The following is a 56,536-nucleotide window of genomic DNA, read 5'->3' as shown; positions in this document are numbered from 1 at the left end:
TGGAACCAGTATATGAAAGCCTACGAGCAATGCTTCAACGCGACCAGCACCAGCCATGCTCCCTGGTATATCGTGCCTGCCGACGACAAGGAGAACGCCAGGCTAATCGTGTCCAGCATCGTCCTTGAAACCCTTGACGGTCTTGAGATGACCTACCCGAAGACAAGTGCCGAGCGTAAAAGGGAGTTGCAGGCCATTCGTGCCCGTCTTGAGAAATCAGAAATAGGATCAGGTGAAGTCACCGAATGATCGGTCGACTCATTGCTTATGCACGGCCGGTGGACCCCGGTGTCGAAGTCGGACGCGTTGAGGCGGCAAGACAACACCTGCCTGCGCGACGGCGGACACCACGAGCGCATGCTCACCCCCCCAACGAAGGCGTATTCCCCATTGCCGGTCGAGATCTCCGCGGACGCAAATTATTCTATTTGCAGATAATTTATAAAATAATATAATGTATGAATGTGAATCGTAGACTGCGCGATGAAAAAGAAATCCACTCCGTTCGACCTGTCGGCGATGCAATCGTCGGCGGAAAAGGCCTGTGCGCTTTTGAAGGTTCTGGCCAATCCCGACCGGTTGATACTGATGTGCCAGTTATCCCAAGGGGAGTGGTGCGTGAGCGATCTGGAAGAGCAGTTGGGGATACGTCAGCCCACACTGTCACAGCAACTCGGGGTGCTTCGAGACAACGAACTCGTCGAGACGCGGCGAGAGGGAAAGAGCATCTTTTATTCGATCGCGAGCAAGGAAGCGATTGCGGTCATGGCCGTGCTGTACGAACAGTTTTGCGTCCAATGAAAGTAGGGAGGGGCATGTCGATTGATATCGCGCATTTCACGCCGGGCTTGTCACTGGCCGGCGGCCTGGTGATTGGCGGGGCGGCGGCCGTGCTGGTCCTGTTCAACGGACGTATCGCCGGCATCAGCGGCATTCTGGGCGGGTTGCTGGGTCCGCTGCGCAACGATGCGGGATGGCGTGTCGCTTTTCTGGCGGGACTTGTGGGGGCGCCCGTGCTGGCAAGCTTGCTGGGCCGACCAGTCGTGCCCGACATCCAGGCAGGATGGGGCGAAATACTGGCAGCTGGCTTTCTGGTCGGTATCGGCACGCGCTATGCGGGCGGGTGTACGAGCGGGCATGGTGTCTGTGGCATCTCGCGCGGCTCCGTTCGTTCTCTTGTCGCGACGGCAACCTTCATGGCGAGCGGTTTTCTGACCGTTTTCATCTGCAGGCATCTGCTGGGAGGCTGAGATGGGTGGGCTAACCGCATTACTTTCCGGGCTTCTTTTTGGCACCGGCCTGATGGTGTCCGGCATGGCGAATCCGGCGAAAGTGCTTGGATTTCTCGACCTTGCGGGACGATGGGACCCGTCGCTGGCTTTTGTGATGGCCGGCGCGATCGCCGTTGGCAGTCTCGCTTTTGTGTTTGCAAAGCGCCTCGATAAATCGTTGCTGGGTTTTCCCATGCAGATTCCGGCCAGATCATCCGTTACCTTGCGGCTGGTTTTGGGCAGTGCGGTGTTCGGCGTAGGCTGGGGGCTGGCGGGATTCTGCCCGGGCCCGGCGCTGGTAGCATTGGGTGGGGGTTTTCCGAAGGCATGGGGTTTCGTGGCTGCGATGCTGGCCGGCATGGCTGTGTTCGAATTGTTTCAGCGCGCGAAGCTGAGCCGTCAGCATGCCTGACTAGTCGTGTATGGATTGAGGTAGTGTATTCAATGAAAGCGTTCACATTGCTGACTACTGCTATGGTGATAGCAGGGCTGAACACACCGCTGCAGGCGCTCGCGGCAGACGCTGGGCGCAAAGCTGAGGTGGCGCAGCGCGGTGCGGAGGTGATGCCCTTCAGTCTCCAGTCCACCACACACCTCTTCACGAAATCAGCCAACGGCGGGAGCCAGAGAGTCATTGCGAAGAACCTGTCCGATGAAGTCCAGATCCGGTTGATTCGAACGCATCTGCGTGAAATTCAAGCCGAGTTTCAGCATGGCGATTTTTCCGCGCCTGACAGGATTCACGGCGCGGACATGCCGGGGTTATCGCAGCTTAGGGCGGCGAAGCCTGGTCAGATATCGATCGCATACCGGGACGTGGACGGTGGCGGCGAACTCGTCTTTCGCAGTGCTAGCGGCAAACTGGTGTCCGCGCTTCATGCGTGGTTCGATGCACAGATCTCCGACCACGGCGCCGATGCGATGGACGGCCATATGGCACACCACCCCGGCATGGCGCAGCCGGGATCTGAATAGCATCGCGTGCCGGCTGCCAATGAGTGGGCGCGAATCAGCTTGATTCCAGCCGCCCATCGGCGTCCGGGAGGGGGTTCGGCGGGAGTCGCTTTCGCATGCACGCAGCTGTCGCCGGGCACAGAGCCGCGAACTGCCGGCACAAACGCACTTCGCGAGGCGCCTCGTCGCGACTTACCCGCTCGTAGCCGACTCGTTCAAAAAAGCGTTCCGCGGTCGCCGTCAAAAGCCAGATTTCCTGTCGGCCCAGTGAGCGTGCGTGGCATTCGAGCTGTGCGACCAGTTCCCGCGCGATGCCTGTACCGCGCAATTCCGGCGTGACAGCGAGCGATCGCAAAAGCACGCTCGAGCCGAGTTGCTCAAGGCCGCCGCTACCGACGATCGTCCCGCGTGCATCTTCGGCAACCAGAAATCCTTCGATGAGCGCCCCCGAAACATCCTGTGCGGGTAAGCCATTGGCGAGCAACAGATTCTGGATCCCGGTCAGGTCAGCGGCGACGGCCTTTCTTATCGGCATGGCTCCATGCTCACTCGAAATCGGCTTGTTGCGCGCCAGACGCTTTGCCAGCAATCTGGCGCTTGCCGAAGATAAACGCAACAGCCGAAACCCGCGAGGTTATCAACACGGTCCCCGCGTTTGTCGCTGTCACTCCGTTTCGTTGTCTTCAGTGTCCGCATTGGCGGCCACTGCTTCCTGATTCATGGCCGCGGCCGCGAGGGTCGTTGCAAGCTCCGGGTGCGCTTCCTTTCGCTCGCTGTAGCGATCAGTCAGATAGTCCGACCGGTCGCGCACCAGCAGCGTGAACTTGTACAGTTCCTCCATCACGTCGACAACGCGGTCGTAATACGCCGAGGGCTTCATGCGGCCGTCCGCGTCGAACTCCCGCCACGCCTTCGCCACTGACGACTGGTTCGGGATAGTCACCATACGCATCCACCGGCCGAGAATACGCAGCGCGTTCACGGCGTTGAACGATTGCGATCCGCCACACACCTGCATGACCGCAAGCGTGCGACCTTGCGTTGGGCGGACGCCGCCGCTTTCAAGCGGCAGCCAGTCGATCTGGTTCTTGAATACGGCTGTCAGGGTGCCGTGACGCTCCGGGCTGCACCACACTTGCCCTTCCGACCACTCCGAAAGTTTGCGCAGCTCGACCACCTTCGGATGATCGGGCGGCACGCTGTCCACCAGCGGCAAGCCGTGCGGATCGAATACCCGTGTTTGCGCGCCGAAATGGCGCAGGATGCGTTCAGCTTCGAGCGTGAGAAGCCGGCTATATGAGGTCGGACGCAACGAGCCGAACAGCAGCAGAATTCGCGGAGCGTGTTGCGCGACCGCGCGCGGTTCGAGCTTCTGCAGATCAGGCGTGTCGAGGTGCGCGGCGCTGACGTTCGGCATGTCCTGCGTCATCAGAGCAGTCTCCTTCCTTCGCTATCGACGACCTGTTCCCCATCCTCTTTCGTGAATGGGCCCTTCTGCCGCGCAGGCAGGATGTCGAGCACCATCTCGGATGGCCGGCACAGGCGCACGCCAAGCGGCGTGACCACGAACGGGCGGTTAATCAGGATCGGATGGTCCATCATTGCGTCGAGCAACTGTTCGTCGCTCAGGGACGCATCGTCCAGACCCAGCTCGGCGTAGGGCGTACCCTTTTCACGCAGCGCTGCGCGTACCGTCAAGCCGGCGCGTGCAATCAGGTTCTTCAGTGTTTCCCGGTCAGGCGGGTTCTTCAGGTACTCGATTATTTCCGGCTCGGCCCCGGCATTGCGGATCATGGCCAGCGTGTTGCGCGACGTGCCGCAGTCGGGGTTGTGATAAATCGTGACGCTCATAGCGGTTGCTCCTCGATACTGTGTTTCGCTTCGTACCAGTGCTGCGAGCGGTTGACGATGCTAACGACGAACAGCATCACCGGCACCTCGATCAGCACGCCGACCACCGTGGCGAGAGCCGCGCCGGAATGGAAACCGAACAGGCTGATGGCCGTGGCCACTGCCAGCTCGAAGAAGTTGCTGGCGCCGATCAGGCTGGACGGTCCCGCAACACAGTGCGTGACGCCGAGCCGGCGGTTCAGCAGGTACGCAAGGCCAGAGTTGAAGAACACCTGAATGAGGATCGGCACCGCGAGCATGGCGATCACGAACGGCTCCTCCACGATCGCCTGCCCCTGAAACGCAAACAGCAGCACGAGCGTCGCGAGCAATGCGCTGATCGAATACGGGCCGAGACGGGCGACGGCTTGCCGGAAATACGCTTCACCCCTCGCGAGCAAATGCCGGCGCAACAACTGGGCGAGAACGACGGGGATGACGATGTACAGGACAACCGAAATGATCAGCGTATCCCATGGCACCGTGATAGCCGACAGGCCGAGCAACAGCGCAACGAGCGGCGCGAAGGCCACGATCATGATGGAGTCGTTCAGGGCGACTTGTGAGAGCGTGAAATACGGGTCGCCTTTGCAGAGCTGCGACCAGACGAACACCATCGCCGTGCAGGGCGCGGCAGCCAGCAGGATCAGGCCCGCGATATAGCTGTCGAGCTGGTCGGCGGGAAGCCATGGCGCAAACACGTGGCGGATGAAGATCCAGCCGAGCAAGGCCATCGAGAACGGTTTGACGAACCAGTTCACGAATAGCGTGACGCCGATGCCGCGCCATTGGTTCTTTACCTGGGTCATCGCGGCAAAATCGATCTTGACCAGCATCGGGATGATCATCACCCAGATCAGCACGCCAACCGGGAGATTCACCTGCGCCACCTCCATGCGGCCGATCGCCTGGGAAACTTGCGGAAGCAGTTGCCCAAACAGAATGCCGCCGACGATGCACAGCGCGACCCAGACCGTCAGGTAACGCTCGAAGAATCCGATTGCCGGCCGTGCATTGCCGATGGCCGTATCAGTGCTGCTCATCTGATTCCTCTATGTGGTTCTCACCGGTGGCGCGCATCTCGCGTTGGATTGCGCCAGGGGCCGCCATGTCGACCAGTGCGGCTGCCGCAATGCTGCGCATGCCGTTGCCGGTGCGGAGAATGAGAATTGAGTCAGGTCTGGTGCTCACGCGCGGCTCCGGAAGTTCACGACGGAATCGGCGGGTGCGCAGCATGCAGTTGACGATTCCGGCAGCACATGCGAGTGCCCATATAGCGGCGCAACGTCAAGAGTTCTGAACGTCTCCCATGCGACGCCCTGAGGATCAATCGTCCAGGCCTTGTCCGACCGGGCATAGCAACAGGTCGTTCCTGTCTGCGTGACTACCGGCAATTGTGCTGCGCTAAAACACGCATTCATCTCGGCCAGCTCTGCCTCGGTCTCGACCTGAATGCCGATGTGATCGACACCCGGTTTCGCACCGCGCTGCGAGATCGCGAAGTTCATCGCGGGGTCCGTCAGCTCCCATTTGCAGTAATCGCTCTTGCGAACGGTGGGCTCGGCGTTACCGAACATCGCGCTGTAAAAGCGGATGCTGTCGTTCAGATTCTCAACCGCAACATGGATGTGAATGCGTTTCATGCTTTGCCTGCGCAGCAGTTTGGGAGATCGCTCGCGGCACAGGTCGCGCCCGCGCAGCAGTTCTCCGTGAGGAAATCGATCAGACCTGTCATGGCGTCGAAGTTCGCCGTGTAGATAATGAAACGCCCCTCCTGCCGCGGCTTCACCAGCTCTGCATGTGACAGATCCTTCAGGTGGAAGGACAGGCTGGAAGGGGACAGCCCAAGCTGCTGGGCGATTTCACCCGCCGCCATACCCTCCGGTCCGGCCACCACCAACAGGCGGAAGATCGCGAGGCGCGATTCATGGGCGAGCGCGCTCAGCGCGCGTACGACGAGATCTGAGTCCATGCCCGGAACAATAAAGCATTGGCTTCGATATTTCAAGTATTGTTGAAATAACGTCGCGCGGCTGCCTCGTAGGGATGCGGGGAGGCGTTCGAGGATTGCGACGACTCGAGCAATGGGTGAGGCGGTCACGCAATTCGTCGACGCATGTGACGCATCATTGTCAGGAGTCGCACTTACGAAACGCCGTTCCGTGACTTCCGTGACATAAGCAGCCGAATCCGCCGTCGCGCAACAGTCCGGGCACGACGACGAGCCTTGTGTCGCTCGTCACCATCTGCGCAGCGAAAGGCGCAATGCCGGGAGCGGCGATGACCGCGACCAGCGCGACGGGATTTTGCAGTTTGCCCGTTGCTTCGCGCTCGCGTGCGATGTACGGCGCCGGCGGATTGATCGCGGTGACCCCGCACGCCGAGCTTCTGCCCGACCGCGACCAGGGTACCCCGAGCCGATCAGCATGCCATTCGCGACGAGATGGATGATGCTCTCAGCTAACTCTGAGTCTATGGTTCATTTCAGTATGAGCGATCTGGAGTCTGGTTCGCTTAACTTTGAACTTTCTATCGCGTATTCAAAACGATAACGGCCAACCGTCGATATCGGCGCACTAATCCTGAGTGGCCGCATCGGCAGTGTCGGCCTGTACCAGTGCGCGTACGAGCAAGTACACGGCTGGCAAGTCGTCGTCGTCACGTCGCCAATCGACGGGTTCGTCGAGATCCATTCCGGACAACCGACTGTCTTCAAACCGGACAAACGTCGAGCGTACCGTCTCGCTGTGCCTCGCCCGGAAGCCCCGATTTTCAAAGACTTGTACGTCGATTGTCTGCAGCGTGCGCCAGGTCGGCAGTCGCGCATCACTTGAGTAACGGCGGCGGCCACTGTCGAGGTGGCGACCTGCGACCGTGGCAATGATCTGCTGGAGATCGAGCGACGCGCTGCGCAGGGCGCGTTCGAAGGCGGCAGGATGGGTGCCGTGGACATCCATATCAAGAGCGGCGTCGTTCATGCGGTTATCTTCCTGAAGACTTGCGGCAACTGGCGGCATCAAATTCGATGCTTCGACAACGTCTGGTTTCGCTGTGCCAACAACTGGCGGATCTGGGCAAGATAGTTATCGCCGACCGTGCAGTCTTCAACAGGCCGGCAATGTTGATGAGGCGTTGGTGGACGTACGCCGAGATAGCGGCACACCGCGGACACGTACGGTTTGCCGTTGCCTCCCAGATGGCGTGCGGCAGCAGCCACGCGCACGTCTCCGACATGCTTGCGCAACCAGGCAAGCGTTTCGCGATCACCGTCGTTCAAGATGCGGATGAGTTGGTTCATGGCCGATCCTGTATATAAAAACAGTACTGTGAATTTATACAGTATTTGACCGGGATGCAAGTCAATTCGCAGGATGTTGGACTCGGCGGACAAAAAAGACGGCGATTAACGTCGATGCGCAGCGGTCGCCGCGCAGGCCGATGAGGCTATCGCGGCGAACGCCGCGCATCGGTTTCCAGTATTAAGGGATTCCCCTGGGCGGACGATCACAAGGAAAATCCACGCGATTCGGTCGTCGAGCACCCTGTTCGCGAGTGATCGGGGTTCATTTGCCGGCCATTGGGGCTGCTAGTAGATCGCTGTTTTGAAAGGGAATTATTGCAATCCGTCAGAGGCCTGCTGCGGTGCAAGGTTCGGACTCAAGCGAATCTGGACACTCGACGGTCATCCCTTCTTGAATTTGTCACCACCGGTCCATATAATTAGCACTCGCTGCACGAGAGTGCTAACAACATCGCCGGTTGGCTCAGTCAGCCGGGTTTTCTCAGCGTTCTTCAGTCTCAATCAAGAGAGGAGTATGTATGAACCTTCGTCCTTTGCATGATCGCGTGATCGTCAAACGTCTGGATCAAGAAACCAAGACTGCGTCGGGCATCGTGATCCCCGAAGCCGCAGCGGAAAAGCCGGATCAAGGCGAAATCCTCGCAGTCGGCCCGGGCAAGCGTGACGACAAGGGTGCACAAATCGCACTCGACGTGAAGGTTGGTGACCGCGTCCTGTTCGGCAAGTACGCAGGCCAGACCGTCAAGGTCGACGGCAACGAACTGCTCGTGATGCGCGAAGAAGACATCATGGCCGTGGTGCAGAAGTAAGCGCAAGCCGCTACTTTCCCGGTCATATCCCAGAGAATTCAAGGAGTTAGAAGATGGCAGCTAAAGACGTCGTATTCGGTGATTCCGCCCGTGCCAAGATGGTTGAAGGCGTGAACATCCTCGCGAACGCTGTGAAGGTCACGCTGGGCCCGAAGGGTCGCAACGTTGTGCTGGAACGCAGCTTCGGCGGCCCGACGGTCACGAAGGACGGTGTGTCGGTCGCCAAAGAGATCGAACTGAAAGACAAGCTCCAGAACATGGGCGCGCAAATGGTCAAGGAAGTCGCTTCCAAGACCAGCGACAACGCAGGTGACGGCACCACGACCGCAACGGTCCTGGCTCAGTCGATCGTCCGCGAAGGCATGAAGTACGTCGCATCGGGCATGAACCCGATGGACCTGAAGCGCGGTATCGACAAGGCTGTGTTCGCAGCGATCGAAGAACTGCGCAAGATCAGCAAGCCGTGCACGACCAACAAGGAAATCGCACAAGTTGGCGCGATTTCGGCAAACAGCGACTCGTCGATCGGCGATCGTATCGCTGAAGCCATGGACAAGGTCGGCAAGGAAGGCGTGATCACCGTCGAAGACGGCAAGTCGCTGCAAGACGAGCTGGACGTTGTCGAAGGTATGCAATTCGACCGCGGCTACCTGTCGCCGTACTTCATCAACAATCCGGACAAGCAAGTTGCCGTGTTGGACAACCCGTTCGTGCTGCTGCACGACAAGAAGGTGTCGAACATCCGTGATCTGCTGCCGATCCTGGAACAGGTCGCCAAGGCTGGCCGTCCGCTGCTGATCATCGCGGAAGACGTCGAAGGCGAAGCACTGGCAACGCTGGTGGTGAACAACATCCGCGGCATCCTGAAGACTGTTGCTGTCAAGGCTCCGGGCTTCGGCGATCGTCGTAAAGCCATGCTGGAAGACATCGCGATCCTGACCGGCGGTCAAGTCATCGCTGAAGAAACCGGCCTGACGCTCGAAAAGGCAACGCTGGCCGAACTGGGTCAAGCGAAGCGTATCGAAGTGGGCAAGGAAAACACCACGATCATCGACGGCGCTGGCGAAGCTGCGAACATCGAAGCACGTGTGAAGCAGGTTCGCACGCAAATCGAAGAAGCAACGTCGGACTACGACCGTGAAAAGCTGCAAGAGCGCGTTGCCAAGCTGGCAGGCGGTGTTGCAGTGATCAAGGTCGGCGCTGCGACCGAAGTCGAAATGAAGGAAAAGAAGGCACGTGTCGAAGACGCACTGCACGCAACGCGCGCAGCTGTGGAAGAAGGCATCGTCGCTGGTGGCGGCGTCGCGCTGATCCGCGCTCGCACGGCTATCGCTGGCCTGAAGGGCGCTAACGCCGATCAGGACGCAGGTATCAAGATCGTGCTGCGCGCGATGGAAGAACCGCTGCGTCAGATCGTCACGAACGGTGGCGAAGAAGCCAGCGTCGTGGTGGCAGCAGTTGCTGCTGGCCAAGGCAACTACGGCTACAACGCAGCAACCGGCGAGTACGTCGACCTGGTCGACGCTGGTGTTGTCGACCCGACGAAGGTGACGCGCACGGCGCTGCAAAACGCAGCTTCGGTGGCAGGTCTCCTGCTGACGACCGACGCAGCTGTTTGCGAACTGCCGAAGGAAGATGCACCGATGCCTGGCGGCATGCCCGGCGGCATGGGCGGCATGGGCATGGACATGTAATTCCGGTTGGGTCTCGTTGCGAGGCCTGGTTGGGAGCACATGGGGAAGTGCGCCGCGAGGCGCGCTTCCCCAAAAGAAAAAACCCGCAGACCATGCGGGTTTTTCTTTTGGGGTTGGCGTGATGCGATCTGTTATTACACGCGCTCAACGCAACCGGGATTCACCAGACCGTTATCGCGCACGTAGGCTAATATTTTCGCGACGCTTTCTGCCGGCGTCTGCGTTGCGGTGTCTATTTTCAGCTCAGGATCATCTGGGGCTTCATAGGGCGCGGATACTCCCGTAAACGAAGTGATCTCTCCGGCCCGGGCCTTGGCGTAGAGACCTTTCGGGTCGCGGCGCGCGCATGTGTCGACAGAGGCGGAAAGATAGGTCTCGATGAATTTGCCGGGTCCAACGATATCGCGTGCCATCGCTCTGTCTTCGCGCATAGGTGAAATAAGAGCCGTGATGACGATGAGCCCTGCGTCGTTCATCAGTTGCGCTACGTGCGCCACCCGGCGAATATTTTCGCGTCGATCTTTTTCGTTGAAGGTGAGGTCACGCGCGAGGCCATGACGAATATTGTCGCCATCAAGTACATAACATGCGTGACCTAGTGACAGGAGCTGTTGTTCAAGCTGGTAGGCAATCGTCGATTTCCCCGCCGCGGATAGACCGGTGAGCCAAATCGTGACCGGATATTGGCGGAATATGCGCATCCGATCGTCGGCGGTCACTTCGCCGTGGACGCGTTGCAAAAAGACGCGGGACTGTTCCATGGTGTTGCCCATAGGTTTCAATGGCAATGGGCGCGGTCGCCGAACTTCGGCGCTTTGCAGGGGCGATTGTAATGTCGGGTTAGCGCTCGAAGGACGCGTGAAGCATTCACAGGGGGAGGAAATAGAATCGATGACACATCGTCCAGATACAAACATTACGAGTCGTAAAGTTTAGCTGGACGTTAAGAGCCGAGGTGTAACGTTTAATTACACGCTCCAGCGTCCGTTTGCCTATGAAGAACCTGTGAGTCGGCTTGCCGGGGGGAGTGTCTGAATTTTTGTGTGGACCGAGCAAGCAAACACCCATTGCAGGTTTTCTGGAAATAAAACCCGGCCCAATTCTAGTTTTTCTGCATCGACGGACTGCGATTGAGATCGGCTTTGTAGCCGCCTGCTGCTGACGCAGTGAACATCCCTATGAATCCTAGTGCCGTGCTTCGCCCGGCGTCGCGTCCTTGCCCGCGGCAGGCGGCGTTTCGTCGTCGCTGCTGCGCGCCCAGAAGAACCGGTCCGGCATATACGCGCCCATGCCCGGCCGGAACGCGTTGCGCACCGCCTGATACAAATACTCCTGCGCCTCGCGCACGGCTTCGGCGGGCTCCTGGCCGTTGGCCAGCAACGCCGCGATGGCCGAGCCCAGCGTATCCGTCAGACCCATGATCCGATGGCTGCCACGGTCCCACATGTCCTGGCGCAACTGGCCGTCTTCGCTGAAAAGCGTGTTGACGTGCCGGTGCGTGCCGGTCTCCGTCGACAGAATATATTCGCAGCCTTGCGACAGCAGATGCGAGATGGCGGCGTCGAGGCTCGGCGCCTCGGCGTCGCCGTCCGGCTGGGCGAGCGCGAGCAGCGTGGTCGCATCGGCGACCAGCAAGGTGGTTTGCGGCGCGAGCAGATCGGCGATCGCTTCGCGCAGTTCGTCCGCGGAGAGCACGTGCTCGTCGTCCAGCGTGAAGTCGGGGGCGAGAATCAGCGGAATATCGTCGTAATCGGCGACGACTTCGGCAATCGCGCTTACCACTTCGGCACGCGTGCAGGCGCCGACCTTGAACGCGGCGATCGGCATGTCTTCGAGCAGCATGCGCGCCTGGGTCGCGACCACTTCCGGGTCGAGTCCGGTGACTTCGTCGCAGCTTGCCGAGTCACGCACGGTGTAGCCTGTGAGCACGGAAACCCCATGGCAGCCCATGCTGGCAAGGGTCATCAGGTCGGCTTGCAAGCCGGAACCGCCGGTGGGATCGGAAAGGCCGAAGGTGAGGACGATCGGAGGCGTATCGCTGGGCATGAAGATTGACAAAAAAGAGCTGAATTTGGACGCAGAGGGTGCGCAATCGACTCAATTATGCGGCCTAAACCGTCGCCGGGGCGTTTTTTCGCATCCTGCGATGCGTGGCGGCAAGCAGGCGGCGGCCGGCGCGCTGCATGGCGCCACAACCATCGCGGCGGCTGACGCGAACCGCATGGCCAAAGGCCGTCGCAGGCTACGATCGCGCGTTTCTGATTGCTAGGCATTGGGGCGGCAACACGGTACCATCATGGCTCCCGTTTCCACGGACTCTACGACGCGACACAAGAATGGAATATCAAAGCTGGATGTGCCTGATTTGCGGCTGGATTTACGACGAAGAAGCCGGTTTGCCGGACGAAGGCATTGCGCCGGGCACGCGCTGGGAAGACGTTCCCATTAACTGGACCTGTCCCGAGTGCGGCGCGCGTAAAGAAGACTTCGAGATGGTCCAGATCTGACGTCCAAAGGCGGCCGGCACGCGTGCGTGCCTGTGCTGCATGCCAGTGGCGCGGCGTAGACAGGTGTTTCGCGGCCGGCGTGGCGCGCCGGATAGAACGCACCAGGTGTGTTTTGAAGGTTGCCCAATACGTCGGCACGGAACGTCCTCGGTCGCGCCGTGTCGCAACCTTAGTCTGTCATTGTCCTGTCGCCGGTTCGCGCGTTAGCCGATCACTCGGCGCGCGGCGCGAAGCGACGGCCCGTCAGCTTCGTGTCGCCAGCCCATGACTCTTCGATCCGCTGCACCCGTTTCCTTCGATGCCTTGCCGAATCCGCGCGGCGGCGCTGTCCGTCCCGCCGAACTGGCGCTGGCCGAGGCGCTGCTGGCGTTCGAGCAGCACAGCGAAAGCGCGTCGGCGCTGCTGCGTGCGTCACACGCCTTGCGCGAAGCCGGCTGGCTGAGCGCGCAGCGCTTTGCAGACGCGCTGGTGCGGCTCTCGCCGCTCGCGGAGGGCGATCCGGCCGACGTGCTCAACGCGCGGCCCGTGTTCGGCGCGGCGTTGCGCGACTTCCGCGCCGCGCTCGAGCGCCACAATCTGCGCGAGCTCTCCTGCTCGCCCGTGCTATTCGATCATTACCGGTCGCTCTGCACGTACCTGTCCGAGCACACCCCCGGTACCACCGTCGCGTTCGAAGATCTCGCGCTGAGCGCGAGGCCGGTGCCACCGGTCTCGCTGCACGCGCAATCCGCCGATCAACTCGCTCATCTGCGGGCACGCTATGAGCGCGCGCTGCTGCCGGTGTTGCGCTCGCAGGCGGGTACCGGCAGTGCGGCGGCGCTCGCCGTCACCAACGCGGCGCTCGACGAGCTCGACGCCGTGTTCGGCGAACTTGCCGGTCCGGACCCCTACGATTTCTGGCGCCTCGCCAAGGCCTGCGCCAAGGCTTTGCGGGTCGGCGGCCGCGCCGCGGGCGACACCGACGCGCGGCGTTTCTATGCCCGTTGCAACCTAGCGCTGGCCGACCACGTGCGTGGAATCCAGCTGGCGCCGCGCTCGCTCGTGCGCGCCACGCTCGCGCTGCTGTGGCGCGACTACGCGTTGTTCGGCGCCGCCGCGGAAGATGCCGATCAGGTGGAAGTGCTGCACGACTACGGTTTGACGGTGGACTGGCACGTCGCGGGCACGCCGGCATCGGAAATGCTGTGGGAGGCGGGCGCGTTGCAGGCCCAGGCGATCAGCGCAACCCGCAGCGCGCTGACGCGCGAACTGGGCGTGCTGACCGTCAATGCGAACGCCTATGAAGATTTCCTGCAAACGGCGGATGCGTCGATCGCCGCGTTGACCGAGCACGCCCGCGCGGCCGACCAGCCGGAAAAAGCCGATCCCAGCGAAGCCCTGCAAGCGGGCGACGCCGCCTACCGGCTCGGCTCCGCCGCGTGCGCGCTGGGCTTGGGCCACGTCGCGTTGCTGGCCGACGCGCTGGGGCTCGCGTGGCGGCGTCGCGCGCATGCCGGCGTTTCGACGCCCGCGGTGCGTGCGCATGTGGTCGTGGGCGCGCCGGCGGCGAGCACGCTTGAGCAGGCCGCGGAAGCTTTGCGCGCCACGCTGCACAAAGTTGCCGCGGGCGTCGCGCCCGCCGGGGGCAACGCCGCACTGGCCGCGTTGACCCGTTCGATCGAGCAGGGCGGCGCGTAAGTGGCATCCTTGCCCGCTCCGGCCCACTGGCCCGTTCAGGAGCCGGCAGCAAGGGTCGGCCATGACACGGCCAGGCGGCACGCAAACGGCGTGCCGCAAAACAGCGCGAACCCGCACCGTGGCGAGCGCCCGCGTGCGTGATAGAGTGGAACTTGATTCACCGTCGATGGCTCGCGGCACGCTTCACGGCACGCATCGCGGTTCCACGCTCAAAGCCCGCCATCCTGCATCGTCTTTGCTAAAATCCGAACTATGTCCAAGAGTACCGATCGCATCAATCTGACCAACCAGTTCCTGATCGCCATGCCGAACATGGCGGATCCGACGTTTTCAGGAACGGTGGTCTACCTTTGCGATCACAGTGAGCGCGGCGCGCTCGGCCTCGTGATCAACCGGCCGACCGATATCGACCTGCAAGCGCTCTTCAGTCGCATCGATCTCAAGCTCGAGATCGAACCCCTTCTCCATGTGCCCGTGTATTTCGGCGGCCCGGTGCAGACCGAGCGCGGCTTCGTGCTGCACGATCCGAAAGACGGCAACGCGTACACCTCGTCCATGTCGGTGCCGGGCGGTCTCGAGATGACCACCTCGAAAGACGTGCTCGAAGCTGTGGCGAGCGGCACGGGGCCCGAGCGTTTCCTGCTCACGCTAGGTCATGCCGGCTGGGGTGCGGGGCAGCTCGAAGAAGAGATTTCGAAGAACGGCTGGCTGACGGTCGAAGCCGACCCGAAAATCGTCTTCGACGTGCCCGCTGAAGAGCGTCTCGAAGCGGCCCTGGCGCTTCTCGGCATCAACCTGTCGATGCTCTCGGGCGAGGCGGGTCACGCATGAGCCTGCCGGGCGGACGTGAGGCGACGCTGCTTGCGTTCGACTACGGTGAAAAACGCATTGGCGTGGCGGTCGGCAATTCGCTGACACGCAGCGCGCGGCCGCTCGTGATCGTGCAGAACCGCAGCCGCGAATACCGCTTCGAAGCGGTCGGCAAACTGATCGCGGAGTGGAAGCCGAACGCGCTGGTGGTCGGCCTGCCATTGCATCCGGACGGCACGCCGCACGAAATGACGCAACTGGCGAAGCGCTTCGGCAATCAGCTGAACGGCCGCTTCAATCTCCCGGTCACGTGGATCGACGAACGCTATTCGTCGGTCGAGGCGAAGGCGGAGATCCGCGCGGGCAACGGCCGCGCCGACATGCTCGACGCCGAAGCCGCCAGCATCATCCTCCAGCAATATCTAGACGGACTTTCCGACGATCATGAGTTCCATTGACGCCGAAGCGCTTTATCGCGCGTTGCTCGACCAGATTCGCGCGGTGTACGGCGACAAGCTCGGCGCCGCGCAGGACGGCGAAGGCGCCGCGCTGGCCGGCATTTACAGCGGCGGCGCGTGGCTTGCCGAACGTCTGGCGCACGACCTGAACCTGCCGAGCTTCGGCGTGGTGAACGTCGCGCTGCATCGCGACGATTACGCGAAGAAGGGCCTGCACGCGCAGGCGAGCCCGACCTCGCTGCCGTTTTCGGTCGACGGCCGCCGTATCGTGCTGGTCGACGACGTGCTGTACACCGGACGCACGATTCGCGCGGCGCTCAACGAGTTGTACGACTACGGCCGCCCGGCATCGGTCGAGCTGGCGGTGCTTGCCGACCGCGGCGGGCGCGAACTGCCGGTGGCGGCGCGCTTTGTCGGCGGCGTGGTGAATATCCCCGCTGACGCCACGCTCGTGCTGGCCCGCTCGGACGACGGTGAAACAGGTGGCGCACACGGTCAGCCGCGTTTTACTTTTCACACAGAAGCGCGCGTCGATTGAACACGGCGCGAGATTGCGCGAGGCGCGCGTCGAGCCCGCTGCAATCGGCGCATCGCATTGAGTCATTACCCGTCAAGCAAGCAGGATTTTTCGAGTCGGTCGCCGCGGCAGCGCACGCGAAGGCCGGCCCGGCATCGTCACACGCGGCCAGCATCCACACCGATCACGTTGAAGCCCGTATTTGAAGCAGGTACACCATGAACACCGCCACCCAGGCCCTCAAGGATTCCGCCGATAGCGCCACCGAGCGCTTCCGTTATGGCTTCCTCAAGGGCAACCCGCAGCTCACGAAAAACGGCGAGCTCAAACATCTGTTGTCGATCGAGGGCTTGCCGAAGGCGATCGTCAATCACATTCTCGATACCGCTGACCAGTTCGTCAGCGTGACCGATCGCGAAGTGAAGAAGGTGCCGCTGCTGCGCGGCAAGTCGGTGTTCAACCTGTTCTTCGAGAACTCGACGCGCACCCGCACCACTTTCGAGATCGCCGCGACGCGTTTGTCCGCCGACGTGCTGAATCTGAACATCAACGCGTCGTCCACCAGCAAGGGCGAGTCGCTGCTCGACACGATCAACAACCTCTCGGCGATGCATGCCGACATGTTCGTCGTGCGCCATGCGTCGAGCGGCGCGCCGTATCTGATCGCCCAGCATTGCGCGCCCCACGTGCACGTGATCAATGCCGGCGACGGCCGTCATGCGCACCCCACCCAGGGGCTGCTCGACATGTACACGATCCGCCACTACAAGAAGGATTTCACGAAGCTGCGCGTGGCGATCGTCGGCGACATTCTGCATTCGCGGGTCGCGCGCTCCGACATTCATGCGCTGACCACGCTCGGCGTGCCGGAAGTGCGCGCGATCGGTCCGCGCACGCTGCTGCCGGGCGGCCTCGAACAGATGGGTGTGCGCGTATTCCACAACCTCGACGAAGGCCTGAAGGACGTCGACGTGATCATCATGTTGCGTCTGCAGAACGAGCGGATGAGCGGCGCATTGCTGCCGTCGGCGCAGGAGTACTTCAAGAGCTGGGGCTTGACGCCCGAGCGCCTTGCGCTCGCCGCGCCCGACGCGATCGTGATGCACCCGGGCCCGATGAACCGCGGCGTCGAAATCGATTCGCAAGTGGCCGATGGCCCGCAATCGGTGATTCTGAACCAGGTGACCTTCGGTATCGCGGTGCGCATGGCGGTGATGGGGATTGTCGCGGGCAATCACGATTGATCTCGCCGCGGCAAACAAGCCGTGCGCGGCAAGCACTCAACAAATCAGGCAGAACTTGGCTGAACATAAGGCAGCGCTTGACTGCTCCCCTCCCTAAGAAGGAAGGGGATTCCCACTTCACAGACGGCAACCCAACTTCATCTCACAGAGACATGGGACTTACGCCTTCTCCATGGGCTGACGCCGCCAGTCCGGCGGCCAAAACATTGCGCGCAGCGTTGATGTCGCGATCATGGATGCTGTCGCATTCCGGGCAGGTCCATGCGCGGACATTCAACGGCATTTTGGGCATTATATGTCCGCAACCGCCACATCGTTTGCTTGACGGGTACCACCTGTCGATGCCGATCAACGTGCGTCCGTACCACTGCGCTTTGTATTCTAGTTGGCGGGTGAACTCAGACCAACTTGCATCGCTGATAGACTTTGCAAGGCAACGGTTCTTCTTCATGTTGCTGACGGCAAGGCTTTCGACGGCGATCACTTGGTTTTCGTTAATCAGCCGGCTCGAAAGTTTGTGCAGGAAGTCTCGTCGGGAATCTGCTGTCCTCGCATGCATTCGTGCAACTTTAAGCTTTGCCTTCATGCGATTGGCGGAGCCCGTTTGCTTCTTCGCTAGTCTCCGTTGCAGCTTGGCGAGCTTGGCCTCGTTCCTTCGAAACGTGTTAGGGGCCGCGATCTTCTCGCCGGTAGAAAGGATTGCGAAGTGCGTCAGACCAAAGTCGATGCCAACTTTGCCCGATACCTCTGGCTTCGCGGTTACTGCGTCATCGCACAGCATTGAGACATGGTATCTGCCTGATTGGTCTCTCGACACCGTGACGGTCGTTACCTTCGCACCGGTCGGGATAGGACGTGACCATCGAATCGCAAGCGGCGCATCCATCTTTGCGAGGTTCAATGACGCGCCATCCCACTTGAAAGCGCTCGTCGTGTACTCGGCAGATTGCGCGCCGTCCTTGCGCTTGAAACTCGGATACTTCGCGCGCTTGGCGAAGAAGTTCGTAAATGCCGTTTGCAAGTGGCGCAAGGCCTGCTGCACCGGAACCGAACTGACTTCGTTCAGCCATGCGTGCTCAGATGTTTTTTTGAGCGCTGTGAGCACTGCGGAAGTTTCGTGATATCCGACCCGTTCCTGACGCTGATACCACGCATCGGTACGCAACCGAAGCATGTGGTTATAGGCAAAACGCGCGCACCCAAACGTCTTGGCAAGAATCGCTTCCTGCTCGGGCGTCGGGTAGAACCGGAATCGATACGCGCGCTTAATGTTCATGCTTCACACAGTATCATATGTTTGTGTGAGATAGATAATCGGGAGACGCATGCTCGCGGCTGCGTCTCTCTCACTCCTTGCCCTTGAGGGGCGGGGTTTCCCGGAGCAAATTTGATGAAGATTCATATAAAAGGTGGCACGCTGATCGATCCGGCAGCGGGCACCGAACAGCAGCAGGATATTTTTATCGAAGCGGAAAAGATCGTCGCCATCGGCAACGCGCCCGCGGACTTCAACGCGGCGAAGACGATCGACGCCCAGGGCCTCTGTGTCGTGCCGGGTCTGGTCGATCTGTCCGCGCGATTGCGCGAACCGGGCTACGAACACAAGGCGACGCTCGAATCCGAAATGGCCGCGGCGCTCGCCGGCGGCGTGACGAGCCTCGTGTGTCCGCCGGACACCGATCCGACGCTCGATGAACCGGGCCTCGTCGAGATGCTGAAGTTCCGCGCGCGCAATCTGAACCAGGCGCACGTATATCCGCTCGGCGCGTTGACGGTCGGCCTCAAGGGCCAGGTCATCACCGAGATGGTCGAGTTGACGGAAGCGGGCTGCATCGGCTTTTCGCAGGCCGACGTGCCGGTGGTCGATACGCAGGTGCTGATGCGCGCGCTGCAATACGCGAAGACCTACGGCTACACCGTGTGGCTGCGTCCGGTGGACGCGTATCTCGGCAGGGGCGGCGTGGCCGCGAGCGGCGCGCTGGCGTCGCGATTGGGGCTGTCGGGCGTGCCGGTGTCGGCGGAGACCATCGCACTGCACACCATCTTCGAGCTGGTGCGCGTGACGGGCGCGCGGGTGCATCTGTCGCATGTCTCGTCGGCGGCGGGGATTGCGCTGATGCGTGCCGCGAAGGCGGAGGGCTTGCCGGTCTCGTGCGATGTCACCGTGAATCACGTACATCTGATCGACCTCGATATCGGTTACTTTGACGCGCAGTTCCGGCTTGATCCGCCGCTGCGCCAACAGCGCGATCGCGAAGCGATCCGCGCGGGTCTGGTCGACGGCACGATCGACGCGATCTGCTCCGACCATACGCCGGTCGACGACGACGAAAAGCTGCTACCGTTCGCCGAAGCGACGCCCGGGGCGACCGGCCTGGAGCTGTTCCTGTCGCTGACGGTGAAGTGGGCCGACGAAGCGGGCGTGCCGCTCGCCAAGGCGCTGAATCGCATCACCACGGCGCCGACCGACGTGCTCAAGCTGGAAGCGGCGGGCCGCATCGCCGTGGGCGGCGTGGCCGATCTCTGCGTGTTCGATCGCAACGCGCATTGGCGCGTCGAGCCGCGTGCGTTGAAGAGCCAGGGGCACAACACGCCGTTCCTCGGCTACGAGTTGCCGGCGCGCGTGCGTGCGACCATCGTGTCCGGTCACGTCGCATTCGAACAGCGCTAATGTCCGCAGCATTGGGCCTGTCAGCGGCCCCCTCATTGGCACGTTAAGGAACGCCCCGACCATGAAGATCGCGTTACGCAAGGCCCGCCTCGTCGCTCATCTGCTGCACGGCATGTGGATCGTGGCGACGCGCTTTCCCAAAGCCGGCGCTGACGCGCGGCACGCGCTCAATCGCGAATGGTCGCTGAAGATGTTGCGCCTGTGCGGCATGCGGCTCGTCGTGCATAACGACAGCGCGCGGCTTGACCGCGGCGCGCTGGTGGTCGCCAACCACATTTCGTGGATCGACATCTACGTGATCAACGCGTGGCGTCCCACGCCGTTTGTCTCGAAGGCCGAAATCCGGCAATGGCCGGTGGTCGGCTGGCTCGCGCAGCAGCTGGACACGGTGTTCATTCAGCGCGAGAAGCGTAGCGACGCGAAGCGAATCATGCACGAACTGTCCGACCGTCTCGGTGCAGGCGAATTGATGTGCGTGTTTCCCGAGGGCACCACGTCCAATGGACTCGCGGTGCTGCCGTTTCACGCGAACATGTTTCAGGCGGCCGTGTCGGCGTCCGTGCCGGTGCAGCCGCTGTGCATCATGTATGAGGACGCGCAGGGCCGGCAGTCCACCGCGCCGGCCTATATCGACGATCTGTCGCTCGCCGATTCGTTGAATCTGCTGCTGCGTGGCGGACCATTGACCGCGCATGTCTACGTGGGCGCGCCGCTCGCGCCGGGGGCCGACCGTCGCACGCTGGCGGCGGAGGCGGAAGGCGTGATTGCGCAGGCGTTGCGGCAGATGCAAAGCGGCGCCGCGGTGAGCGGTGCGGTGATCGCGGAGCGGGCCGCCACACCCGCCTCCACGGGAACGCCGATCGAAGTGGCCGACCAGGTGAATCAGGTTACTGAGGTCGATCAATCAGGGCGTTCGGCCTAACGGCGTTGGGCCGGGTCGCCGCGCTTATGTGGCGCCCTTGGTTGGCGCGCTCAATTGCCGCTCCTGGTTGTCTTCCTCACTTGTCCGCGCGTAATTGTGGCGCTTAGTGACCGCGCTTCGTGACTGCCTTTGAAGCTGTTGCGAAATTAGTTAAACATTGGCTTGAGACGTGTCCAGCAAATTAAGGCACAAGCCAGAGAGAGGAAGGCTTCATGGATATGGGCATAACGTTCGTAGCGAATTTTCAGGCGTCGAAACGAGTGAAGCCATGCAATCGAACGCTCGACTGGCCAGCGCGTTTTGCCGAGACCACTTCCATGGGGCGAGCCAATTTTTGCGAGCACCGGCGTGATGCCGCGTTCTCTCAAACGTTGCCGATGTGGTTCGGAACTGTAGCCCCGGTCGCCCTGAACGATTTGTGGTTTATGCAAGGGGTGCCCCCGCTTGCCTCTGATGTGCGGAATTGCCTCAACCAGCGCATCGAGTTGGGTAATGTCGTGGCGGTTCGCTGCACTCAGGATGACCGCGAGCGGGATGCCTTGCGCGTCGACGATGAGGTGGTGTTTGCTGCCGAGCTTGCGCCGGTCCGTGGGATTCGGGCCGGTTTTTTTCCCGCCAGCACGGCGCGAATCGATGAACTGTCCACGAGCGCGCGCGACAAATCGATTTCGCCACGACGACGCAGTTCGGCCAGCAGCGTTTCGTGGATGCGTTGCCAGACGCCTGCTTCCTGCCATGCGACGAGCCGTCGCCAACAGGCAGTGCCTGAGCCGCACCCCATCTCCTGCGGCAGGAGATTCCACGCAATGCCTGAGCGCAGTACGAACACGATGCCCGTCAGTACAGCGCGGTCGGGTGTTGGCTTGCGCCCGGCATATTGCCGATTGCGAGGTGCTCGCGCAGGCAGAAGTGGTTCGATGAGTGACCACAGTTCGTCGTCTATGAGTTCTTTAGACATCGCTTCCTGTCAGGCAAAACAAGACAGAAAGTTAACACCAAGCCAGAAAAGTTAACAGCCCCAGAACTTAATTTCGCAACAGCTTCTTAGTTGCCGCCGCCCGGCGCGCGACAGTTATCACAATCGACCTGCGTCAGCGTGCGTTCCGCGGGGTTTCGCGCGAGTCGCACGGCAGACAGCTTTTCACCCCACACGCAGCCTGAGTCGAGTCCGATCAGGTTGTCGCGCAAGGTCAAGCCGAGCGCGGCCCAATGACCGAACACGACCGTCACGTCGGCAGTCTCGCGCGACGGCACATCGAACCACGGCATGCAACCGGGCGGCGCCGCGTTCAGGCCGCCGCTGCTGCTGAAATCCATCGCGCCTTCGGCGTTGCAGAAGCGCAGTCGCGTCAACGCGCTGCACGTCAGGCGCAGCCGCTCGATGCCCTTCAGTCCCGGCTTCCACCGGTTCGGCTCATTGCCGTACAAACCGGCGAGCGTCTCCTTCCAGTTCGGCGCGCGCAGGGCGCGCTGCAATTCGTCGGCGAGTTCGAGCGTCATGGTCGCATCCCACTGCGGCAGAACGCCGGCATGGACCATCAGCATGCCGTTGTCGAAGTGGGCGAGCGGACGGTGCCGGACCCATTCGAGGAGGTCGGCGGCATCCGGCGCGGCGAGAATCTCGTCGATCGTGTCGCCTTTCTTCGACTTGCGAATCCCCGCCGACACCGACAGCAGGTGCAGATCGTGATTGCCCAGCACCGGCACCGCGCGCTCGCCCAGCGCAATCACGTCGCGCAGCGTAGCGAGCGACTCGGCGCCGCGGTTGATCAGGTCGCCCGCGAACCACAGCGGCGTGCCGGCCGGCGGCGCGGCCTTGGCGAGCAGTTGCTGGAACGGCGTGCGGCAACCTTGCAGATCCCCGAACGCGAGCGGGACCGGGTGCTGGGCGGAGGAAGCGAAAGACGGAGTGGCGGGTGTCATCGAGGAAGTAAGGGCGGTTTGATACATGCTGTTACGCACGAGGCGTGCCGCGTTGGGCAGTGCAGCATGCTAGCGTGACATAATAGCCCGTTTGAAGTGCCCGTATCGCGTCAGGCGGCGCAAGACGCCGCCGGCAAGTGCTCCGGCGAACGGCGCGCGCGATATTGCAGCACAACACGATGACCCTCGTGAACGGAGAACAGCATGTCGTCTTTTCATGCGCAGCAACCTATCCGTACGCTCGTAACCGGCGCGAGCGGCTTCACTGGCCGCTATCTGGTCGATAACCTGCTCGGCCGAGGCCACACTGTGATCGAAACGGTCGCGGGGCGCAGCGAGCCGGAAACGCCCACTCGCGTGAGGCTCGACATCACGTCGCCGGACGCCTGCCGGCGCGCGATCGAAATCGCGCGCCCCGACTACATCGTCCATCTGGCTGCAATCAGCTTCGTGGGCCATAACGATCCGCTCGACTTTTACCGCGTCAACGTGCTCGGCACGTTGAATCTGCTGGAGGCGTGCGCCGCTGTGGGTCACACGCCGCGCAAGCTGTTGATTGCGAGCAGCGCGAACGTCTACGGCAATGTGACGAGCGACGCGATCGACGAGAGTTTTCCGGTCACGCCGGTCAATCACTACGCCGCCAGCAAGGCGGCGATGGAAACAATGGTGCGGACCTGGTTCGACCGGCTGCCGATCCTGATCGTGCGGCCGTTCAACTACACCGGCCGCGGCCAGGCATCCAACTTCCTCGTGCCGAAGATCGTCGAGCACTTTGCGCGCCGCGAACCATCGATCGAACTCGGCAATATCGACGTCGCGCGCGATTTCTCCGACGTGCGCTACGTGGCCAACGCCTATGAAGCGCTGCTCGACTCCGAAGCGGCTGCCGAGACGGTCAACGTCTGCACCGGCACGCCCTTCACCTTGCGTGAAATTCTCACGGCGGCGAGCGACCTGACAGGCCACGAACTCGAGATTCAGATCAATCCGGCCTTCGTTCGGCAAACCGACGTGAAAATACTGGCCGGATCGCCCGCCAAACTACGCACGCTCGTGCCGAAAGTGGAGGCGATTCCATTCATGGATACGCTGCGCTGGATGCTCGCGGCTTAACCGTCTTATTTGCAACCCTCCGCGATTTTTCTTGCGGCGTGGTGACGCGCCACCTTCGCTCGCGTATAAACAATCGTCATGCGCCGAGTGAGCTTTTGATTATTCAGGCATATGCGCTATTCGTCGCACAATTCCCCGTGTATTGCGCTGATTTAGTCCGCTCCCATTCCATTGGTACGATGGTTCGCCGTGCTTTTCGGCCGCTCGCCGCGAGATCGGGTTTCAACGTCTCGGTCGAATCAACTGATGGAAACCAAATTGTCAAGCTGTTTCAAGTTGTTAGGGTTCTAGTTTTTAAAGCTGGCCGCTTTATAATCGGGGCTTCATAAGATTGGCGTTTGAGCGCCTGCCCGCATTGCAAGGGCGGCGGCGGGCGTCGACAAGAATCCGCACCACAACGCGCGGTAGCAGGTCAGTGAACCATTTCGACCCGCCGCCAACATCTAGAAGGGAATTTTCATGATTCTGGTAACGGGCGGCGCCGGTTTTATCGGCGCCAATTTCGTGCTCGACTGGCTCAACGCGTCGGACGAAGCGGTACTGAACGTGGACAAGCTGACGTACGCCGGCAATCTGGGTACGCTGAAGTCGCAACAAGGCAATCCGAAGCACATCTTCGTGCGCGCGGATATCTGCGACCGCGGCGCGCTCGACGCGCTGTTCGCCGAGCACAAGCCGCGTGCCGTGTTGCACTTTGCCGCGGAAAGCCACGTTGACCGTTCGATTCATGGACCGGCTGATTTCGTTCAAACGAACGTGGTCGGCACCTTCACGCTGCTCGAGGCGACGCGCAACTACTGGAACGCGCTCGGCGAGGTCGACAAGGCCGCTTTCCGCTTCCTGCACGTGTCGACCGACGAAGTGTTCGGCTCGCTGTCCGCTACTGATCCGCAGTTCTCCGAAACCACGCCGTACGCGCCGAACAGCCCGTACTCGGCCACCAAGGCGGGATCGGACCATCTGGTGCGCGCCTACCACCATACGTATGGTTTGCCGGTGCTCACCACGAACTGCTCGAACAACTACGGTCCGTACCAGTTCCCCGAGAAGCTGATTCCGCTGATGATCGCCAACGCGCTCGCGGGCAACGCGCTGCCGGTGTATGGGGACGGCCAGAACGTGCGCGACTGGCTGTACGTGGGCGATCACTGCAGCGCGATCCGCGAGGTGCTCGCGCGCGGCACGCCAGGCGAGACGTACAACGTGGGTGGCTGGAACGAGAAGAAGAACCTCGAGGTGGTGCACACGCTGTGCGACCTGCTGGACCGGTTGCGTCCGAAGGCGGGCGCGTCGTATCGCGACCAGATCACGTATGTGAAGGATCGTCCGGGCCACGACCGCCGTTATGCGATCGACGCGCGCAAGCTCGAACGGGAGCTGGGGTGGAAGCCGGCGGAGACGTTCGAGACGGGTCTGGAGAAGACGGTGCAGTGGTATCTGGACAACCAGGCCTGGTCGGACGAGGTGGCCTCGGGCGAGTACCGCAAATGGGTTGAGACCAACTACGCGCAGCGCGCGTAAGGGCACGGCAATGGCGCGCAAAGGCATTATTCTCGCGGGCGGTTCGGGCACGCGCCTGTATCCGATCACGCACGTCGTCTCGAAGCAGTTGCTGCCGGTGTACGACAAACCGATGATCTACTACCCGCTGTCCACGCTGATGGTGGCGGGCATTCGCGACGTGCTGATCATCTCGACGCCGCAGGACACGCCGCGCTTCGAGGCGATGCTCGGCGACGGCAGCCAGTGGGGGATGAACATCCAGTACGCGGTCCAGCCTTCGCCGGACGGGCTTGCGCAGGCGTTCATCATCGGGCGGGACTTCGTGGCTAACGACCCGTCGGCGCTGATACTCGGCGACAACATCTTCTACGGTCACGATCTCGCGAAGCAACTGGAACGCGCCGATGAGCAGGACCAAGGCGCTACCGTGTTCGCGTATCACGTGCACGATCCAGAGCGATATGGCGTCGTTGAATTCGACAAGCAGTTCCGGGCGCTGTCGATCGAGGAGAAGCCCGCGAAGCCGCGCTCGCACTACGCGGTCACCGGCTTGTACTTCTACGACAAGCAGGTTTGCGATATCGCCGCCGATATCAAGCCGTCGCCTCGCGGCGAGCTTGAAATCACCGACGTCAATTCGCGTTATCTGGCGAACGCCGCGCTCAATGTCGAAATCATGGGACGCGGTTATGCGTGGCTCGACACCGGCACGCACGATTCGCTGATCGAAGCGGCGACATTCATTGCCACGCTGCAAAAGCGTCAGGGTCTCGTGGTTGCGTGTCCGGAAGAGATTGCATTCCGGCGGCAATGGATCGACGGCGAGCGACTGCTGGCTCTCGCCAAACCGCTCGCGAAGAATGCCTACGGGCAATATCTGCAAAATATTCTTACGGATCAAGTGGCATGGCCATCCAAGTAACCGCTACAGCGCTGCCTGAAGTCAAGATCATCGAGCCGAAAGTGTTCGGCGATGCGAGAGGCTTTTTCTTCGAGAGTTTCAATGCGAAGGAGTTCGCCGAGCAGGTCGAGCCCGGCGTCGAGTTCGTGCAGGATAACCATTCGCGCTCCGCGAAGGGCGTGCTGCGCGGGCTGCACTATCAGATCCAGAATGCGCAGGGCAAACTCGTGCGCGTCGTTGAAGGCGAAGTTTTCGACGTCGCGGTCGACATCCGCGAGAGTTCGCCCAATTTCGGGAAATGGGTCGGGGTGGTGCTGACGGTCGACAACCATCGGCAATTGTGGGTGCCGCCGGGCTTCGCGCACGGCTTCGTGGTGCTGTCCGAATCCGCGCAGTTTCTCTACAAAACCACCGACTACTGGTATCCCGAGCACGAGCGCAGCATTCTCTGGAACGATCCGGAGATCGGCATCGAATGGCCGATTGATCTCGAGCCTCTGCTCGCGGCGAAGGATGCGGCGGCCAAGCGGCTGGTGGAAGCGGAGGTGTTCGCATGAAGATTCTCGTCACCGGTGCGAACGGCCAGGTTGGCTGGGAACTTGCGCGCAGCCTTTCGGTGCTGGGCGAAGTGCGCGCCGTCGATCGCCGCAGCTTCGATCTCTCGAAGCCCGACACCTTGCGTCAGTCCGTGCTCGACTTCCACCCAGACGTGATCGTCAACGCGGCGGCCTACACGACCGTCGACAAAGCTGAAAGCGAGGAAGCGCAGGCGACTACGATCAACGGCGAGGCCGTCGGCGAACTCGCGCGCGCGGCGCGCGAATGCGGCGCGCTGTTCGTCCATTACTCGACCGACTACGTGTTCGACGGCTCGAAGCAGGGTGCGTATCTGGAAACGGACGCCACCTGCGCCGTCAATGCCTACGGCCGCAGCAAACTCGCCGGCGAACTCGCCACGCGTGAGGCGGGCGGCGACTGGCTGGTGTTCCGCACGACTTGGGTCTATGCCGCGCGTGGCAGTAACTTCATGCGCACAATATTGCGTCTGGCGGCGATCCGCGAGGAGTTGCGCATCGTAGGCGACCAGTTCGGCGCCCCGACGTGGGCACGCAACATCGCCGACGCCACCGCGCAGATTGTGAGCCGCGCGATAGCCGAGCGACGCGGCGGCACGTTCCGTTCGGGACTGTTCAATCTGTCAGCGGGTGGCTCGACCAACTGGCACGGCTATGCCGACGCGATCATCGCGGAGGCGCGCCGGCTGCAGCCCGACACTGAGTACATGGTGAAATCGGTCGTGCCCATCCGCACGGACGAGTATCCGTTGCCAGCACCGCGTCCGGCCAATTCGGTATTGTCCAACGACGCGCTGCAGACGCGTTTCGGCGTTCGCCTACCGGACTGGCGAGTCGGCATGTCGCTCTGCTTGGCCGACTTGCTCACCGCGTTCCGCTAAGTGCCGGAACCTTTCACGACACTTCAACAGGAAGGGGTACCCGGCCACGCGGTACGGTTTCTTCATAATATGGACGCAACTTCGAAATCCTTGACATCGCTGGTGGTTTCCTTATATGGCAATCGCGGGCTCATTTTTCAGATGACCAAACGGGAGGTCATCGGCCGCTATCGAGGGTCGGTGTTCGGGCTCGCATGGTCGTTCTTCAACCCGGTGCTGATGCTGGCGGTCTACACCTTCGTGTTTTCGTTCGTCTTCAAGTCGCGTTGGGGTGCGGCTGCCACCGCGCCGGTCGGTCATGGTGAATTCGCGATGATGCTCTTCGTCGGCATGACGGTGCACGCGCTGTTCGCCGAATGCATCAACCGTTCGCCGCTGCTGGTGCTGCAGAACGCGAGCTACGTGAAGAAAGTAATCTTCCCGCTCGAGATCTTTCCTGTCATTGCGCTGTGCTCGGCGGTGTTCCATCTTTTCATCAGCATGCTGGTGCTGGTCGCGGGCCTGCTGCTGGTGAACGGATCGGTGCATCTGACGGTGCTGCTGTTTCCCCTCGTAGTGCTGCCGCTGTTTCTGCTGTCGCTCGGCGTGGGCTGGTTTCTGGCCGCAACGGGCGTCTATGTGCGCGACATCGCGCAGGCCACGGCGTTTCTTGCCTCCGTGCTGATGTTCTTGTCGCCGGTGTTCTATCCGATCTCCGCGCTGCCGGAGAAATACCGTATCTGGTTGCAGCTCAATCCGTTGACCTTCTTCATCGAGGAGAGCCGGGCTGTGCTCGTCGGCGGCAGCCTGCCGGACTTCGCCGCGCTTGGGCTGTATCTCGTCGCCAGCGTCGTGGTGGCCTGGCTCGGCTACTGGTGGTTCCAGTCTGCGCGCAGGGGGTTCGCCGATGTCATCTGACAATCTGGCGATCCGCGTTAATCACGTCGGCAAGAGCTATTCGATCTACGACCGGCCGCAGGATCGTCTAAAGCGCGCGATCTTCTACAGGCTGGGGCTGCTGCTGCCGGGCTTCAACGTGCGTGCGGAAGCGGCCGCGACCGAGTTTCACGCGCTCAAGGACGTGTCGCTCGACATCGCGCGCGGGCAGACGGTTGGCGTGATCGGGCGCAATGGCTCGGGCAAGTCCACCCTGCTGCAGATCATCTGCGGTACGCTCGCGCCTTCGGCTGGCGACGTGCAGGTGCACGGCCGCGTTGCCGCGCTTCTCGAACTGGGCGCAGGCTTCAACCCCGAGTTCACCGGACGTGAGAACGTCTACCTCAACGCCACACTGCTCGGGTTGAAGCGCAAGCAGATCGACGAGCGGCTCGAAGCCATATTCGAGTTCGCCGATATCGGTGCGTTCATCGATCAGCCGGTCAAGAAGTATTCGAGCGGTATGTACGTGCGGCTCGCGTTCGCGGTGCTCGCGCATGTCGATGCCGATGTGCTGATCATCGACGAGGCGCTCGCTGTGGGCGACGCTTTCTTCACGCAGAAGTGCATGCGCTTCTTGCGTACCTTCATGAAGACTGGCACGGTGCTATTCGTGAGCCACGACACCAACGCGGTCATCAATCTTTGCGAGCGCGTTGTGTGGCTCGACAAGGGCAGCGTGCGGGCCGTCGGGCCGGCCAAGGACATTTGCGAGCAGTATCTCGAAGCGTACTATCAGGCTCAGCATGAGGCTTCAGGCGCCGCGGTATCGGGGCAGCGCAACGCGGTGCTGAGCGGCTCCGTCAAGGTGGATCAGCATTATCACGATCAGCGCAGTGACCTGATCAACGGTTCGGCGTATCGCAACGACATCGAAGTGTTCACCTTCCAGGAAGATGCCAATAGTTTCGGCCTAGGCGGCGCGAAGATCACGCATGTGGGGCTGGTTGACGACGAAGGTCGGCGTCTGACCTGGGTGGTAGGCGGCGAGTCAGTGTGCGTCGAGGTGCGGGTGAAGACGCTGCAGCCGCTCGCGCGACCAATCATCGGCTTCCTGGCGCGCGACCGACTCGGCCAGAATCTGTTTGGGGAAAATACCTACATCACGACGCAGCTCACGCCGATGCACACCATTGCGGGCACGACGCTGACGGCGCGCTTCCGCTTCCACATGCCGCGCATGCCAGTCGGAGATTATTCGATCACCGCCGCCGTCGCCGATGGGACGCAGGACGAGCACGTCGTTCATCACTGGGTACACGATGCGATCATCTTCAAGTCGCATTCGACGAGTGTGAGCACCGGCTTGCTGGGCTTGCCGATGCGTTCTGTCGAACTGGAAAGCGAATGAAGCGCATGGGCGCGCAGGCATGCGGCACGGGCCTGACCGCCCGGGACGAGCTTAGTAATATTGAAATGAGAGAGGGAAGCATGAGCGATCAGAACACACTGCCGTACTTTGCCGGCAAGCGCATTCTCGTGACGGGCGGCGCGGGTTTCATCGGCTGCGCGATCGCGGCACTGCTCGCGCCCGAGGCGGCGCGATACGTGGTAATGGACAACTTGCATCCGCAGGTGCACAAGACGCAGACGCGTCCCGAGGCGCTGCATGAGCGCGCTGAGCTGATGGTCGGCGACGTCACCGTGCCCGCCGATTGGGACAGGGTATTTGCGGAGTTCCGGCCCGAGGTCATCGTACATCTGGCGGCGGAGACCGGCACCGGGCAGTCGCTGACCGAGGCGAGCCGCCACGGTCTCGTGAACGTGGTCGGCACGACGCAGATGACCGACGCCGTGGGCCGTCACAGAATCGCGATGCAACATGTGCTGCTGACCAGCAGTCGCGCCGTCTACGGCGAAGGCGCGTGGCGCACGGCGGATCGCCAGATTACCTATCCCGGGCAGCGCGGTCACGCGCAACTTGAGGCGGCGCAGTGGGATTTCCCCGGCTTGGTGTCGCTGCCGTCGAGCGTCGCGAATACAATCCCGCATCCTACCAGCGTGTACGGCGCGACCAAGCTGGCGCAGGAGCATATCCTTGCGGCATGGTCCCTGTCGATGAAGGTGCCACTCTCGATCCTGCGTCTGCAGAACGTCTACGGCCCGGGCCAGTCGCTCACCAACTCGTACACGGGCATCGTCGCGCTGTTCTCGCGGCTCGCGCGCGAGAAGAAGTCCATTCCGCTTTATGAGGACGGCGATGTCACGCGCGACTTTGTGTCGATCCGCGATGTCGCCTCCGCGATCGTCGCGGCACTGGCGGCGCCGCCGGCGGCCAGCCAGTATTTCGATGTCGGCTCGGGTGTCGCGACCTCCATTCACACGCTCGCTTCGCTGATCGCCGATTATTACGGCGCGCCTGCGCCGCAGGTGAACGGCCAGTTCCGCGATGGCGACGTCCGCCATGCCGCCTGCGACCTGTCGAGCACGCTCGCCAGCCTGCGCTGGACGCCGCAGGTCAAGCTCGACGCGGGCCTCGCGGAATTGCAGGACTGGATCGCCAGCGAAGAAAACAAACAGGCTTAGGAGCGCGGCTTGAACCAACACGACACCCAACTACAAGGCGCGGCCTCGCTGCGCATCCAGTCGATTCTCTACGGGAACACGCAGCAGCACGTCGATCAATCGCTCGCGAGCCTCGGGCGTGCCGTGGAACTGGCGATTTCGTCGGGCGCCTTGTCGAAAGTGCAGATGGCGTTCGGCGATTGTTCGCCCGACCCTGTCTTCACCGACGAAGAGATCGAGGAGCGCCGCAAACGCTTTGAGGCGCAAGGTCTCGGCGACATTCAATACGAGTTTTATGACAAGAATCTGGGCTCGGCCGCCGGTCACAACCGTCTGCTCGAGGGCCTCAATTCCGAACTCGTGCTGATCCTGAATCCGGATACGGTCGTCGCGCCCGACCTTTTCATCGAACTGGTCAAGCCGATGCGCGAGCGTCAGCGCGTGGCTGTCGTCGAAGCGCGTCAGGTTCCGATCGAGCATCCGAAGGACTACAGCGTCGCGAGCGGCGAGACGGGTTGGGTGACGACGGCGTGCGCGCTGGTGACGGCCGCCGTCGCCAAGGAGGTGAATGGGTTCGACTCAGAGTCGTTCTTCCTCTATTGCGACGACGTGGACTTCTCTTGGCGCATCCGGCTCGCCGGCTACAAGCTGGTGTTCCAGCCGTCGGCGGTCATCTTCCACGACAAGCGCCTGTCTCAGGAAGGCAAGTGGATCGTGGGCGCGGCGGAAGAGTACTTCTCGGCCGAAGCCGCGATGATGCTGAGCTACAAATACTCGCGCGCGGATCTCGCCGATCGCATCGAGCGGCAGTTGCTCGACGCCGGCAGCGAATCGGAAAAGAAAGCGGCGCGTAAATTCCAGTCGCTGAAAGAGAGCGGCAAGTTGCCGGTGCAGATCGATGCGGATCACAAGGTCGCGCAATTCATCGATGGCTTTTACAGCAAACATAGATTCTGAACGGACGACATGAGTAACGCATACGACCATCCTTACGAATCCGGCACCGTCTATAGTCGCGTGGTTGAGCTTCTACACGTGCATGCCGGCACCGGCGGCGTTCATCTCGATATCGGCTGCGGATACGGCCCGATCGCTGAACCGGTGCGCGAAACGGGGTTGACCTATGTCGGCCTCGATCTCGACGGCACCCGTTTGCAAGCGCTCGACGAGCGGGGCTTCGAGACCCACGCGATTGATCTGTTGGATGAGCACGCGGCCATCGCGACCCTGCGCGCCGCGTTGGGCGACCGCACGCTTGCATCGATCAGCATGATCGACACGCTCGAGCACATCACCAATGGACCGCAGTTTCTGAACGCGCTCCGAAACTTCGCGGAGAATCGCGCGGCGCTGTTCGTGATCGCGGTGCCAAACGTCGCGCACCGCGATCTCGGCGCGAAGCTCCTTGCCGGCCGCTGGGACTATACCGTCGAAGGACTACTTGACCACACACACGTCATTCACCACACCGACCGTTTGCTAAACGCGATGATGTCGAGCGCGGGCTGGACGGAAGTGGCGCGCGCGGACTTCCAACGTCAGCGTAGCGATCAGTATTTCCCGAGGTTCGATCCGCTTGTATCGGACGCCACGCCGCTGAATCGTTACCTCAGCCAGATTCGCGAGGCCGCCGACGATTTCTCGTCGATCAACGAACTGGTGCGCGCGTATTTGCCGGGCCCGCGCAAGGTGGCGCCGCTTGTCGTCGAACCCGTCGAGGAGCGTCCGTTCCTCTCCATCGTGATGCGTACACAAGGGCGCCGGCTCGCGAGCTTCCGCGATCTGCTGCTGGCGCTCACGGCACAGACGTCGCGGGACTTCGAGCTGATCGTGATTCCGCACAGGGTGGAATTCGAGTTGCAGAAGCGCATCGAGCGCATCGTCGAGGACATGCCCGAAGCCATTCGCAACCGTTCGCGCATCGTGCCGTGCGATCGCGGCGGCCGTACCACGCCGCTCAATTTCGGCTTCGAGTTGGCGCGAGGTCACTACATCACGATTCTCGACGACGACGAAATGATCTTCGCCCACTGGGTGGAGACGTTCCAGAAAATGGCCGAGAAGTCGCCGGGCCGCATGCTGCGTACGGTGGCGGTGGAGCAGGACATCGCCGAGACGGCGGACACCGCAGCGGGCGGCAAGGGTTACGCGGTAGTGGGCGCGATTCGTCATCCGTTCCCGGGGACGTATGACTTCTACGCGCATCTGCATCAGAATTACTCGCCCCCCGTGGCGATGTCGTTTCCGCGAGCCGTGTTCCACGAGTTGGGCTTGCGCTTCGATGAGTCGCTCAATACCGCTGAGGACTGGGATTTCGAACTGCGCTGCCTGTTCATGTGCGGCGTCGAGGCGTCGCCCGAGATCACCTGCATCTATCACAAGTGGAAGAAGGGTGAGTCGTCGTACTCGATCCATTCGCAAAGCGATTGGGAGCGCGACTATCACATGATCCTGGCCAAGATCGACCGGCAATATCACGTGTTCCCGCCCGGCACGATCAAGCTCATCAACGATCAGCGCAAGTGGATCATCAAGCTCGAGAACGACATCGCGTACATGAGCCGCACGAAGTCCGCGAAGCGCTCGGTGCTCGAGCTCCTGCATCGTCATCCGGCGCTGCTGACGTTCGCGTCGCGCTCGAACAAGGTGGCGCGACAGATCGGGCGAGGCATTGTGAGGCGCTTGCGTTGAGTGTGACGGCGATCGATCCTGCCCTCGAGGGCTCGCTCACTGACGCGTGGCTGGCCACCGGGCAGGCGGTAGACATCTCGCTGGTTGTCTACCGCAACACGGTAGAGGAGGTCGAGCGCCTGCTCGACAGCATTGCGCGGCAGACGATCGCCGCGCGGCTCTTACCGCATGTGCGCATCCGCAATAACGACCGCGCGCTTGCGGAGCAATGGGAGACGCTGGCCATGCGGCGCAACGCGTCGTCGTCGAGCGGCGTCTCCGTTTCGGTGACGCACTCCGCCGAGAATCTCGGCTTCGGCCGCGCGCACAACGCGAACATCGCGCTTGGCGACGCGCCCTTTGTGCTAGTGCTCAATCCGGATCTCGAACTGTTCCCGGACGCGCTCGAGGAATTGCTCGCCGAAGTCGAGCCGAACACGAAGGTCGCCGCGTGGGAAATGCGGCAGACCCCCTTTGAGCATCCGAAAGACTACGATCCTTCCTTTCTGACGACGAGTTGGGTCAGCGGTGCGGCAGTATTGTTCCGGCGGGATGCGTTCGACGCAGTCGGCGGTTTCGACGAGCGAATCTTTTTATACGGCGAGGACGTTGACCTCTCTTGGCGGCTGCGCGCGAGTGGCTACGCGCTCAAATACGTGCCACGCGCCGCCGTCGTGCATTGGACCTATGCGACAAGCGGCGAAGTGAAGCTCGCGCAGATTTTCAACGGCATCTACGCGTCGCTGTGTTTGCGTGCGCGTTTCGGCACCTGGCGGGATATCGCTGCTGGTCTTGGGCTGTCGCTGGTCGAACTGAGCGGCATCCGCAAGCTGCCGCGCGGCCGCCGAGCGACGCTCGATAGCCTGCGGCGATTCGCGCGATCACTGAATTACTTCCGGTCCAGCGGCGCGACGTGGCGCGAACGCGGCTTTCGGGGCGAATTCCTGCTGTGGAACTATGGCCGCCGCCGCCTCGGCACGTTTCATCGGTTTGCCACCGCGCCGCTCGCGAAGGACGCGTGGCCGCTCGTCAGCGTGATCGTGCGCACGCACGCGCGCGCGGACCTGTTGCGTTACGCACTCCTTTCCATTGCGCACCAGACATACCCGAACATCGAGGCCGTGGTAGTGGAGGATGGGGCGCCCACCGCGCGGGCGATGATCGAAGCCGAATTCACTTCGCGCCTGGCGATCCGCTACGAGGCTACCGTCGAGCCGGTCGGACGCAGCGCGGCCGGCAATCGCGCGCTGGCGATGGCGCGCGGCGCATGGTTGTGTTTCCTCGACGATGATGACCAACTCTACGCGGATCACATCGAGGTGCTGATGACGGCGGCCGCCGAACACGGCGTCAATGCCGCGTACGGTGCCGCGGACTTCGTGCCGTCGACCGTGCGCCACGACGCGCAGGGCCGTCTCGTGATCGAGGAAGGTGAGCCGTACACGCACTTCCGGCTGTTTTCGCAGATCGCGATGTGGCAGGAGAACCTAGTCCCGATCCAGTCGGTCGTCTTCAAGCGCGAGCTCTATGAGCGTCACGGCGGCTTCGACGAATCGATGGACCAACTCGAGGACTGGCTGTTGTGGACGCGTTACGCGCTCGACGGAGATTTCCACGCGGTGCGCAAGACCACGTCACGCGCGCGCGTGCCGCAATCGCACGGACTCGCGGTGACGCGCCAGCACAAGCTGCATCAGAGCTACGAGCGCGTGGTCGAAATGCAGAAGTCTATGCGCATAACCTTGTCGCCGCGCGATGTCGTGGAGATGGTGGACGAGCAGGTGCGTTCCCAATCGCTCCTTTATATTTCCCGGCGCGGCGCAAGGCGCTTTGCCGCGAAATATCCAATATTGACGCGCGTATTCGGATCGCAATCCAGACTTTCGTTCATGCTGCGAACAGTTTCAAGAAGATTGAATCAATTTCGTCAGAAATAACGCCATATGACGCGCCGCCTGACATAGGCGAGGGAACTGTGGATAAAAGATATGGGCACGAGCGACGCTTGCCGGCAAACAGAAACAAGTGAGGTATTGTGAAATATTTCGTTCATATTCCCAAGACGGCCGGGACATCGTTGGGCGCGGCGGTTTTTGGTGCGCGATCTGCGACATGTTCTGTCTATCCAATTTATTCCGGGTTGAATAAGCGAATAGCTGATGAGGCGCGGCCCGGCTTGACGGGTGAGTCCCTCTTGTTCGGACATTTCGCGTTTGGGGCGCACGTTCTATTTGGTGATGAGAACCCACTGTACGCCACTGTCATGCGCGATCCGCTGGAGCGAGTGGTTTCTCTTTACCGTCATCACGCTAGGTTTACTGATTCTCCCTATTTTGAATTCATAAAAGATGGGAATCTTTCTTTGCGAGATTTTGTGGAGTCGTGCGTAACGCCAGAAACTAATAATGAAATGGTCCGAATTTTCTCGGCAAGCTATCGCTACTTCCCGCTCCTAGAGGATCGATTGGCAAATTATTGGTGGAGCGTTACAAAGAAATTGCCGACGAGACAGATTAATGAGGGGTTTCGTTTGAAGCGTGCTTTGGAGAATCTCGATAAATATTTTTCGCACGTTGGCTTCGTGGATAGCCTCTGGAAGACTGCCAATTTTGTTGCGGGATGGTTAGGATTGGGTCAGGATGGCTTGGTAGTCGCTAGAGAGAATGTGTTCGCTGGTCCGCGTGAGATGCTTTCGGCGGGGGATCGCCGCGTAATTGAAAATGCCAACGAGCTCGATCTGGAACTTTATAGTTTGATAAGACAAAAGAGGGCCGTCTAATCAGTTTGCGTATACTCTCGTGTGGCGAGGCGCGGCCTGTTTCCTCAGCGCGGTGACGTGAGCGCCGCGTCTTCGGAGCAAATATCCGCTCGCGAGGCTCCGCTGACGAGGGCCGCAGGCGGTACTTGTCGAAACGCGCGGGGTCAGGCAGACTTTTTTGGTTGGTTGCCGCTTTCTCTTTTCATTCCCATTCGCCGAGCCGTCTCCGCTGTATGAATATGTTGAATCAAGGCCCCGTTCCACAAGGCGCGTGCGCGCTGGACACGGCGCCGCTGTTGAGCGTGTCGATCGTGGTCTATCGACCGGATCTGGCGATGCTCGAACGCACGCTGGAGACGCTTGCGGCTGCTCTCCGCCGCTTGCTGCTCGCGGAGAAAACGCCGCTCTATCTCATCGATAACGGTGCGCCGGAAGAAACGGCGCGAGTTCCTGCCGCCGCGCGACGCGAACCGTTCGAATTACACGAGATTCGCGGCCAGGGGAACGTCGGCTACGGACGCGGCCACAATCTCGCGCTCGAACAGATGCGCAGCCGTTATCACCTAGTGCTGAATCCCGATATCGAACTGAACGAGAACGCGCTGCGCGAGGCGCTGGACTTTCTCGAAGCGCATCGCGAGGCGGGCCTGCTCACGCCGCTGATTCGCAATGGGAACGGCGAACAGGCGTTCCTGTGCCGGCGTTTTCCGTCGGTGCTGGATCTGTTCGTGCGCGGTTTTGTGGCCGCCCCGCTGCGGCGTCCGTTCGCGCGGCGGCTGGATTGGTACGAGATGCGCGACGTGATGGACGCGGGCCGTGTGTTCTGGGATCCGCCCATCGTCAGCGGCTGCTTCATGCTGTTTCGCACCGACACGCTCAAGCGCCTCGAAGGCTTCGATCCGCGTTACTTCCTGTACTTCGAGGACTACGACCTCAGCCTGCGCACTCGCAAGCTCGCGCGCGTCGTGTTCGTGCCCGGTGTCGAAGTGGTCCACCACGGTGGCGGCGCGGCGACGAAGGGACGAAAGCACATCATGCTGTTCGCACGTTCGGCCTGGACCTTCTTCCGGCGCTTCGGCTGGAAGTGGTTGTGACGAGCGACCTCAGGGCGTCGCCAGAGCAGTCGCGGCGGCGCGGCGCTTCTTCGGCTTGAGCAGGAGGAATTTCTTCTCGATCAGATGCCACGAGATCACGGAGAGCACAAGCGTCGGCACTACCGAGATGAGGAAATTGACGTATGGTCGCCCGCCAGCGTTGACCAGATACGAGACGGTCTGCTGAACGACGAAACCGTAGATATAAACGCCGTACGAGAAGTCGCCGAAGCGCCCGGTCCATCCGAATACTGCCGGTTTGGCGAGCGAAAACGACAGAATGGCGTAGGGCAGCACGAGATAGAGTCCGATCTCGTAGGTGATCGTGCCTTGGGGAATCGCAGCCAGCATCAGCACCGCGAGCAGGGCGGCCTGCAGGTTGTAGGCCTTCTGTGGCGCCAGAATGCGCCAACTCGCGCCGAGGAAGAAGTACGGCGCTGCATCGAGGGCGGACACCACATCGGTCGCGTAAAAAACGATCTGGTGGGCGGGGCGGGCGAAGCGCACCAGATACAATCCCGCAGCGCACAGGATGACGGTCGCGATGAGGATGCGCAGTTTCTCGCCGCGACCCCACAGGACGACGAGCGGGCAGAGGAGGTACATCGAGAACTCGACCGGCAGGGTCCACAGCGAACCGTTGACGGCATTCGGATAGGTGATCTTGTCGAAGACGCCCGGCAACGCGTAAGACGGGTACAGTACGATGTTTCCCAGATAGCGGCGCGTCCACTCGTTCGCAAGGTATTCCTTGAGCGGCAGCCACGTAACGAGCGGCCCGAGCACGAACGCGCTGAGCACGACGCAGACGAACAGTCCCGGGAAAATGCGCAGGCAGCGGCGCCACAGATAGCGATAGGGCGAGGGATCGCGGCGCCAGCTCTCGATCACGAGATAACCGCTGATCACGAAGAACACCTTGACTGCGAGCGTCTGCACTTCGTTGCCGAGAATGTTCGGGCTTGCCACACCGCTCAGCGGAAACGCATGGCCGTACACCACGATCAACGCCGCGATGAGGCGGATGGCATCGAAGTTGTCGCGCGGATGGGAAAGCTGGCGAGACGCGTCGGAACTGGTGGCGGGCTTCAGATTCTGCATGGGGCGGGCAACGGGGGCCGGGATTGAAAACAAGGGATCGTAGATGATACTACACAAGGATTTTTTGCAAGTCCGCCTGCAACGTGGCGGCGCGGCGTATCCGGAGCGCTGAGGAATGACCTCGCGCATCGCCATCACCGGCGCCAACGGCTTCGTCGGGCGCGCGCTCACGCGCACCCTGCGTGATGCCGGCATGCAGCCGGTCGGAATCGTGCGCGATGGCGCGACGCACGAGCAGGGCGACGAGACGGTGCGCATCGCATCGCTCGACGCGATTACGCCCGATGCCTTCGCCTGCGCCGATTCAGTGATCCATCTCGCGGCCCGCGTCCACGTGATGCGCGACGCGGCCACCGATCCGCTTGCTGCCTTCCGCGCCACCAACGTCGACGGCACGCTGAAAGTTGCCGAAGCCGCGATGCGCGCCGGAGTGAAGCGCTTCGTCTTCGTGAGCAGCATCAAAGCGCTCGCGGAGCTCGACTCTGGCAGGCCACTCAATGAAACCGACGAGCGTCATCCTCCCGATCCGTACGGCGTATCGAAAGCGGAAGCCGAAGTGATGCTGCAAGACTATGGCGCACTCGTGGGCCTGGAGATCGCGGTGATTCGTCCTCCGCTCGTCTACGGACCGCAGGTCCGTGCAAACTTCTTTGCATTGATGCATGCGATTGCCAGAGGCATGCCGCTGCCGATCGGCGCGGTCGCTGCGCGTCGGAGCATGGTCTATGTGGACAATCTTGTGAGCGCGCTCGTCGCTTGCGCGACGCATCCGGATGCCGCAAATCAACTGTTTCACGTGACTGATGGCGAAGACGCGAGCGTCGCGGAACTGGCGCGCCGTCTCGGTCAGCATCTGAAGCGACCTGCGCGGCTTGTACCCGTGCCGCCCGGCGTGCTAAAGATGGCGGGGTGCCTGACTGGAAAGGCCGACCAGATCGATCGGCTGACGGGCAGCCTGCGCGTCGATTCGACCCATATCCGCGATGTGCTGGGCTGGTCGCCCCCGTTTTCGCTGGACGCAGGGCTGGCTGCCACGGCCGCATGGTATCTCGCGTCACGACCCGCCGCCTCGGGGCGCACGGATTAACGCTCCTCCCGGTCAGGCGAATTAACGCCCAGTAACAAGCGATAGGTCTCCGTAACACGCGAACGCGCGTTAAGCCAGCAAGATCCGAATTTCGACAATTGCGCCTACCTTCACAGCACCAATATTTGGGATGGTCCACCCGGTGTTTCCTTTCTTAATCGATTCTCCATGGATCTCGGCCGCGTGTGTTGCGGCGGTTTCGCTCGCGGCCTGTGCGTTGATTCTCCTGACGTTGCTGCGTACCGGCCTCGCATGGCGTCTCGCGACCGATGTCCCGAACGAACGTTCGCTACACACGCTTCCGACGCCACGGGTGGGCGGCTGGGGCATCGTTCCGGTGGTGGTCGTGGCGACCCTGATCGTCGCGCCGCACCTCTGGCTTGCTACGCTGTGCGCCGCATTGCTGGCCGCCGTCTCGCAGATCGATGACCGGCGCGGATTGCCCGCGCGGGTCAGGTTCGCGGCGCACCTCGCCGCCGTGGCGATCTTCGTCTGGGCGCACCCGGCGCCCGTGCCGCTCTGGCTGCTTGCGGCCCTGTCATTTTTACTGCTGTGGCTCGTCAATCTTTACAACTTCATGGACGGCGCGGACGGGCTCGCCGGCGGCATGACGCTGTTTGGCTTCGCGGGGTACGCGATCGGCGCCGCAATCACCGCGCATCCGTCGCCGGAACTCAGTCTCGCGTCGGCGGCCGCGGCGGGCGCCGCGGCCGGCTTTCTGGTCTTCAACTTTCACCCCGCGAAGGTCTTCCTCGGCGACGCCGGCTCGATTCCACTCGGTTTTCTGGCGGGCGCGTTCGGCTATTGGGGCTGGGGCGACGGCGTCTGGCCGATCTGGTTTCCCGCCCTGGTGTTTTCGCCGTTCATCGGCGATGCGTCGGTCACGCTCCTGCGACGGCTGTTGCGCGGCGAGAAGATCTGGCAGGCACACCGCGAACACTACTATCAACGCATGGTCCAGTTCGGGCTCGGGCATTCGAAGACAGCCATCCTGTGGTATGCGGTCATGGCGACTGGTATAGTACTTGCTCTAAGCTTGCTTGACTGGCCTTCCGCCGTTCAATGGTGTAGCGTTGGCGCTTGGGTGATCGTGCTGGTATTGATAGGTATCGGAGTCGATTCACGCTGGCGTCGATTCCGGATAGCAGAATCCGAACAACCTGAGGTGTGACGCCGATGTTTCGACACAAAGCCTCATGGCTATCGTTTAGCGCCTTCGCCTTCGACCTGTGCGCGGTCGCGGGCGCTTGGCTCGCCGCATATCTTATCCGTTTCAATGGCTATGTTCCGGTCGAGTTCTGGTCTGGCGCTGTCCGAACCCTCGTTTGGGCTCTCCCCGTTTACGGTGTGATGTTCCGCATCTTTGGCCTGTACCGGGGCATGTGGGTGTTTGCGAGTTTGCCGGACCTGATGCGCATCGCGAAGGCCGTGCTGACCGGCGCATTCGCGATGATGATGGTGGCGGTCATGGCCCAGCCGCATCCCATCATTCCGCGCTCCGTCCTCGCGGTGTCCCCGCTTCTGTTGTTCCTCGCCATGGGCGGTTCGCGCGCGCTCTATCGCGCATCCAAAGAGTTCTATCTTTACGGCGGGCTGGTCGGACAAGGCAAGCCCGTGGTCGTGCTCGGCGCGGGCAATGCAGGCGCGAACCTCGCCCGCGAACTGTCGCGTTCGAGCGAATGGCGGCTGGTCGGCCTGCTCGATGACGATCCGGCCAAGCAGGGCCGTGAAATCTACGGCTACAAGGTGTGGGGGCCCATTAGCGATCTGCAGCACTGGGCTACCGATATGAAGGTCGAGCACGCGATCATCGCGATCCCTTCGGCGTCGGTCGATGCGCAGCGGCGCGTGGCGACACTTTGCGTGCGCGCCGGCGTGCGGGCCATGGTGTTGCCCGCATTGACCACGCTGACACAAGGCGAAGCGTTCCTGTCGCGCGTTCGTCAGATTGATCTGGAAGACCTGCTGGGGCGCGAGCCGGTGCGCATCGACATGCCGCACGTGGAGGCGCTGTTGAGCGGCCGCGTGGTGATGGTGACGGGCGCGGGCGGCTCGATCGGCTCGGAGCTGTGCCGCCAGATTCTGCGCTTCGAACCCGCCCAGCTGATTGCCTTCGACCTGTCCGAATATGCGATGTACCGCCTCACGGAAGAACTGCATGAGCGCTTCCCGAAGCTCTCCGTGGTGCCGGTGATCGGCGACGCAAAAGACTCCTTGCTGCTCGACCAGGTGCTGTCGCGCTACACGCCGCACATTCTCTTTCACGCGGCGGCGTACAAGCACGTGCCGCTGATGGAGGAGCTGAATGCGTGGCAGGCGGTGCGCAACAACGTGCTCGGCACGTATCGTGTCGCGCGTGCCGCGATTCGCCACGACGTGAAGCACTTCGTGCTGATCTCCACCGACAAGGCGGTGAATCCGACCAATGTGATGGGTGCGAGCAAGCGTCTCGCGGAAATGGCTTGCCAGGCGCTGCAGCAGACCAGTACGCGCACGCAGTTCGAGACCGTGCGGTTCGGCAATGTGCTCGGCAGTGCAGGCAGCGTCATTCCCAAGTTTCAACAGCAGATCGCCAAAGGTGGGCCGGTCACGGTCACGCATCCGGAGATCACGCGCTTTTTCATGACGATCCCCGAAGCGTCGCAACTCGTGTTGCAGGCGTCGAGCATGGGACACGGTGGCGAGATTTTCATCCTCGACATGGGCGAGCCGGTGAAGATCGTCGATCTGGCGCGAGACCTGATCCGTCTGTATGGCTTCAGCGAGGAACATATTCGCATCGTGTTCACGGGGCTGCGCCCTGGCGAGAAGCTCTACGAGGAACTGCTCGCCGACGATGAAGCGACCACGCGCACGCCGCATCCGAAGTTGCGCATCGCGCAGGCGCGTGAAGCGCCCGACAATCTCCTCGATGAACTGCTTCCCTGGCTCATGCAGCATCGTGTGCCGAGCGACCAGGAGGTCCGGCGCGATCTGCGGCGCTGGGTGCCGGAGTACCAGCCGGCTGCGGCGCCAGCGTTGCATAGCGTGGCACCGGCTGTGCGGGTGTCCTGAAGTCAAAGTCAGCGCGCAGATAGCTGGTGGGAAACAAGGCGCCTCCGGGCGCCTTTCGTTTTTTCTATCTACTTCGTTTCTTGTGCCGCTTTGGCTTTTCGAACCAGACGATTCGAAAGTAGAACTACGTAAGCCTCTGCCTCAAGTTTTGGGCCGCTGCCCGTTGGTCGACGGCCGACTTTCGCCGGTAGCTGCGGCGCTGGCTGATTCATATCTCTGGCAGTGCATCCAGGAACAGCGAACGCCGCATGAAGGCCCAAGAAGAACACTTGCGGCATCCGCCCTATCTTATCCTTCGAGGGAGAGGTTGCCGTGCCGTGTACAGACATCCAGAACGAAATAGCGCCGTCCGATACTCGATAAGCGTTCGCAGTGCTTTCCTGCAGGCCCAAAGACCGCGAAAAAACCAGGGGCCATAATTTGCTGTCGCGCAAAAGGTCATGGACGGGAAAATTACCGCGCGTGACTTCTGGTCAATCGATCCCGTGCTGATTGACGCCGCCCGGTACCGCACCCTCCAGCGACTCGCCCATTTCGTCTATATCGATGATGTTCCGCAGTGCAATTTCCCCGCATCCCGGCCACAGGCGGTGCGAAGAACGCTCCTTCGAAGATACGGCTGCAGCCGCATTGACGATCTGCCTGAACGGAGCCGGTGGTGATCTGACTTCCCATGCCAACGGCCATACTGGACTTGGCTCTTACCGCGCCGGTGAGATACACCACGTGAGAAACCACATGTCCCCGATCGAATATATCCGCGCAGCCTACCGTCACCGCCATGATCTCGTGCCTCAACTGCTGGCGGTTCTGGCGATGGGCGCTATTCTCACTTACCACGCGCTCACCAGCCCCCATGCTGAACTGGCTCTTCTTCAGAACCTGAAAGCAACGCGGCTTCGCTAGCATCGCGGTCTGCTCGCGCTCGCATCAACCAGCGGAATTCATCCAGTGAGCTACAGTTCATCGGGGACACGTAGACATTTGCGCCGGCACCGGCGACGCCGCGTTTCGATCATATTCCGGCCCGGCGAGCGTCGGTCATGATGCTTCCCTCCCAGAGCGGAGAAAACGCCCCTGTCGCTTGAAGGATGAGCGAAACGCCCGAGTGCCTATAACACGTTACAACATGACCCTAATTGGGGGATCGCTAACCTATTGAAGAGGTGTTGTTTTTGTTGACGTCGATTTGTTTCCAATTTTACATCACCCTCCCAATTGGAAACACTTAGGCGCTCTCGCCAAGTACAATTCCGCCGCTCGTCGATACAGACCGGGAACGTTGGTTCGCGGATTAAAACGGGTATCCGGAATCCACGGCTGATCGCCTTGACTCGCAGGTGCGGACAAATCCGGAGTTCCTCGTTGATGCGTGTTGTCGTGGGCGATGCCACATCGCACGGCACGGCCCTCGTGTCTGAACTTGGGGCCACGAGGGTATCCTATACCGCAGTCGTGGATCACGACGTCACTATGCCGAAGATTGTGCCGCATGTACTCCTCGCAGAGGCGTCAACGTGAAACTGGGTCTCGGGTATATATACGACCGTTATTGTGTGCGCATCTGACGCACGATGTGCCCGGTGTTTCGCTACGCGCGCCCAACGGATGGCTGGCGCGCACAGCAAGCTCCGGCAGTTGCGACGGGATTGCCGGTTGACAGGTGGAGTAGCCCCTTGATTCTCAGGACACGAGGCACCCCTTAAAATAAGAGGGAATCTTGTGACTAGTTTCAAGCCTATGGAGTAGCCCCTTGATTCTCAGGACACGAGGCACCCCTTAAAATAAGAGGGAATCTTGTGACTAGTTTCAAGCCTAGGCAAATCGTGGAAAGCATTGAAGTTCTGACCGAGCCGGAGCGCCGTCGTCGACGTTCGGTCCAGGAGAAAGTGGCCATCGTGCAGGAAACCCTGGAGCCGGGAGCAACGGTTTCAGCGGTTGCCCGGCGACACGGGGTCAACCCAAACCAGGTGTTTGCGTGGCGCAAGCAATACGAGGAAGGCAGCCTGGCTGCGGTGAAGGCTGGAGAAGCCGTGGTGCCGGCCTCGCAGTTAGCCGCAGCGATGAAGGAAATCAGGGAGCTGCAGCGTCTGCTTGGCAAGAAGACGCAGGAGGCAGAAATCCTGAAGGAAGCAGTCGAGTATGGCCGCTCAAAAAACTGGATTGCGCGCTCGCCCTTACTGCCCGGGGACGACCAATGAAAACGGTCTGCGATGTTCTCGGCGTAGCGCGCTCTGCTTTGGCAGTCAGAAAAGCCCGCTCCCCGGACTGGCTGGACGGCCGCCGCGCCCGACAGACCGACGACACGGAGCTGGTCGCTGCAATCCAGGAGCACGTGGCGGGCTTGCCGACTTATGGATACCGGCGAGTCTGGGCACTGCTGCGACGTAGTCACGAAATGACTGGTGCGCCGTGCGTGAACGCCAAGCGGGTCTATCGCGTCATGCGCGACCATCAACTGCTGCTTCGGCGCCTTGGCCAACGTCGCGATACCCGCCGGCATGACGGACGCATCGCCGTTGACCAGAGTAATGTCCGTTGGTGCTCGGACGGCTTCGAGTTCCGTTGTGACGACGGCTCGCCGTTGCGCGTGACGTTTGCGCTGGACTGCCATGACCGGGAGGCTATTAGCTGGGCAGCGACTACCGGCGGCCATAGCGGCGACGTCGTGCGTGATGTGATGCTCGCAGCGGTCGAGCAACGCTTCGGCACGACGCAGGCAGGCGCACCCATCGAATGGCTGTCGGACAACGGCTCTGCCTACATCGACCATCGCACGCGCAGTTTCGCTCGAAAACTGGGCCTGGAGCCGTTGACTACGCCCGTTCGTTCGCCGCAAAGTAACGGCATGGCCGAGTCGTTCGTGAAGACAATCAAGCACGATTACATTGCCTTTATGCACAAGCCCGATGTGCCAACCGCGCTCTCACATCTGGCCGGCGCATTTGAGCACTACAACGAACGCCACCCGCATAAGGCACTGAAGTACCGTTCTCCCCGGGAGTTCCGGCGAACCGCTGCCTCATCAACTTAACGGTGTCCGAGTGTCCTGAGTTACAGGGGCAACTCCAACAGGCGCTACGAGGCGCAAATCCTCAGTGACCAAACACGGAGGCGCCGTTCAGGGTGATACCAGGCAGATGCCTGAGATCGGCAGCGGCCCTCGACTTTTGCCGAGTCGGACCGTTGCCCCAATGGCGGCGTGCTCAGCCCGTCGCGCGCCGCGTCTCATCCGCTGATCGAAAGAACCCCAGGCCTGGTTGCGGCGCATGATTCCGTCGGAGCAAGTGGGCGAAAGACGGCGAAATTTGCGGTCTTTCTCACAAAGTCGTCATAACGCGTTATCGCCTGGAACGTCGTACTTTAAACAATTCCCCGATTGGAGGCTCTGGCGTGACGAGCTGGATAAGAGCGCGTCTTCTCAGGACGTTAATGCCACGCGATGACCGGTAGCCGCTGCGAGGATGAAAGCTATCGGCACTTCACAGTATGTGGAAAGCCACTGCACATGAAAAGCGCGTGCCCGCCTGGGTCGACCTTGGTCCCAATGACGCGACAGGGCTTCCGCACAATGCGCGGTTGTCGACGATGTTCCCCTGGGGCAGCTTGATACAGTCCAAGGCGTGGCGTCGTCATTTAAGCTGTGCTTTGTAACGCTGCCCTGGCTGCGGTTCCGGCGCCCGACCTGCTTCAATCCTGCCTTTTCCTCAGGCTTCACGCTCGTGTCCTTCCTTGGGTTCACACCTGAGCTGCCGCTCGTCACGGAATAAAAGCCAACGGCCGCTACCCCGGCGACTAACAAGAAGGTCGCAGCCGATCGCGCTTCAGTTGCTTCTTTTCCCGAAGCGTTGCCTTGACTTTCGCCTGCACATGGCATGCTGAACTTACTGAAAGTTGTTCTACTCAGCGAGGTGAATGCCAGCGGCCGGTTAATCGACCTTGCGAACTCGCCAACTTCCGAAGTCCACGGCCTGACGGACAACCTCAGGATTGCAGCACCTGCAGACTTTGGACCGCTACGTCATCGACGCGCGCAACCATGATCGCATATGGAATTGCGAGTAGATCGTACCAGGCGCGCCGTCTGCAGAGATCGAACGTACGGCTAACGTGACTCAACGTCGCAGTCAAAACATTAGCAATCCAGATGAAATCTGTAATGCATACACGCAGGCCGGAGGTGAGTTTTTGGCCGACACTCTGTAGTCAACGAAAGGAGAAAAAATGGAACACGTTAAGGCGCTGCTTTCTCTCGCAGCAAAGGATGCCTCAAATGACGCATCCTGCAATCGGAGCTTGACTAAAGATCCGAAAAAAATTGGGTGGCCACCGCGATGGGTGGATGGCGCATCGACGTAGTTTGTGTTTACCGTTAGCAAAACAGGTTGCGTCGATACTGAAGGCAATGTCCGACGGTGCATTCGTTGTACGCCGCGGAGTGGTACTGGAGCACGCACCTGGGACGCTCAATCCAGTGACCTGGGTAGATTGTCTTGCTGTCTCTCCCTTCGGAGTGTTCGTCATCGACCAGTACGATTGGATCGGAACGGTAAAGCGCTCGATGAACGAAGACGAGCTTCTCGTGCGTGAAAATTCTGGCGTCGTTTGCGTTAAAACTTCTCCGTTGCGCAGGGCAAAACCGGCTCTGCGACACCTGCGGCCGATACTCGGCGAATACAACTGTCCGGTTGGGTGCATCGCCGTATTTGCTGACCTGTATTGTGCGCTTGACCCCACGTTGCCGGAAACAATCCTGCAAGGGTTCGAGCTGCGCCATTTTATGCGCACGCGGTTGAACCGCTTCCGCGACAGTCATCTGCGATATCTGGACTCCAGGACGATCGCCGCACATTTGCAATGGCGCTGTGCAGACTGGGGGAACGGTTGATGCATGCAAAGCGGTGCCAACAAAGCCAAATGGCGAGGGAACGACTAGTGAGCGACAACCAGGGGCGCACCGGTATCCGAGGCCGTATCGTGAATCCGGCGGCGTTGATCGACGGGTACGCTTTTCATCGGGCTACGCGTCTGCCCACGGGTGCGGATCCTGGTTAGCACAAGCACGCTTTCGACGACATCGGCTGTCTCTTGCGCGGGGAAAGGCGCGCTCTTTTTCGCGGCTTTCAGCGCGATGAATGACATGGAGGAGGCTATATTTCTTGCACACCCCGCGTTATTAACGCATCGACCCCGAACGAGCGGAACCGCTCCATTGGGCGTCGTCCTTGCTTCCTACGCCTTCCATGCGAAGGTGCCTCTCGGCGCCCCTTTTTTTCTCGTCGCTGGGACTATTACTCATAATCTCGTTAGGGTCCGGAACGCGGCGGCGTTCTCAATGGAGCAGCATCTTTCTTGTGTTGTGAAGCGTCTTAGGCTGATCGGGTTTTCGGATCCGGTGGCGGCCTCAAATCTGAAGTGCAACACCGTTTCGTATAAGGTGTTGCGATGCACGAAAGAACCCAGTACCAGCAACTACAACCTGAAGAGCGCCTGACCATTGCAAGCCTGCATCTGCAGGGTTCGAGTATCCGGGCCATGGCCCGGATACTCGGGCGCTCGCCGGCCACCGTTAGCCGTGAACTGACGCGAAACGGCTATCCGGCAGGCTACGCATCGATACCGGCTGAAGCGCTCAGCGCCTCACGCCGCAGCGCGGGGCGCCGCCCCACAAAGCTTTGCCTGCAAAGCGTCTGCTGGCGCATCGTTCTCACCCTGCTTGAGTGGAAATGGTCACCCCAGCAGATATCGGGCACACTGAAACGTATGTATCCGACCGACCCGACCCAGCAGGTTTCGCACGAAACCATCTACACGGCCATCTACGCCCAGCCGCGCGGCGAACTGCGCCGTCAGCTCATTGCGTGCCTGCGCCATGGTCACAGCACGCGCATGCCGCGTACACGCGGCACAGACCGACGCGGACAGATTCCTGACATGGTCAGTATTCATGTGCGGCCGCCCGAAATCGAGGACCGACTGCTGCCCGGACACTGGGAAGGCGACTTCATCAAGGGCGCGGGCAACCAGTCCTCGGTCGGCGTTCTGGTTGAACGGACCAGCCGCCTGGTGCTGCTCGCAAAGATGGAAGACGCCACCGCAGCTTCAGCGCTGGCGGGCTTCTCCGCCAAACTTAATTCGATTGTCGCGCCACTGCGGCAGAGCTTCACTTATGACCAGGGCAAAGAAATGTCGCGCCACAAGGAGCTCACGGCCGCAACCGGCGTGAACGTGTACTTTTGCGACCCGCACAGTCCATGGCAGCGCGGCACCTGCGAAAACACCAACGGGCTGCTGCGACAGTATCTGCCCAAAGGCACCGACCTTTCGGTCTACAGTCAGGACGAACTCGACGCCATCGCCGACAGCCTGAATAGCCGGCCTCGTGCAACTCACAACTTCCATTCACCATTCGAGGTCTTCGCCGCGACCCTCGCATCAGCAAGCCAAACTCTAAACTCTAAACATTAATCCCGCTGTTGCGCTTCACCTTTTCGGATCCGGTCAAATACAAAGCGTTTTTGCGAACCGATACTTACCATTCTCATCATTGGCAAGCCGATGACGTTTGACTCGAACACTGAGTCCAGTTAGCTGGTTGTGAAGGAAACCGGATTCCAGTAACACCATCCTGATGCAGGTGATTTCCAGGAGAAGAAACTCAACATCAACGCATCGCTTCGAGCGCGCTTCGACAAAGCCTGCAAGCAAAGCCACATCAAGGTCCTGCAGCCGGAATGGATGCGACGGGTACGGAGCAATGGACTGATCAAATTCGAGCCAGACCGTGGCCATGATGGCGCGCATCATGTCGTTGCATCCGATCTTCTCGGCGCAACGCTTGACCTGCTCCAGGAGCGAGGAATCGGACATGGAGGTCTCTCAAGTGTTGGAAGGATGCTGTTCCATTAGCGCGTCGTCTGCCGAACATGCCAGATCGTGCGCCCCATTTGGTTGGCCGATAGGATAGCCGCTTAACGCGCCATGTCGGCGTTTTGCCAGAAGGCGCGCTGTCGCCCGCGGTAGTTTGCTCGGTGGGCGGCGACGATCGGCATCGATATTGTGCAGTGATATATGCCCCTCGAACCTCTCCCGGATCGGCTGGCAGTAGTGTCCAAGAATCATCTGGATGCGGGTAGGGCCGTGTCCAAGCGATTCGCTGAGTTCCACCAAAACCTCGTAGGGGGCCATTTCCGCCTCCAGCATTTCGACTGCACTCTTGAGCGCATACGTGTAACGAAGTGAATGAAAGCTGATTGGCCCGACCATACCAGCCCGGCGGAGCAGTGCTTTGAGTCGATTCATTGCTGATCTGAGCGTCTTGCCGTTGCCAGTAATCAATTCGAGATTGTATTCGCGAGCGTACGCGAGCGCGGAACGGATTGCTTCAATCGTCTGCGAGCGCTCGCTCTCGATGATCCGCACTTGCCTCGGTCTTGCGTTTTTCGAGCCACGCATCAACGGAAGCGCGGAATCGCCGCGCACGAGTGCGTCAAGCCACATTCCGAGATCGGGTGCACACATTAGCGCCTCCTTGCGTCGAAGGCCGAGATGCTGTGCGAGCGATATCATGTGCATGAGCCCGTGGTCTATCCCTTTCGCTCTGCCAATCAGCTCGTCAATTTCGATCGGGTTCAGGGCCCGTTTTGTCCCTTTCCGTACTCGTCGAACGAGTTGAAGTTCCTTGTTGTTGCACACTTCGTCAATGTTCCGGCCGGCAAAGCGTGATGTGACACGAACAGCCGAAAATATGTTCGCAAGGGTGCCCGCGGTCTTGCCCTGCGCCATGCAGTATTGGGCATAGGCATGAATCACCCATTCCGGAATTTCACTGACCGATGCGCGTAGTTCCCCTAGCTGCCTGGCAAAGCGCAAAAGGCCTGTTGTATCGAACCGCCTGTTCTGCTGAGTTGCAAAGCTGCCTCCTGCTTTTTTGCTGCTTACTGCGGAATTGTGTATGGCCTTTGACATCATGCTCATGAGCTAGCTCCCGGGTGTGACCCGCATGTCAACTCATGTTCGCCCGCGGGGGGAGGCAAACACGGCCCCAGTCACGATGAGCTCGTGACAGATCCGGAATACGTTCGGATGTCTGCAATGACGGGCTTGGCCGGGGCGGGGCGAGCGCGTACGTAAGCAATTGAATTCGGGGAGAGGGCCGGGTAATGCGTTGAGCTGTGGGATCCGGTTACGGATAGGCCCTTGGTGAAAGCAGGTTCTGGATGGAAAGTGGAAGCCCGCGAAGAGGAATTGCGTCAATGCGGGAGCGGTGAGTGGCGGGTGTCTGACAAAGACACTCCTTCTGCACCCGTCATGGGAGCAGACGCCGCGATTGGAGCGCTTGCGGCCTTCATCCGGAGATGAATGAATCGCAAGGTTTGTCTTGATGGATACCGCGCTGTATATCGCAAGGAGAAGATGCTTCCTCGACATCGGGAAGACATTGGCGGCATGGCCGCGTCACGAACACCGCTCGTATCTGTGGCGTAGGCGTCAGGGAGCGAATCCCTGGTACGTTGAAAAGACTCGCCTGTACGGAACTTCCGTTGGCGAGCGATCACTTACCGCACAGGCGGTAACTGGTCGCGACGCGACACCGACTGCGCGTGCTGGCCTGAAAGAGTGAGAGAGGCACCACGCGAATGACGCTGTGGGAACTTCTTGCTTTGGAAAAGGCTCTGGCTCGATTGAGCCGTGCACGCCCGATTCATGTTGATGCTGCTAACACGAACTTGGCAAAGTGCTTTGCTTCGCCGTGAGGCTGAGCAATGCTTGTATAGAAATTGGGCTAAAAAGCCCCCAACCCCCAGCAAGGGGTGTAATGGTCGATGCTCGTGACGTGAGCGAACGGTACTGCAATCATTAGAACATAGCTGCAGAGATAGCAAAAGGGGGGTGTCGCTTTCGCACAAAAAGCAGGTCGCCGCAGCATGGGCAACGTCCTCGAGTGGCCCGCGACGCAACACTATGTGGTGACCTTCGATCGCACACCAGTCCACGGTCGGCGATTACGTTCGGCCCCCATCCTGGCGCGCTTCCTTGCCTGACCAACGGGTTGGCGGCGTACGTCACTGCGAATGGGGGACGAGAGAGATTCTGTTGTCTGGCCAACGCATTGAGCAATCGTTGAGCGAATCGTAGTCAGTCGGTGACAGCCGCATTGTCTCAGCGCGGTACATCAGTGGGGAGTAAGGTGGCCGCCACGATCGACGCAAACAGCGTGGCCGCGTCCGCGAAGTGCTCCAACGAGAAATTGGCCGATCCGCGCAGTGCTCTGAAAAGTCGTCCCTTCCGCGCGGCCTGAAGGCTGAATATCGCGGGCTACGTGAGCGTCAGTGTGTTCGCGCTCAGATGGGGGGCCGTCTGGAATACGGTAATTCGCGTGTCGGCCGGTAGGTCGTCGGCGCATGCGGCCGTGCGAAATCCCGGTCACCGATGGTATGGCCGCAATGTGGGCAGTGCAGTTCTCTCCGGTGCAACGCGACGGCGCGCGGTTGCGGTTCCCTCTGGGACGAAGCTGCGACCGATGAACGTCGCGCAATGAGCTGCCTCCTCTGCCGGCGCGCACCACGGTCCATCATCCAGCCCATGCCTACAAACATTACATTGAGTCCAAGTAACGGCCATGCGATGTCCATGCTGGCTCCCCGCTGTTTCGGTGTGTCCAGCATAGCATGGGTACCGTGAGCCGCCGGCTTGCCAGTTTTGACGGCGTGGGGGTATATTCACGCCTGCGTCCACAACGCATCGATCTTGCACTGCCATAGCCGTCCGTATTTTTTGCGATCGGCCTGTCGGCAAAGCCGTTCGCCCGTACGCCTCTGGTTGGCTCTCTGGACACTGTACGCGCTCCTTGGCACTGTGAGTTTTAGTGCCTGTCTTTCGGCTGTCCCTCCTCCTTCCCTTTTTTCTTCTTTGCGAACTTCTGACGGCCATCCCGGTCCAGGCGGCGTGTAGCGTCGGCCGTTCCAACTTCACCTCTGACTGCGTCTCGATGGCATCTAGCCATCGTCTGCACACTTCCTTGCCCGTGGCGCGCGCGGCCCGATAAACAGCGCACTCAAACGGCAGCGCGCTCGCCGCGCCGCTGAACGCCGGTCGGTGCCGGTGTGGCATCGACCAAGTCACGGAATCAATACAAGGAAAACAAACATGTACATTCTTTACGAATACCGGTACGTGATTGCCTGCAGCAGTCTGCCGCATGAATTCAGGCGGGAATTCCGCAGGCTTGCCCGGGGCCGTGTCACGTCGACGTATGATTGGCGCACTCGGGCCAAGGATCCTGTGCCGGCTGAAACCCAATGCCGGCGGGTGGCGGAGGTATTGGCGGGTTTTGAGGCGCTGCGCGCCAGCGGGTATGCTTTACAAACACCGTGGAACTTCGGCAGCGAGCATTTGCGGGTCCTCATCAATCGCTGGTCCACGCAGCGGCTGACATCTGAAGAGGCGGCCGAGAGGCTCGAGCATTGGCGCCAGTTTTTGCAATGGATCCGAAAGCGCCAGCTCATCGCTTTACTGAGTGCGCCTCTCACCGTGGGTGCGTCGAGTGTCGAGAGCAGACATGTCCAATGCTCGCATGCGGCATGCCTACTCGCGACCAGACATACCGATGCTCACAAGCGATAAGGCCATGGAGGCCCTCACGGAACACCGTGGCGACCTGCGCAAGGCGGCCCGCGCGCTGGGGACAACCACGCATTCTGTCTGTGAGGCCCTGAACGATGGTCAGCCACGAGAAAAGCGGCTTCCTCCCGGGCTCACGATCCTGTCCTGATGCTTGACTTCCCCTAGCGCTCGATACGCTGGTTTCACCTACCTAAACAAAGGAGAAGCCAGCATGCTGATTCACACTATCTTCGGGCTCGCGAGTGCATTGCTGTAAGCGTATCTGAGCTGTAACGATAAACGGTCGGCTGATGAGGAAGTTCGAGAAGCGCGGGCGGCCTCTGCCCAAGGGCGGGGGGAAGAGGGAGAGAGGGAGGTGTCAGCCGAGCTGCGCTGGCACCTCACACGTTTGTGCGGCGAAAACTGGGCAGTATTGGATGGTCTCGTGTTGATCCATGCGCCGGGGAGCACCTTTCCGACTGCAGAAATCGATCATCTGGCGATTACGCAGTTCGGAGTCTTCGTGGTCGAAACAAAGCATTGGGCCGGTGTAGTCACACACAGTGAAACCGACGACACGTTGACGCTCACAACGGTGGAAGGACAGCGGTTCGTGCGCACCTCGCCAATGAAGCAGAATGCGACGAAGGTCCGGTTTTTGCGCAACCTGCTTCCGCCGCGGCTGTGGATCGTCGAAGGGCTCGGTGTCTTTTCGCATGAAGCGGCAATGGTAGCCCCCACACTTCCAGCGGCGCTGCTTGAGCGTAGCGAACTTTACCGGCACCTGCGGGTACGACAGCAGCAGTTTGCGCGCACCGGGACCGGGCACCTGCCCGTTCGCGCGATAGTGGACGCGATCTTGCGGCATGCAGACACGCGCCCCGAAGCTCTCGTTGAACACCGGCAACGAATCCAGGAGGGCCGCTCGCGCGGCCAGGACTAGCCCGGACCTGACACTGCTGATACGAGGAGGGGTGAACTGGGCTCACTGTCTCCTCTTCCTTACCACCATCCACCGCGGCGACTTGAACCGCACGATGCTCACATAAAGCCACACATATGTCGCTGCAAACACCACCACGAAGCAGAACAGATGCAGCGTATGCCGCCAGAACAACGTGGCCGGCACGACCGCGATCAGACACAGCAGCCACAAATACGGCGACGTCAACGAATTGCGCCGCGTCAATTCGCGAGCGGTGCGCGCGCCTACCGCCCAGCGCATCAGCCGCTTATACACCAGCATGTGCAGATGCACGCCGTCGGGAATGCCGGGCGACATGCCGCGAATGAATTTCTTCCGGTAGATCGAGAAACAGGTCTCGAAGATCGGATACATGAACAGCAGCACGGGATACCAGGCCGACACGTCGCGATGGCGCATCACCAGCATGATCGACAGTTCGGCCAGCATGAAGCCGATGAAATAGGCGCCGCCGTCGCCGAGAAAGATCAGCCCCGCCGGGAAATTCCAGATGAAGAAGCCGAGCACCGCGCCCATCATCATGAACGAGGCGGACAGCACGATCGGATCGGAAACCTGGAACGCCACGTAGGCGAGCGAGGCGAACATCATGAACGCGACCATCGACGCCAGCCCGTTGAAGCCGTCGATGATATTGATCGCATTGGCGAGCGCGGCAACCGCCAGCACCGTCACCGCGCAGGAGATCACCGCGTACGAGAGCAGGAAATCGAGCGGCGGCACGCTGATGCGGGTCACGGCGATATTCAGCAGAAAATACGCGAGCGCGGCCGCCGCCATCGTGCAGACGAGCCTCGCTAGCGGCGACACGCGCTTGGTCAGGTCTTCCACCAGACCCGAGCCGAAGGCCGGCATGCCGCACGCAATCAGCCCGAGAATGCCGCCTGACACGGCGGGGTACGCGTGATGCAGCTGCACGGCGGAGACGATCAACCCGAGCAGAATGCCGGTTCCGCCGATGCGCGGCACCGGGCGAACATGGAATTTCTGCACACCGGCCAGATCGGTATCCGTGGAGAATTTTTCATGCAGATGCGCATAGCGCACGATCAACAACGTGATCAGCAGTGAAACGAGAAAGCCGAGCGCAAAACTAAGCATGAAAGTGGGCCTGAGCGAAGACGCCGAATTATACAAATGAAACGCCGGGTGCCTCGAAAAGCGGCGCCTCGGCGCGATGCCGCGGCGATCCCAGATAGTGCGCGCAAACTGCCCGCAAACGCCCGCCAGTCATGGATTCCACCTATTTAGCGGCAGGCCTGCGGGGTCGTTAACCTGGATGCGGCGAAGTGTAAGTGACGCGCATAAAAACACGGCGCGTGCGCTTGCAACCTGTTTTTCGCCGCCGATCGGCAAGACGTTCCGGAGACCCAATGCTAAATAACATCACAATTCGTGGCGGCCTGACGCTGGTGATCAGCGTATTTGTCGCTTTCCTGCTGACAGTGATCGGTGTCGGCTATGGCGCGCTCAAGCTGGCCAATGGCAGCCTCGACGACACGCAGCGTAGCGCGGCCGCGCTGTCCCATCTGAAGGCGAGTTCCGAGAAGCTGCTGCGAGTTCAGCTTGCACTCGGTTCGTATCAGACGCTCTTTAGCGTCGGCAAGCAGACCGATGACCTGTTGCCGGCCGCGCACAAGGTGCTGGTCGAATCGAACAAAGACTTCCGCAGCTACATGGCCGGTCCGTTTGCCAGCGAGAACGAGCAGAAGCTCGCGCAGAGCGTCGAGCAGGCGCGCAGTGCGCTGGTCGATAAGGCGATCGAACCGGCCTTCAAGGCGCTTGCCGACTTTGATTTCAACACCTTCCGCAACATTCAGGGCGAGACGGCGAACGGCTTTTACGCCACCTATTCGAAAGCGATCGACGCGCTCGAGCGCACGCAGGTGGACAGCCAGCACCAGCAAGTCGAAACGGCGGCGCAACGTTTCCAGATCGCGACGCTGCTGTTCGCCGCGATCGGCGCCATCGCGATCGTGATCGGCGTGGCGGCGCGCATTGGTTTGTCCGCGGCGTTGATCAAGCCGGTCAATGCGACCGTCAAGCACTTCGAGCGTATTGCCGCCGGCGATCTGACGGTTGCCATCAAGGTCAAATCGCGCAACGAGATGGGGCAATTGCTGGCGGCGTTGACGAAG

At 61.0% G+C, this 56,536-nt stretch carries 57 protein-coding genes (2 of these 57 running past the window's edge); 39 read left to right on the top strand and 18 right to left on the bottom strand.

Annotation, left to right across the window (positions count from 1 at the left end; translation table 11 throughout):
* The 5 genes from CJU94_RS02000 to CJU94_RS01980 all read left to right on the top strand — a co-directional run.
* A protein-coding gene (locus CJU94_RS02000) for an ADP-polyphosphate phosphotransferase (RefSeq protein WP_095420181.1) crosses the window boundary here: on the top strand, positions 1–249 show its 3' end. The gene continues 651 nt to the left of window position 1, outside the view; the window shows 249 of its 900 coding nt (coding positions 652–900); its start codon lies beyond the left edge, outside the window; its stop codon occupies positions 247–249.
* 234 nt (positions 250–483) lie between these two features.
* Entirely contained in the window at positions 484–801 is a 318-nt protein-coding gene (locus CJU94_RS01995; RefSeq protein WP_095417336.1) for an ArsR/SmtB family transcription factor, read from the top strand.
* 14 nt (positions 802–815) lie between these two features.
* Positions 816–1,250, top strand: coding sequence for a YeeE/YedE family protein (locus CJU94_RS01990; RefSeq protein WP_095417335.1), 435 nt, complete (start codon positions 816–818; stop codon positions 1,248–1,250).
* 1 nt (position 1,251) lies between these two features.
* Positions 1,252–1,683, top strand: coding sequence for a DUF6691 family protein (locus tag CJU94_RS01985; protein ID WP_095417334.1), 432 nt, complete (start codon positions 1,252–1,254; stop codon positions 1,681–1,683).
* Between the two features lie 32 nt (positions 1,684–1,715).
* The gene (locus CJU94_RS01980; protein WP_095417333.1) at positions 1,716–2,246 is read left to right on the top strand and encodes an aspartate carbamoyltransferase; all 531 of its coding nucleotides are present in this window, start codon (positions 1,716–1,718) and stop codon (positions 2,244–2,246) included.
* Between the two features lie 34 nt (positions 2,247–2,280).
* On the opposite strand, the gene arsN2 is transcribed toward CJU94_RS01980, so the two are convergent.
* The 9 genes from arsN2 to CJU94_RS01940 all read right to left on the bottom strand — a co-directional run bounded on the left by arsN2 (position 2,281) and on the right by CJU94_RS01940 (position 7,413).
* Complete coding sequence (gene arsN2, locus CJU94_RS01975; protein ID WP_244220901.1) at positions 2,281–2,814, bottom strand: arsenic resistance N-acetyltransferase ArsN2; 534 nt, start codon at positions 2,812–2,814, stop codon at positions 2,281–2,283.
* 75 nt (positions 2,815–2,889) lie between these two features.
* Positions 2,890–3,654: an arsenical resistance protein ArsH gene (arsH, locus tag CJU94_RS01970; RefSeq protein ID WP_095417331.1), complete on the bottom strand. Its 765-nt coding sequence runs from the start codon at positions 3,652–3,654 to the stop codon at positions 2,890–2,892.
* The gene (arsC, locus tag CJU94_RS01965) at positions 3,654–4,076 is read right to left on the bottom strand and encodes an arsenate reductase (glutaredoxin) (RefSeq protein WP_095417330.1); all 423 of its coding nucleotides are present in this window, start codon (positions 4,074–4,076) and stop codon (positions 3,654–3,656) included. The genes arsH and arsC overlap by 1 nt, the downstream gene beginning before the upstream one ends.
* On the bottom strand, positions 4,073–5,158 hold the full coding sequence (gene arsB, locus CJU94_RS01960; protein WP_095417329.1) for an ACR3 family arsenite efflux transporter: 1,086 nt from the start codon (positions 5,156–5,158) through the stop codon (positions 4,073–4,075). Before arsB ends, arsC begins: the two co-directional genes overlap by 4 nt.
* Positions 5,145–5,306 carry a hypothetical protein gene (locus CJU94_RS40700; protein WP_157763705.1) on the bottom strand — a complete coding sequence of 54 codons (162 nt, stop codon included), beginning with the start codon at positions 5,304–5,306 and terminating at the stop codon, positions 5,145–5,147. The genes arsB and CJU94_RS40700 overlap by 14 nt, the downstream gene beginning before the upstream one ends.
* Positions 5,303–5,758, bottom strand: coding sequence for an ArsI/CadI family heavy metal resistance metalloenzyme (locus tag CJU94_RS01955; protein WP_095417328.1), 456 nt, complete (start codon positions 5,756–5,758; stop codon positions 5,303–5,305). The genes CJU94_RS40700 and CJU94_RS01955 overlap by 4 nt, the downstream gene beginning before the upstream one ends.
* Complete coding sequence (locus CJU94_RS01950; RefSeq protein ID WP_095417327.1) at positions 5,755–6,087, bottom strand: ArsR/SmtB family transcription factor; 333 nt, start codon at positions 6,085–6,087, stop codon at positions 5,755–5,757. Before CJU94_RS01950 ends, CJU94_RS01955 begins: the two co-directional genes overlap by 4 nt.
* A 604-nt stretch (positions 6,088–6,691) precedes the next feature.
* On the bottom strand, positions 6,692–7,093 hold the full coding sequence (locus CJU94_RS01945) for a DUF2471 domain-containing protein (protein ID WP_244220900.1): 402 nt from the start codon (positions 7,091–7,093) through the stop codon (positions 6,692–6,694).
* A 38-nt stretch (positions 7,094–7,131) separates the two neighbouring features.
* Positions 7,132–7,413: a CppA family protein gene (locus CJU94_RS01940; RefSeq protein ID WP_095417325.1), complete on the bottom strand. Its 282-nt coding sequence runs from the start codon at positions 7,411–7,413 to the stop codon at positions 7,132–7,134.
* A gap of 521 nt (positions 7,414–7,934) precedes the next feature.
* Between CJU94_RS01940 and groES the strand changes: the two genes are divergently transcribed.
* On the top strand, positions 7,935–8,225 hold the full coding sequence (gene groES / locus CJU94_RS01935; RefSeq protein WP_007178996.1) for a co-chaperone GroES: 291 nt from the start codon (positions 7,935–7,937) through the stop codon (positions 8,223–8,225).
* Positions 8,226–8,278: 53 nt separating this feature from the next.
* Positions 8,279–9,919: a chaperonin GroEL gene (gene groL, locus CJU94_RS01930; protein ID WP_095417324.1), complete on the top strand. Its 1,641-nt coding sequence runs from the start codon at positions 8,279–8,281 to the stop codon at positions 9,917–9,919.
* A 134-nt stretch (positions 9,920–10,053) separates the two neighbouring features.
* On the opposite strand, the gene cysC is transcribed toward groL, so the two are convergent.
* Both cysC and CJU94_RS01920 read right to left on the bottom strand, forming a co-directional pair.
* Positions 10,054–10,680 carry an adenylyl-sulfate kinase gene (cysC, locus tag CJU94_RS01925; protein WP_095420180.1) on the bottom strand — a complete coding sequence of 209 codons (627 nt, stop codon included), beginning with the start codon at positions 10,678–10,680 and terminating at the stop codon, positions 10,054–10,056.
* A gap of 424 nt (positions 10,681–11,104) precedes the next feature.
* Complete coding sequence (locus tag CJU94_RS01920) at positions 11,105–11,965, bottom strand: hydroxymethylpyrimidine/phosphomethylpyrimidine kinase (protein WP_095417323.1); 861 nt, start codon at positions 11,963–11,965, stop codon at positions 11,105–11,107.
* Here CJU94_RS01920 and CJU94_RS01915 point away from each other — a divergent pair.
* From CJU94_RS01915 to CJU94_RS01885, 7 genes are all read left to right on the top strand, one after another.
* Positions 11,964–12,188, top strand: coding sequence for a hypothetical protein (locus tag CJU94_RS01915; protein WP_095417322.1), 225 nt, complete (start codon positions 11,964–11,966; stop codon positions 12,186–12,188). The genes CJU94_RS01920 and CJU94_RS01915 overlap by 2 nt on opposite strands.
* A gap of 67 nt (positions 12,189–12,255) precedes the next feature.
* Positions 12,256–12,426 (top strand): rubredoxin, encoded by a 171-nt coding sequence (locus tag CJU94_RS01910; RefSeq protein ID WP_006047743.1) that lies wholly within the window; start codon positions 12,256–12,258, stop codon positions 12,424–12,426.
* Positions 12,427–12,690: 264 nt separating this feature from the next.
* On the top strand, positions 12,691–14,103 hold the full coding sequence (locus CJU94_RS01905; protein WP_095417321.1) for a FimL-related protein: 1,413 nt from the start codon (positions 12,691–12,693) through the stop codon (positions 14,101–14,103).
* A 252-nt stretch (positions 14,104–14,355) separates the two neighbouring features.
* Positions 14,356–14,934 carry a YqgE/AlgH family protein gene (locus CJU94_RS01900; protein WP_007178990.1) on the top strand — a complete coding sequence of 193 codons (579 nt, stop codon included), beginning with the start codon at positions 14,356–14,358 and terminating at the stop codon, positions 14,932–14,934.
* Positions 14,931–15,371 (top strand): Holliday junction resolvase RuvX, encoded by a 441-nt coding sequence (gene ruvX / locus CJU94_RS01895; RefSeq protein ID WP_095417320.1) that lies wholly within the window; start codon positions 14,931–14,933, stop codon positions 15,369–15,371. Before CJU94_RS01900 ends, ruvX begins: the two co-directional genes overlap by 4 nt.
* Positions 15,358–15,909, top strand: coding sequence for a bifunctional pyr operon transcriptional regulator/uracil phosphoribosyltransferase PyrR (gene pyrR / locus CJU94_RS01890; RefSeq protein ID WP_095417319.1), 552 nt, complete (start codon positions 15,358–15,360; stop codon positions 15,907–15,909). The genes ruvX and pyrR overlap by 14 nt, the downstream gene beginning before the upstream one ends.
* Positions 15,910–16,106: 197 nt before the next feature.
* Positions 16,107–17,132: an aspartate carbamoyltransferase catalytic subunit gene (locus CJU94_RS01885; RefSeq protein WP_095417318.1), complete on the top strand. Its 1,026-nt coding sequence runs from the start codon at positions 16,107–16,109 to the stop codon at positions 17,130–17,132.
* A gap of 142 nt (positions 17,133–17,274) precedes the next feature.
* Here the strand turns inward: CJU94_RS01885 and CJU94_RS01880 are convergent, their stop codons facing one another.
* Positions 17,275–18,408 (bottom strand): RNA-guided endonuclease InsQ/TnpB family protein, encoded by a 1,134-nt coding sequence (locus tag CJU94_RS01880; protein ID WP_095417317.1) that lies wholly within the window; start codon positions 18,406–18,408, stop codon positions 17,275–17,277.
* A 114-nt stretch (positions 18,409–18,522) separates the two neighbouring features.
* Between CJU94_RS01880 and CJU94_RS01875 the strand changes: the two genes are divergently transcribed.
* Complete coding sequence (locus tag CJU94_RS01875) at positions 18,523–19,803, top strand: dihydroorotase (RefSeq protein ID WP_095417316.1); 1,281 nt, start codon at positions 18,523–18,525, stop codon at positions 19,801–19,803.
* Positions 19,804–19,864: 61 nt separating this feature from the next.
* Positions 19,865–20,725, top strand: a complete 861-nt coding sequence (locus tag CJU94_RS01870; RefSeq protein ID WP_095417315.1) for a lysophospholipid acyltransferase family protein — start codon at positions 19,865–19,867, stop codon at positions 20,723–20,725.
* A 146-nt stretch (positions 20,726–20,871) separates the two neighbouring features.
* Here CJU94_RS01870 and CJU94_RS01865 read toward each other — a convergent pair.
* Both CJU94_RS01865 and CJU94_RS01860 read right to left on the bottom strand, forming a co-directional pair.
* A protein-coding gene (locus CJU94_RS01865; RefSeq protein ID WP_095417314.1) for an IS5 family transposase occupies positions 20,872–21,683 on the bottom strand; the annotation gives its coding sequence in 2 pieces (ribosomal slippage) (positions 20,872–21,344 and positions 21,344–21,683; 813 coding nt in all).
* 86 nt (positions 21,684–21,769) lie between these two features.
* Positions 21,770–22,648: a symmetrical bis(5'-nucleosyl)-tetraphosphatase gene (locus CJU94_RS01860; RefSeq protein WP_095420179.1), complete on the bottom strand. Its 879-nt coding sequence runs from the start codon at positions 22,646–22,648 to the stop codon at positions 21,770–21,772.
* A gap of 204 nt (positions 22,649–22,852) precedes the next feature.
* Between CJU94_RS01860 and CJU94_RS01855 the strand changes: the two genes are divergently transcribed.
* From CJU94_RS01855 to CJU94_RS01795, 13 genes are all read left to right on the top strand, one after another.
* Positions 22,853–23,764 (top strand): GDP-mannose 4,6-dehydratase, encoded by a 912-nt coding sequence (locus CJU94_RS01855; RefSeq protein WP_095417313.1) that lies wholly within the window; start codon positions 22,853–22,855, stop codon positions 23,762–23,764.
* Between the two features lie 459 nt (positions 23,765–24,223).
* Positions 24,224–25,285, top strand: a complete 1,062-nt coding sequence (gene rfbB, locus CJU94_RS01850; protein WP_095417312.1) for a dTDP-glucose 4,6-dehydratase — start codon at positions 24,224–24,226, stop codon at positions 25,283–25,285.
* Between the two features lie 10 nt (positions 25,286–25,295).
* Positions 25,296–26,189 (top strand): glucose-1-phosphate thymidylyltransferase RfbA, encoded by an 894-nt coding sequence (rfbA, locus tag CJU94_RS01845; RefSeq protein WP_095417311.1) that lies wholly within the window; start codon positions 25,296–25,298, stop codon positions 26,187–26,189.
* Positions 26,174–26,725 (top strand): dTDP-4-dehydrorhamnose 3,5-epimerase, encoded by a 552-nt coding sequence (gene rfbC / locus CJU94_RS01840; RefSeq protein WP_095417310.1) that lies wholly within the window; start codon positions 26,174–26,176, stop codon positions 26,723–26,725. The genes rfbA and rfbC overlap by 16 nt, the downstream gene beginning before the upstream one ends.
* Positions 26,722–27,624, top strand: coding sequence for a dTDP-4-dehydrorhamnose reductase (gene rfbD, locus CJU94_RS01835; protein WP_095417309.1), 903 nt, complete (start codon positions 26,722–26,724; stop codon positions 27,622–27,624). Before rfbC ends, rfbD begins: the two co-directional genes overlap by 4 nt.
* Before the next feature lie 69 nt (positions 27,625–27,693).
* The gene (locus CJU94_RS01830; RefSeq protein ID WP_341868361.1) at positions 27,694–28,521 is read left to right on the top strand and encodes an ABC transporter permease; all 828 of its coding nucleotides are present in this window, start codon (positions 27,694–27,696) and stop codon (positions 28,519–28,521) included.
* The gene (locus CJU94_RS01825) at positions 28,511–29,890 is read left to right on the top strand and encodes an ABC transporter ATP-binding protein (protein WP_095417308.1); all 1,380 of its coding nucleotides are present in this window, start codon (positions 28,511–28,513) and stop codon (positions 29,888–29,890) included. Before CJU94_RS01830 ends, CJU94_RS01825 begins: the two co-directional genes overlap by 11 nt.
* A gap of 80 nt (positions 29,891–29,970) precedes the next feature.
* Complete coding sequence (locus CJU94_RS01820) at positions 29,971–31,065, top strand: NAD-dependent epimerase/dehydratase family protein (RefSeq protein WP_095417307.1); 1,095 nt, start codon at positions 29,971–29,973, stop codon at positions 31,063–31,065.
* 9 nt (positions 31,066–31,074) lie between these two features.
* Positions 31,075–32,001, top strand: coding sequence for a glycosyltransferase family 2 protein (locus tag CJU94_RS01815; protein WP_095417306.1), 927 nt, complete (start codon positions 31,075–31,077; stop codon positions 31,999–32,001).
* Positions 32,002–32,010: 9 nt separating this feature from the next.
* Entirely contained in the window at positions 32,011–33,735 is a 1,725-nt protein-coding gene (locus tag CJU94_RS01810) for a methyltransferase domain-containing protein (RefSeq protein WP_095417305.1), read from the top strand.
* A gap of 2 nt (positions 33,736–33,737) precedes the next feature.
* The gene (locus CJU94_RS01805; protein ID WP_095417304.1) at positions 33,738–35,651 is read left to right on the top strand and encodes a glycosyltransferase family 2 protein; all 1,914 of its coding nucleotides are present in this window, start codon (positions 33,738–33,740) and stop codon (positions 35,649–35,651) included.
* Between the two features lie 98 nt (positions 35,652–35,749).
* Positions 35,750–36,493 (top strand): hypothetical protein, encoded by a 744-nt coding sequence (locus CJU94_RS40695; protein ID WP_157763703.1) that lies wholly within the window; start codon positions 35,750–35,752, stop codon positions 36,491–36,493.
* 218 nt (positions 36,494–36,711) lie between these two features.
* Positions 36,712–37,566: a glycosyltransferase gene (locus tag CJU94_RS01795; protein ID WP_095420177.1), complete on the top strand. Its 855-nt coding sequence runs from the start codon at positions 36,712–36,714 to the stop codon at positions 37,564–37,566.
* 9 nt (positions 37,567–37,575) lie between these two features.
* Here the strand turns inward: CJU94_RS01795 and CJU94_RS01790 are convergent, their stop codons facing one another.
* A complete protein-coding gene (locus CJU94_RS01790) occupies positions 37,576–38,667 on the bottom strand; it encodes an acyltransferase family protein (protein ID WP_095417302.1) in 1,092 nt (363 codons plus the stop codon).
* A 115-nt stretch (positions 38,668–38,782) separates the two neighbouring features.
* Here CJU94_RS01790 and CJU94_RS01785 point away from each other — a divergent pair, with 115 nt between their 5' ends.
* The 7 genes from CJU94_RS01785 to CJU94_RS01755 all read left to right on the top strand — a co-directional run bounded on the left by CJU94_RS01785 (position 38,783) and on the right by CJU94_RS01755 (position 49,276).
* Positions 38,783–39,754 carry a UDP-glucose 4-epimerase family protein gene (locus CJU94_RS01785; protein WP_095417301.1) on the top strand — a complete coding sequence of 324 codons (972 nt, stop codon included), beginning with the start codon at positions 38,783–38,785 and terminating at the stop codon, positions 39,752–39,754.
* Between the two features lie 130 nt (positions 39,755–39,884).
* Positions 39,885–40,925, top strand: a complete 1,041-nt coding sequence (locus CJU94_RS01780) for an MraY family glycosyltransferase (RefSeq protein WP_095417300.1) — start codon at positions 39,885–39,887, stop codon at positions 40,923–40,925.
* Between the two features lie 5 nt (positions 40,926–40,930).
* Positions 40,931–42,808, top strand: coding sequence for a polysaccharide biosynthesis protein (locus CJU94_RS01775; protein ID WP_095417299.1), 1,878 nt, complete (start codon positions 40,931–40,933; stop codon positions 42,806–42,808).
* 738 nt (positions 42,809–43,546) lie between these two features.
* A complete protein-coding gene (locus tag CJU94_RS40690; RefSeq protein WP_157763702.1) occupies positions 43,547–43,714 on the top strand; it encodes a hypothetical protein in 168 nt (55 codons plus the stop codon).
* A 929-nt stretch (positions 43,715–44,643) separates the two neighbouring features.
* Positions 44,644–45,842, top strand: a protein-coding gene (locus CJU94_RS01770; RefSeq protein ID WP_095420176.1) for an IS3 family transposase whose coding sequence is annotated in 2 segments (ribosomal slippage) — positions 44,644–44,959 and positions 44,959–45,842 — 1,200 coding nt in all. Because the reading frame shifts where the segments join, the coding sequence is not laid out codon by codon here.
* A gap of 1,371 nt (positions 45,843–47,213) precedes the next feature.
* A complete protein-coding gene (locus CJU94_RS01765; protein ID WP_244220899.1) occupies positions 47,214–47,696 on the top strand; it encodes a nuclease-related domain-containing protein in 483 nt (160 codons plus the stop codon).
* A gap of 557 nt (positions 47,697–48,253) precedes the next feature.
* Positions 48,254–49,276 carry an IS30 family transposase gene (locus CJU94_RS01755; RefSeq protein WP_095417297.1) on the top strand — a complete coding sequence of 341 codons (1,023 nt, stop codon included), beginning with the start codon at positions 48,254–48,256 and terminating at the stop codon, positions 49,274–49,276.
* 33 nt (positions 49,277–49,309) lie between these two features.
* Here the strand turns inward: CJU94_RS01755 and CJU94_RS01750 are convergent, their stop codons facing one another.
* Together CJU94_RS01750 and CJU94_RS01745 are read right to left on the bottom strand one after the other, a co-directional pair.
* Entirely contained in the window at positions 49,310–49,678 is a 369-nt protein-coding gene (locus tag CJU94_RS01750) for a hypothetical protein (RefSeq protein ID WP_095417296.1), read from the bottom strand.
* A 9-nt stretch (positions 49,679–49,687) separates the two neighbouring features.
* Entirely contained in the window at positions 49,688–50,785 is a 1,098-nt protein-coding gene (locus CJU94_RS01745) for an integrase domain-containing protein (RefSeq protein ID WP_095417295.1), read from the bottom strand.
* 2,172 nt (positions 50,786–52,957) lie between these two features.
* Between CJU94_RS01745 and CJU94_RS01740 the strand changes: the two genes are divergently transcribed.
* Both CJU94_RS01740 and CJU94_RS01735 read left to right on the top strand, forming a co-directional pair.
* Positions 52,958–53,434 carry a hypothetical protein gene (locus CJU94_RS01740; protein WP_244220898.1) on the top strand — a complete coding sequence of 159 codons (477 nt, stop codon included), beginning with the start codon at positions 52,958–52,960 and terminating at the stop codon, positions 53,432–53,434.
* 355 nt (positions 53,435–53,789) lie between these two features.
* On the top strand, positions 53,790–54,356 hold the full coding sequence (locus CJU94_RS01735) for a nuclease-related domain-containing protein (RefSeq protein WP_244220897.1): 567 nt from the start codon (positions 53,790–53,792) through the stop codon (positions 54,354–54,356).
* Positions 54,357–54,398: 42 nt separating this feature from the next.
* Here the strand turns inward: CJU94_RS01735 and CJU94_RS01730 are convergent, their stop codons facing one another.
* Positions 54,399–55,499 (bottom strand): MraY family glycosyltransferase, encoded by a 1,101-nt coding sequence (locus tag CJU94_RS01730; protein WP_095417294.1) that lies wholly within the window; start codon positions 55,497–55,499, stop codon positions 54,399–54,401.
* Positions 55,500–55,771: 272 nt separating this feature from the next.
* Here CJU94_RS01730 and CJU94_RS01725 point away from each other — a divergent pair, with 272 nt between their 5' ends.
* A protein-coding gene (locus tag CJU94_RS01725) for a methyl-accepting chemotaxis protein (protein WP_095417293.1) crosses the window boundary here: on the top strand, positions 55,772–56,536 show its start. 783 nt of this gene lie beyond the right edge of the window; only the first 765 of its 1,548 coding nucleotides appear in the window; the start codon lies at positions 55,772–55,774; its stop codon lies beyond the right edge, outside the window.

Source organism: Paraburkholderia aromaticivorans, from assembly GCF_002278075.1.
GTDB classification, from domain to species: domain Bacteria; phylum Pseudomonadota; class Gammaproteobacteria; order Burkholderiales; family Burkholderiaceae; genus Paraburkholderia; species Paraburkholderia aromaticivorans.
This window is presented reverse-complemented; position numbering and strand designations above follow the sequence as displayed.

Excerpts from the sequence above, each read along its gene's own strand:
- CJU94_RS01955 (WP_095417328.1), bottom strand. The coding sequence starts at position 5,758 with ATGAAACGCATTCACATCCATGTTGCGGTTGAGAATCTGAACGACAGC.
- CJU94_RS01745 (WP_095417295.1), bottom strand. The coding sequence starts at position 50,785 with ATGAGCATGATGTCAAAGGCCATACACAATTCCGCAGTAAGCAGCAAA.
- arsB (WP_095417329.1), bottom strand. The coding sequence starts at position 5,158 with ATGAGCAGCACTGATACGGCCATCGGCAATGCACGGCCGGCAATCGGA.
- CJU94_RS01765 (WP_244220899.1), top strand. The coding sequence starts at position 47,214 with ATGTCCGACGGTGCATTCGTTGTACGCCGCGGAGTGGTACTGGAGCAC.
- groES (WP_007178996.1), top strand. The coding sequence starts at position 7,935 with ATGAACCTTCGTCCTTTGCATGATCGCGTGATCGTCAAACGTCTGGAT.
- rfbB (WP_095417312.1), top strand. The coding sequence starts at position 24,224 with ATGATTCTGGTAACGGGCGGCGCCGGTTTTATCGGCGCCAATTTCGTG.
- arsH (WP_095417331.1), bottom strand. The coding sequence starts at position 3,654 with ATGACGCAGGACATGCCGAACGTCAGCGCCGCGCACCTCGACACGCCT.
- ruvX (WP_095417320.1), top strand. The coding sequence starts at position 14,931 with ATGAGCCTGCCGGGCGGACGTGAGGCGACGCTGCTTGCGTTCGACTAC.
- cysC (WP_095420180.1), bottom strand. The coding sequence starts at position 10,680 with ATGGAACAGTCCCGCGTCTTTTTGCAACGCGTCCACGGCGAAGTGACC.
- CJU94_RS01880 (WP_095417317.1), bottom strand. The coding sequence starts at position 18,408 with ATGAACATTAAGCGCGCGTATCGATTCCGGTTCTACCCGACGCCCGAG.
- CJU94_RS01985 (WP_095417334.1), top strand. The coding sequence starts at position 1,252 with ATGGGTGGGCTAACCGCATTACTTTCCGGGCTTCTTTTTGGCACCGGC.
- pyrR (WP_095417319.1), top strand. The coding sequence starts at position 15,358 with ATGAGTTCCATTGACGCCGAAGCGCTTTATCGCGCGTTGCTCGACCAG.
- CJU94_RS01990 (WP_095417335.1), top strand. The coding sequence starts at position 816 with ATGTCGATTGATATCGCGCATTTCACGCCGGGCTTGTCACTGGCCGGC.
- CJU94_RS01825 (WP_095417308.1), top strand. The coding sequence starts at position 28,511 with ATGTCATCTGACAATCTGGCGATCCGCGTTAATCACGTCGGCAAGAGC.
- CJU94_RS01785 (WP_095417301.1), top strand. The coding sequence starts at position 38,783 with ATGACCTCGCGCATCGCCATCACCGGCGCCAACGGCTTCGTCGGGCGC.
- CJU94_RS01750 (WP_095417296.1), bottom strand. The coding sequence starts at position 49,678 with ATGTCCGATTCCTCGCTCCTGGAGCAGGTCAAGCGTTGCGCCGAGAAG.
- groL (WP_095417324.1), top strand. The coding sequence starts at position 8,279 with ATGGCAGCTAAAGACGTCGTATTCGGTGATTCCGCCCGTGCCAAGATG.
- CJU94_RS01755 (WP_095417297.1), top strand. The coding sequence starts at position 48,254 with ATGCACGAAAGAACCCAGTACCAGCAACTACAACCTGAAGAGCGCCTG.
- CJU94_RS01775 (WP_095417299.1), top strand. The coding sequence starts at position 40,931 with ATGTTTCGACACAAAGCCTCATGGCTATCGTTTAGCGCCTTCGCCTTC.
- CJU94_RS01780 (WP_095417300.1), top strand. The coding sequence starts at position 39,885 with ATGGTCCACCCGGTGTTTCCTTTCTTAATCGATTCTCCATGGATCTCG.
- rfbA (WP_095417311.1), top strand. The coding sequence starts at position 25,296 with ATGGCGCGCAAAGGCATTATTCTCGCGGGCGGTTCGGGCACGCGCCTG.
- CJU94_RS01740 (WP_244220898.1), top strand. The coding sequence starts at position 52,958 with ATGTACATTCTTTACGAATACCGGTACGTGATTGCCTGCAGCAGTCTG.
- CJU94_RS01915 (WP_095417322.1), top strand. The coding sequence starts at position 11,964 with ATGAAGATTGACAAAAAAGAGCTGAATTTGGACGCAGAGGGTGCGCAA.
- CJU94_RS01980 (WP_095417333.1), top strand. The coding sequence starts at position 1,716 with ATGAAAGCGTTCACATTGCTGACTACTGCTATGGTGATAGCAGGGCTG.
- CJU94_RS01875 (WP_095417316.1), top strand. The coding sequence starts at position 18,523 with ATGAAGATTCATATAAAAGGTGGCACGCTGATCGATCCGGCAGCGGGC.
- CJU94_RS01870 (WP_095417315.1), top strand. The coding sequence starts at position 19,865 with ATGAAGATCGCGTTACGCAAGGCCCGCCTCGTCGCTCATCTGCTGCAC.
- CJU94_RS01830 (WP_341868361.1), top strand. The coding sequence starts at position 27,694 with ATGGACGCAACTTCGAAATCCTTGACATCGCTGGTGGTTTCCTTATAT.
- rfbC (WP_095417310.1), top strand. The coding sequence starts at position 26,174 with ATGGCCATCCAAGTAACCGCTACAGCGCTGCCTGAAGTCAAGATCATC.
- CJU94_RS01790 (WP_095417302.1), bottom strand. The coding sequence starts at position 38,667 with ATGCAGAATCTGAAGCCCGCCACCAGTTCCGACGCGTCTCGCCAGCTT.
- CJU94_RS01810 (WP_095417305.1), top strand. The coding sequence starts at position 32,011 with ATGAGTAACGCATACGACCATCCTTACGAATCCGGCACCGTCTATAGT.
- CJU94_RS01995 (WP_095417336.1), top strand. The coding sequence starts at position 484 with ATGAAAAAGAAATCCACTCCGTTCGACCTGTCGGCGATGCAATCGTCG.
- CJU94_RS01900 (WP_007178990.1), top strand. The coding sequence starts at position 14,356 with ATGTCCAAGAGTACCGATCGCATCAATCTGACCAACCAGTTCCTGATC.
- CJU94_RS01860 (WP_095420179.1), bottom strand. The coding sequence starts at position 22,648 with ATGACACCCGCCACTCCGTCTTTCGCTTCCTCCGCCCAGCACCCGGTC.
- CJU94_RS01730 (WP_095417294.1), bottom strand. The coding sequence starts at position 55,499 with ATGCTTAGTTTTGCGCTCGGCTTTCTCGTTTCACTGCTGATCACGTTG.
- CJU94_RS01905 (WP_095417321.1), top strand. The coding sequence starts at position 12,691 with ATGACTCTTCGATCCGCTGCACCCGTTTCCTTCGATGCCTTGCCGAAT.
- CJU94_RS01940 (WP_095417325.1), bottom strand. The coding sequence starts at position 7,413 with ATGAACCAACTCATCCGCATCTTGAACGACGGTGATCGCGAAACGCTT.
- CJU94_RS01910 (WP_006047743.1), top strand. The coding sequence starts at position 12,256 with ATGGAATATCAAAGCTGGATGTGCCTGATTTGCGGCTGGATTTACGAC.
- arsC (WP_095417330.1), bottom strand. The coding sequence starts at position 4,076 with ATGAGCGTCACGATTTATCACAACCCCGACTGCGGCACGTCGCGCAAC.
- CJU94_RS01820 (WP_095417307.1), top strand. The coding sequence starts at position 29,971 with ATGAGCGATCAGAACACACTGCCGTACTTTGCCGGCAAGCGCATTCTC.
- CJU94_RS01795 (WP_095420177.1), top strand. The coding sequence starts at position 36,712 with ATGTTGAATCAAGGCCCCGTTCCACAAGGCGCGTGCGCGCTGGACACG.
- rfbD (WP_095417309.1), top strand. The coding sequence starts at position 26,722 with ATGAAGATTCTCGTCACCGGTGCGAACGGCCAGGTTGGCTGGGAACTT.
- CJU94_RS01945 (WP_244220900.1), bottom strand. The coding sequence starts at position 7,093 with ATGAACGACGCCGCTCTTGATATGGATGTCCACGGCACCCATCCTGCC.
- CJU94_RS01885 (WP_095417318.1), top strand. The coding sequence starts at position 16,107 with ATGAACACCGCCACCCAGGCCCTCAAGGATTCCGCCGATAGCGCCACC.
- CJU94_RS01920 (WP_095417323.1), bottom strand. The coding sequence starts at position 11,965 with ATGCCCAGCGATACGCCTCCGATCGTCCTCACCTTCGGCCTTTCCGAT.
- CJU94_RS01950 (WP_095417327.1), bottom strand. The coding sequence starts at position 6,087 with ATGGACTCAGATCTCGTCGTACGCGCGCTGAGCGCGCTCGCCCATGAA.
- CJU94_RS01855 (WP_095417313.1), top strand. The coding sequence starts at position 22,853 with ATGTCGTCTTTTCATGCGCAGCAACCTATCCGTACGCTCGTAACCGGC.
- CJU94_RS40690 (WP_157763702.1), top strand. The coding sequence starts at position 43,547 with ATGTCCCCGATCGAATATATCCGCGCAGCCTACCGTCACCGCCATGAT.